The organism is Sinomonas susongensis, from assembly GCF_005877005.1.
Lineage (GTDB): Bacteria > Actinomycetota > Actinomycetes > Actinomycetales > Micrococcaceae > Sinomonas > Sinomonas susongensis.
This window is the reverse complement of sequence record NZ_SSNH01000001.1, coordinates 396,984-454,096: the sequence shown is the minus strand read 5'-3', so window position 1 is coordinate 454,096 and position 57,113 is coordinate 396,984. Positions and strand designations below refer to the sequence as shown.

The following is a 57,113-nucleotide window of genomic DNA, read 5'->3' as shown; positions in this document are numbered from 1 at the left end:
TCGGCGAGAACTGGTAGTACGGCCTGTACTGTTCGAGCTGCTGGAAGGTCGACGAGACGAGCGTCGGATCCAGGAGCCGGATGTTCTGGGTCGTCTGGGCATCGGGCTGAAGAGCCCCCGGCGCCGCGTTCGTCGTGGCGTTGTACGGCGTGACCTGAACGTTGTCGAGACCGTAGGCCTCCCGGGTGAGCGAGATGTTCCGCTCGATGTATGGGCCCTCGAGTGTCTTCTCCGACGGCGTGACCTGGAACTGCTGGATGACCCAGGGATAGATTCCGCCCGCGAAGATCCCGGTGATGACGAGCATGGCCGTCCCGATGAGCGGGAGCCTCCAACGGCCGATCGCCGCGGCGATGAAGAACAGGATCGCGACGATTCCGGCCGCAATCGCGAGGATGGCCTGGGTCGGAATGACCGCATTGACATCCGTGTACATAGCCCCGGCCCACTTGGTGCCCGAGTTCTGCAGCGTGCCGTAACGGTCGATCCAGAAGTTGACCGCGATGAGGAGCAGCAGGAGGCCGCCGGTGATCGCAAGGTGCAGCTGAGCTGCCCGCGAAGTGTAGAGACCGCGGTCGCTGATGCGGATCGAGCCATAGAGGTAGTGCGTGAGGAGCCCGGCGATGCCGGCGATGATGACGATGCTCAGGAGGTAGCCGACGAGCGTTCCCAGGAACGGGAGCGTGAACAGGTAGAAGCCCATGTCGAGCCCGAACTGCGGGTCCTTCTGGCCGAACGGCACCTGGTTGAAGAACAGCACGACTTTCTGCCATTGGCTTCCCGCGGCCGCGCCTGCGAAGAGGGCGAAGACGATCGGGACACCGGCCATGATGACCCGCCGTACGGGCTCGAGCTGGGCCTGGTAGCGGCTCATGGTGTCCTGCTGGCTGCCGTCGGGCGCGTAGACGGGACGCGCCCGGTAGGCGAGCCGGATCGCGGCGTAGACGCCGAAGCCCATGCCGAAGGCGCCGACGAGGAAGACGAGCGTCTTGGAGACGTTCTCGGTGAGGAACACCCCGACGTACCCGAGCTGTTGGAACCACAGGACGTCGGTCCAGACCTGAGTGAAGAGCACGAAGCCGACCACGAGCACGACCGCGATGATGATCGTCGGGATGAGAGGTCCGCGTCTCTTCCTGAGGGGGCGCGGGGCGGTGCCTTCTGGACGGGCTGTCACGTTTACCTCTTCATCAAGTGCTCGGTGTCATCGCGGCGCATTGTCGCGGTGCGTAAAGCGTCCGGGCGCAGCGCACCCTCGCCTAGTCAAGCACGCGCCGCTCGAGTACGGAGTTCCCGGCTGCTCAGTAGTGGTCGGTAACGATTCGGCGACGGACTCTGGGGCCGTCGGCTCACACGTCATTTCGTCGGCCACGGATCCATTCGTGCACGCGGAGCTCATTTCGTGCATTGCGGCAGCGTTGCAGGATCCGTTCCCTGGGCGTAGGCCTCGACTGCGTGCCGCGCGCCGTCCAGCGTGTCGACCTTTACCACGGAGAGGCCGCTGGGAACGTGGCCCACCACTTCGCCGCAGTTGCCGGCGGGCGCCAGGAAGAGGGTCGCCCCCTGGGAGCGCGCCCCCTCCATCTTCTGGACGATTCCACCGATCTCTCCCACAGTTCCGTCCGGGCTTATCGTCCCCGTGCCGGCGATCTGCTTGCCATTCGTGAGATTTCCCGGGGTGAGCTTGTCGACGATCCCGAGGGCGAACATCATCCCCGCACTCGGGCCGCCGACCCGGTCGAGCGCGAAGTCGACGGTGAAGGGGAACGCGAAGGAGTACGCGACGGTGAAGCCGAGCAGGTAGTGGCCGTTCCCCGAGTCACGCGGCGTGATGGAGACCGTGTGCTGCGCGCCGTTCCGGACGAAGACGACGTCGAGCGGCTTGCCTTTCGAGGACGCCACGAGCGCTTGGATCGCGGTGAGCGAATCGACCTTCTGCCCACCCACGCTCACGATCGTGTCCTGCGGCTGCAGCTTCCCGGCGGAGGCCGAGTTGTCGACGAGCGAGGCGATCCTGACCTGCTGCTGAAACGGGATCGAGAGCGTCTTGAGGGCGGCCGCGACGGCGTTGTCCTGCGAGCTCTGCATCTCCTGTGCGTTCTCCTGCGACACGGTCTGCGTCGTGACGCCCTTGGGGTAGACAGCATCAACGGGCAGGATCGACTGTGACGGATCCAGGGCCGACCGGATGAGCCCGAGGAGGCTCACGTTCGAATTCGGGCCACCCTCGACATACACAGTCGTGAGATCGAGCGCGCCCTGCGCCGGGTACGTCTGGCGGCCCTTGATGGCGATGATGTCCTTGCCGTTGTCCGTCCCGAGAGTGTTGTAGACGGGGCCCGGCAGCTCCACCACGTAGGGCACTGGAGCGGCCCACACGATCCCGCCCAGAACGAGGGTCGCGACCGCGGCCACGGCGCCGACGAGCCCCCGGCCCGTGCGGGGCTTGGACCATGCACGGACGGGGCCTTCCCCCGCGGAACCGGGGTGCTCTCCCGGCGAGCCGTCCTCAGGTGGCCGCACACCGCCGTCGTCCGCCGGGATGCCTGCGGTCGGGGGGACGCTGCTGCTCACGCGGCGCCTTTCCGCGGCGGATTGCCGCTTCTGCTCAGGGATTCGCTCAGTCCAGCGTAGTGTGCGTCCGTGTGGCACGCTCCCCGGCACGCCACGCTGTGCCTAGAGCGAAAGGGCTGCCTGCGCGAAGACACGTGTGTTCCGCACGCGGTACCGTGAGGATGACTGTTCCCTCCCAGTGATCGGCGGCATCATGACCACTCCGGACAAGCCACAGGGCAACGGCGAGGAACCGCAGGATCCTCTGGCCGAACTCTTCGCCAAGCTCATGGGCGGGGAAGGCCTCGAGGGGGTCGACCCTGCCGAGATCGCGAAGGCTGCGGGCCTCCCGAGCGACCCCGCTGTCCTCCAGCAGATGTTCCAGCAGGTCCAGTCCATGATGACGTCCTCGGCCGGGGACGGGCCCGTGAACTGGCAGCTGGCCCACGAGCACGCGCGGCGCACCGCGGCCACGACGTCGGACCCCTCGGTCTCGGCACTGCAGAACCGCGACGTCGACGAAGCGCTGCGCCTCGCCGAGCTCTGGCTCGACAACGTGACGGACTTCCCCCCCACCGGCCTGATCGGCCGCGGCTGGTCCCGGGCGGAGTGGATCGAGGCGACCATGGCCACGTGGCGCCGGCTCACCGAGCCGGTAGCGAACAGCGTGGCCACGGCACTCTCGACTGCCATCAGCGAGCAGCTCCCCGAAGAGATGAAGGGCATGCTCGGCGGCGCCACATCAATGCTCCAGAACATGGGCGGTGCAATCTTCGGCATGCAGCTCGGCGCGGCAATCGGCGCGCTGTCCGGCGAGGTTGTGAGCGCGTCCGACATCGGAGTCCCGCTCGTAGACCTCGAAATGGCGCTCCTGCCCGCGAACGTCGCGAAGTTCGGCGAGGGCCTCGGGCTCCCCGAGGGCGACGTCCGGCTCTACCTCGCGGTCCGCGAGGCCGCGCACGCCCGCCTCTTCATGCACGTGCCTTGGCTGCGAGCGCACCTCCTCGGTGCCGTCGAGGACTACGCCCGGGGCATCCACATCGACATCTCCCGCATCGAAGAGGTTGCGCGCGAGGTCGACCCGCGGAATCCGGAATCCCTCCAGGAGGCGCTCCAGGGCGGAGTGTTCACGCCCGAGCGCACCCCGCGCCAGGAAGCCGCCCTCGCGAAGCTCGAAACGGCGCTTGCCCTCGTCGAGGGCTGGGTCGACGAGCTCACCGCGGCAGCGACCGAGAATGTGCTGCCTTCCGCTCCGGCCCTCCGCGAGGCAGTCCGCCGTCGCCGCGCCACTGGGGGGCCCGCCGAGCACGCCTTCGCGTCGCTTGTCGGCCTCGAGCTGCGCCCGCGGCGACTGCGCGATGCCGCCCAGCTCTGGGCCTCGCTCAAGCAGGAGCGCGGCGTCGCAGGGCGGGACGCCATCTGGAGGCACCCGGACCTGCTCCCGACCGGCGAGGACCTCGACGATCCGAGCGGGTTCAGCGCACGGCGGTCGGCAGCCGAGGCCCAGGAGACCGAGGTCGACGCGGCGCTCGAGAAGCTGCTCGCGGGAGGATTCGATCATCCCTCGGACGCAGAGGAGCAGAAGGACGCGAAGCCCGAGGAGGGCACTTCCGAGGGTGGGCCCCACCACTCCGGAACGGACGACGACGGCGAGCCACAGCCCGGCACGTGACATCGTGGGGCGGCTGCTGGGGCTGCGCTGCTCTGGTCTACTGGGGGTTAACGGGTTCGCCGGTGCTCTTCGACGGACCCGTCGACCCCTAGGGAAAGCCCAGCTCCTAGTCGATGTCCTCGACGATCGTCCCGAACGGAATCCGGTCGTCCACGAGCGCCTGAAGGGCATGGGGCTCGTTCGCCACAACCCTCACGCCGTACAGTCCGTCCGCTGCGGACTGGAGCAGGACTGGCCGAACGGTTTCGACGAAGTCGTCACTGCGGCCCTCGAGATACTTCATGTACCCGGCTGGAAGCTGGCTCATGGCCCAGATTCTAGGCGGGGGGACCCTCGGGCGTAAGGCCCCGCGAGGCCGCGAACGCGACTCCGGCGAGGAAGGCCTTCGCCTCCGCCGTCCGCGGATAGCCCTCGACGAGGGCCCAGAACTTCGGGGTATGGCCCGCAACGAGAAGATGCGCGAGCTCGTGGACGAGAACGTAGTCCACGACCCACTGGGGCATTCCCTGGAGCTGGTGCGAGAGGCGGATGCTCCGCTCCCCCGGCGTGCACGATCCCCACCGGGTCGACTGGTTGGTGACCCACCGCACGGTCTCCGGCCGGGCCTGGCCATCGAGGAAGAGCTCCGAGAGCTCGGCGGCGCGCGTCATGAGTGCCTCGTCGCTGCGAGGGCCTCCTCGGCGGGACCGGTCCCGCTCAAGCCGCTCCACCATCCGTTCGACCCACACCTTCTCCTCGGCCTTCGTGAACCGCGCCGGGATGGCGACGACTGCGGTTCCGCCTTCCCAGAAGGCGCTGACGGTCTTGCGGCGACGGGCAGAGCGGCGGACCTCGACGGGCGGTGGAGAGCCGCTCGGACGGGGGCTGCCCGGGCGAGGGGCCTCAGGCGCCACGGAGCAGCTCCAAGACCGCGTCGCCGTACCGTTCGAGCTTCGCCTTGCCCACGCCCGCGACCTTCGCGAGGTCCTCCAGGCTCCCCGGCTTCGCCTCGGCAATCGCAGTGAGCGTCGCATCGGTGAACACGACGAACGCCGGCACATCCGCTTCCCGAGCCTGCTCGAGGCGCCACGCACGCAGCGACTCGAAAGTCGCCTCGTCATACGACGGCGGGCAGTCGGCACAGCGTCCGACCTTGCGTTCCGCCCCCGATTCGAGCACCGCCCCGCACACTCGGCACAGGACCGGGCCTCGGAACTCGCGCCGACGGCGGGCCGAAGCATCACGGGGCGCGGCCGCCGTCGTCCGCATGCTCCCCGGCCGGAGCCCGTCGAGGAATCGCGACGGGCGCCGATGTGCCCGGCCGCCCGGGGTCCGCGAGAGCGACCACGAGAGGTGGAGGAACTGGCGCGCCCTCGTGATCCCCACGTAGAGCAGTCGGCGCTCCTCGTCCACCGTGACCGCTGTGTCGGCGAACGAGATGGGGACAAGCCCCTCGCTCAGGCCCACGAGGAAGACGGCATCCCACTCCAGGCCCTTGGCGGCGTGAAGCGACGCGAGCGTCACGCCCTGCACGGCGGGCGCGTGCTGGGCGGCGGACCTTTCATGCAGCTCGATCACGAACTCGGGCAGGCCGAAGGATTCTCCGCGGCTCGCCGCGAGCTCGTCTGCGAGGGAGACAAGCGCCGAGAGCGACTCCCAGCGTTCTCGCGTTGCCCCGCTGCCCGACGGGGCCGCGTCCGCGTAGCCGAGCGACGAGAGCACGTCCCGGACGGCCTGGCCGAGGGGGACGCCCGTCGGCTGGGTCCTCGCTGCCCCGCGGAGCTGGAGGAGCGCGTCGCGGACCTCTCGACGGTTGAAGAACCGCTCGCCCCCGCGGAGCTGGTAGCCGATCCCCGCAGCCGTGAGCGCCTGCTCGAACGCCTCCGACTGCCCGTTCGTGCGGAACAGCACCGCTATGTCCTTCGGCTCAGTGCCTGCCGCGACGAGCTGCCCGATGCGCTCGGCCACAGCGGCCGCCTCAGCCTCGTCGTCAGGGCACTCGGCGAACTCGGGCTGCGGTCCCGGGACCCGCTGGGCCACGAGCTGGAGGGGCTCGGCCCAGAGCCGGTCGGCAGCCGGTCCGCCGCTGCGGCGCGCGCCAAGGAGACGATTGGCCAGGTCCACGACCTGCGGGGTGGAGCGGTAGTCGCGCACGAGCTTCACGACGGTTGCCCCGGGGAACCGCTGGCCGAATTCGAGGAGATGGGCAGAAGTCGCGCCCGTGAAGGAATAGATAGTCTGGCTCGCGTCGCCGACCACGCAGAGCTCCTCGCGGCCCCCGAGCCACAGCTCGAGAAGCCGCTCCTGCAGGGGGGACACGTCCTGGTACTCGTCGACCACGAAATGCCGGTACTGCTCGCGGACCTCGGCCGCGACCTTCGGATCCTCCTGCAGGATCCCGACCGTGATGAGGAGGACATCCTCGAAATCGATCAGGTTCCTGTCGATCTTGACGTCCTCGTACGCCTGGAACAGCCGGGCCACCGTCGTCAGCGGCAGGCCCCCAGGCTCCCCCCGGGAGCTCGCCCCCTGCAGATACGTGGACGGGGTGAGCATCGAGACCTTCGCCCATTCGAGCTCCGAGGCGAGGTCGCGGATGGCGGCACGGTCAACCGTGAGCCGCAGCCGACGCGCTGCCTCGGCGATGGCCTGAGCCTTGTGCTCGAGCAGGCCGGGCAGCTGGCCGCCCACGGCCTGCGGCCAGAAGTACTGAAGCTGCCGGAGCGCGGCCGCGTGGAACGTGCGCGCCTGCACTCCGCCGACACCGAGATCACGCAGACGGCCGCGCATCTCCGCGGCGGCCCTCGACGTGAACGTCACCGCGAGGAGGCGCTGCGGCTGGTAGACGCCTGCGTGGACGCCGTAGGCGATCCTGTGCGTGATGGCACGCGTCTTGCCCGTGCCCGCCCCCGCGAGGACGCACAGTGGGCCCTGGAGCGTCGTGGCGACGGTGCGCTGCTCATCGTCGAGGCCGCCCAGAAGCCGATCCTCGAGGGACTGTGCCTCCGCCGTCATGCCCTTGCCTGCTCGGGGGAACGATCCTCGATCGGCCCCCCGTACCAGTGCTCGATCAGCGCCCGGGAGATCGACGCCCGCGTGGGGAGGGTGACCTCGCCGGCCGCGACGGCGGCCTGGAGGTCCTCGCGCTCGAACCAGCGCGCCTTGACCACTTCCTCGCCATCCGGCCTCGCCACGGTGTCCTCCGTCCGCGCGGTGAAGCCGAGCATGAGGGACGCCGGGAAGGGCCACGGCTGCGAGCCGAGATACTGGCAGGCAGAGACGCGGACCCCGACCTCTTCAGCAATCTCACGCGCCACCGCCTGCTCGAGGGACTCCCCCGGCTCGACGAAGCCGGCCAGCGTCGAGAACATCGTGGAACGCATGCGCGCGCCGCGGCCGAGCAGAATCCGGCCGTCGGGTCCCACGACGCTCACGATGATCGCTGGGTCGGTCCGCGGGAAATGCTCGGAACCGTCTTCCGTGCAGACACGCACCCAGCCACTCGTGACCACGTCCGTCGGAGCGCCGCACCGCGGACAGCGCGGGTGGGTCTCATGCCAGTTCGATATCGCGGTCGCTTCGAGGAGGAGGCCCGCCTCGACGGGATGCATGGCTGCGCCGATCTCCCGGAAGCCCGACCACTGGGTGCCCTGCGGAAGCATCCCAGCCCCAGCCGTCGCCGGCTCGGACATCACTCCGGCGATCGGCTCGACGGGCTCGGGAAGGACGACGAGGACGACGTCGGCGCCGCCCTGGAGCGCGGTTCCCCCGTCCTCGCCGAGCCGGGCGTCGTCGGGCACCCGCCCCAGATAGACCACGAGCCCCTCGAGCCATTCCGGAGGAATCTCGGCCGCCCGGAGGAAGACCAGGCTCTCGCCCACCACGGCGGCACGGTGCTGCGCGAGGAGCAGCGCGACGGTCCCCTGCTCCCGCACGATCGAGGCGAGGAAGGCAGGATCGGCACGATCCTCGCTCCGGCGGTCGAGTGCTGCGGGCAGGACGGGCAGCAGCATGGGCGAGAGCGCGCCGGCGACCGGGCCTTCACCGTTCACCCCGCCCCTGCCGTACGGACGGGACGTCGCACCGGCCGAAACGGGAAGGCCTGGGGTGGAGTTCGTGCTCGAATGGGAGGAGGCAGAGCCTGAGGTCATAGTCCTACGGTACTGAGCCTCGGCGACAGTCGCATGCCGGCGACCGCCGCCTGTGGACGAAACGCGCGCGGGACACGCCGCTCAGGGCCGTGATCCGCCAGCCTGCGCGGGCTACCGTAAACAGGGTGAGACGTACCCCCATGGAGCTGGCTGCCCTCGCGACCGCTGCTGTGCCAGGCCTCGAGCCCGTGGCGGTCGGCCCGTCGCCCGATGACGCGACGGACTTCGATTCCGCCCTCGTCGAAGGCGAGGACCGCCGCCGCTGGCGCGTACGTTCGCCCCGTGGCAGCGAAGCAAGCGCGCGCCTCGAGACCGAGATGCTCGTCCTGCGGGCGTTCGGACCGGCCGTCCGCGCCGAATTGCCTTTCCAGATGCCGGCTGTAGCAGGAACGGTCCGCATGGGCGACCTCACGACTTGCGTGTACACACATCTCGCGGGAACCGTCCGAGAACTCGGCGCGCTGGCCGCGGGCGGCCCGCGCCTCGTCAAGGACATCGGAACCGCACTCGCCGCAATCCACGCGCTCCCCACCGATCTCGTCGACCGCGCCGACCTCCCTGCGTACACGGCCAACGAGTTCCGCCAGCGCAGGCTCAACGAGCTCGACCAAGCCGCCACGACGGGCAAGATCCCGCCCGTGCTCCTGCGGCGTTGGGAAAACGCTCTCGAAGACGTGAGCATGTGGCGGTTCAACCCGACGGTCGTCCACGGAGACCTGCACGAGGACAACCTGCTGATCGACGACGGGCGCCTGACGGCCGTGACCGGCTGGACCGATCTGCGGGTCGGCGACCCTGCCGACGACCTTGCCTGGCTCGTTGCCTCCAACGAACCGGACTTCGTCGACGCCGTCGTCGCCGCCTACCACGAGGCGCGCAAGGAGCCCGTCGACCCGCATCTTCTGCGCCGGGCCGCGCTCGCCGCCGAGTTCGCCCTTGCCCAGTACCTTGTGAAGGCCCTGACACTGCGTGACGCCGAAGCCGCGGCCGACGGCGAGGACATGCTCCGTCAGCTCGCCGCCGACATCGAGGAGCAGGAAGCCGAGGATCGGGGCTCCGCGGAGGCCGCAGCCGAGGCCTCGGCTTCTGGGGCTGCGTCCCGTGAGGCTCCGGCATCAGAACCCGAAGCCGTCACCTCCGCCGTCCCGGTCATCGCGCCCCCTTCGGTGGCGCCCTCGGTCGCGCCTCCAAGCGACCCCAAGGCCGACGCCGAGCCGCCCACGGACGCGATCCCCATCGTGGACGCCGAGACCACCGAGACCGCCAAAACCGCCAAGAACGGCGAACGCGAGGTCAGGTCAGAACCGACGCGATGAGGCGCTCGAGCTCCTTCTCGCCCGCGAGCTTCTCAGGCCGGACCACCCGGCCGTCGGCGAGATAGAAGAACGCCGCCTTCACCTGGCCGAGGGGAACGCCCTTGAGGCGGGACCACGCGAGACGGTAGACAGCGAGCTGCACCGCCCGGGCCTCGGCTCCCCGAGGCCCGGGGGCGCGCCCGGTCTTCCAGTCCACGAGGTCCCACGTGCCGTCTGCATCACGGAAGACAGCGTCCACTCGGCCGCGGACGACGACGGGCCCCACCCGCGTCTCGAGGGGAACCTCGACGAAGGCAGGGCTCCGATGAGCCCATTCCGAGGCTCGGAATACGTCCACGAACGACTGCAGGTCGTAGGCCTCGTCGACGAACTCGTCTGCGTGGTCCAGCCCATCGAGATCGAGCATGGAGCTCTGGGCGAAGTACTCCTCGACCCATGCGTGGAAGGCCGTGCCGCGACGCGCGGCCATCCCCGGGCGACGCGGCACGGGGCGCCGAAGCTGGCGGACGACGGCGTCGGGGTCTTCGCCCAGCGCCACGAGGGACGACGCCGAGAGGTGCTCGGGAAGCCGGACGCCGTCGTCGTCAGCGTGGCGTTCCCGCTGGGCGAGGAGCAGCTCCGCCTCGCGCAGCCATCGGCCCGCACGGGGCGTGAGCCCGCGGGCAATGCCCGCAGCCCGGGCAGACGGCTCATCACCGGGAGCCGCCAAGGCCGCAAGCACCGCCCGGGCAGCCTGCTCGAGGGCGCCCCGCCGCCCGGGCGCGAGGCTTCGGCGCGACCCGGTTGCGGCGTCGATCGGTCCTTCGAGGGGGTCGTACGGCCACAGGGCGGCCTCTGGCTCGGCGTGGAGCGGGTTTTCGTCCGGGAGATCTCCGTCTTCTGCCCAGGCCACGACCTCGAATCCGAAGTCCTCGGCCGCCTCACGCAGTTCCACGAGGAACACGGACGGCTCCGAGGGCTTCGCCCGGCTGGCCGACCACGCCGACCCGGTGACCACGAGAAGCTCCTTGGCCCGTGTGAAGGCGACGTACGCGAGCCTCCGTTCCTCGCGCTCGGCGTGCTCGCTCGCGTCCTCCGCGAAGGCCTTCTCCGCGTCGAGGCAGCCCTTCAGGTCCGGGTGGTCCGCGTCCCATTGGGGAAGCTCGTGCCGGTCCCCCCGCAGCGGCCACGGCAGGGCTTCGGCACCGCTCGTCCAGCGGTCGTTCCCACCGCTCGGGAACGCACCATGACTGAGGCCGGCCACGACGACCGCATCCCATTCGAGCCCCTTCGACGCGTGAACCGTCAGCAGCTGGATCGCGCCCGGCATGGGCTCGCTCGGGGCCATGTCCAGCCCAGACTCCTCCTCCGCAGCAGCTTCGAGCCACGCGAGGAACGCGAGCAGTTCGGAAGAGGTCGACTGTGCGAGGAACGAGGCCGCCGCTTCCTGCAACGCGTCGAGGTTGCGCCGCGCCTGGTGCAGGGAGACCCCCGGGCGCGCGGCAAGCTCGATGTCGAGGAGGAGCGACCGTTCGACCTGGGCGATGAGCGTCCCAAGATCGTCCGAAGCCAGCGTCCGGAGGGTTCGCAGCTCGTCGCGCAGCAGTGAGAGCCGGCTGAGTGCCTCCTCGGTGAGTGATCGTCCCGCCCCGGAAACCCAGTCCCCCCGCGGCAGGCGGTCGATGGCCTCGATGAGGCTCGCCGCTTCCGCGAGGTCGCCCTCGACCAGGGCTTCCTCGACCGTGCCCGGCGCATCGAGCTCTTGGTCGGCTGGCCGCGCGGCGCGTGCGCGCCTCGCGGCAAGGTGACGGGACCAGTCGGCGAGGGCCATGAGGTCCGCCGGACCGATCCGCCAGCGCGCGCCGGCGAGGAGCCGCATGAGGGCGTCCGAACGGCCGGGGTCGGCGATGACGCGCAGGGTGCTGACCACGTCGATGACCTCGGGGGTGTCGAGCAGGCCTCCAAGGCCGACGACCTCGTAAGGCATCCCACGGCGCTCGAACTCACGCTGGATAGGGGCGAACTGGGCGCGCTTCCGGCAGAGGACCGCCATCGTCGGCAGAGCCTCGGCCCCACCGGCCCGGCGTGCCCCGGCCCACGATGCCGCAAATGCTGCCAGCTGATCGGCAACGGAGGCGGCTTCCTCGATTTCGTCCCGGAACCGTGCCACGACCACCCGACCCGGTGCGGCAACAGGGCTCGGGTCGAGGCTCCGCACTTCGGCCCGAGCGGCCTTGGGCGCGTACGGGGCGGCGCCGCGAAGCGGCTCCGCGGCGATATTGGCGGTAGCGAGCACCGAGACGCTGTTGCGCCACGCCGTCGTCAGGTGGCTGACTGCGGCACGACGCCGCAGCCCGTCAGGCAGGACTTCCGGGAACGTCTCGGGAAAGGCAGAGAGCTGGCCCGCGGAGGCACCCCGGAACCCGTAGATCGACTGGTTCGGGTCCCCCACGGCCATGACCGCATGGCCGTTCCCGAAGAGCTGGGAGAAGAGCGTCGTCTGCGCGTGGGAGGTGTCCTGGAACTCGTCGAGGAGCACCGTCCGATACCGTTCCCTCAGGACAGCGCCCGCCTCCGGGACGTCGCGCGCGATGCGTGCCGCGAGCGCCACGAGGTCGCCGTAGTCGAGGGCCCCCCGGCGCCGCTTTGCCTCGGCGAAGCGCACGACGAGGTCAGCGACGACGGCTCGTGCTCGCAGGGTCGAGACGAGCTTGGCTGCTGCCGCAGCCGGCCCGCGACTGCTCCCCGAGGCGAGCGGCAGGCTCTCAAGCCTCGAAGCCTCCGCTGCGAGCCACCCCGCGACGTCATCGGGCTCCTGCAGGTGCTCGGCGCACTCGGAGGCGAGCTTCATGACGGCCCCCACCAGGGTGCTCTTGGCGGGGAAGCCGTCCCAGATCTCGCCGTCGTGCCCTTCGACGACGGACGCCGCGAGCTGCCAGGACTGCGCCGTTCCCAGCAGCACGGCGTCCCGTTCGATGCCGATCCGCAGGCCATGGTCCTGGACCACAGTGTTGGCGAACGAGTGGTAGGTCGACACGGTCGGGTCCATCGCCTCGGAATCGAGGGCGTCGGGGGCGAGGTCGATCCCCTCGCGCCGGGCCGCACGGGCGAGCGTGGCGAGGTGGGCGCGGATCCGGGCCGAGAGCTCACCCGCGGCCTTCCGCGTGAACGTCACACCGAGGATCTCATCGGGCCGGACAAGCCCGTTGGCGACAAGCCACACGACCCGATCCGCCATGGTCGCGGTCTTGCCGGATCCGGCTCCGGCCACGACGAGGCGAGGCGTCAACGGCGACGAGATGATCTGCGCCTGCTGCTCGGTAGGCCGATGCTGGCCGAGAAGGTCCGCCAGCTCCTCCGGAGAGAAGCGGGGGCCGGCACTGTTCGGCTGCGGATCCGGCTCCGTGCCGTCTCGAAGGGCGTTGTCAAGGTCGATCGTCACTCTGTCACTTGCCTTCCCCGCGAACACAGCGGACAGATCTCCGGGAGCCTGCATCCGTGGCCCCGGCCAGCTCCGGGCTCGTGTCGCGCCTCGAACGTCGCTCCGGACATCGACTCCGCGGCCGCTTCTACGAGCTCGACCGCCCACCCCGGATCCTCGAGGGGAGGCTGCTGCTGGATGGAGACTGCCTTGGCGGCGTCTCCGAGCTGCACGAGCTCTGCTCCGCCCGTCTCGCCCTCGGTTCCCTGTCCGAAGGCCCCGGCCGCAACCGCGACCTGGTAGGCGGCGAGCTGCGCGTGCCGGGGAACGTCGGTCGTGCGGGGCTTGCTTCGTCCGGTCTTGAGGTCGACGACGACGAGCCGGCCTTCCTCGTCCCGCTCGAGCCGATCGACTTGCCCCCGAATTACGGTCCGAGCAGCCAGAGGCGAGTCGCTGAGGTGCGCGAGCGGAGCCTCGAAGTCGACCTCGACCCCGACGAGGGCGCGTCCTGTGGACCTCACATACTGTGCGAGCTTGGCCAGCATCGCCGTTGCCCGCGCGTGCTCTCGGCGTCCCTCCCACGTGTCGGGCTGCCCGAGGGTGGGCCAGAGACGCTCGAGGTCGGCGACGTAGTCCTCGCGGGTGCCGTTCGGCCTCTCCTGGGCAATCGAGTGCACGAGGGTGCCGAGGCTGCGGGCGAAGTCGGTGGCGGCTTCTCCGCCTGCGGCCGAGACGAACCAGTCGAGCGGGTTCTTCGTCGCGGTCTCGACCTTGGACGGCGAGACGTGGATCGGCTGGCCCTCGGGGACAACTGGCTCGCTGCTCGTGAGCGGCGCCAGGCCATACCAGTCACCGGGATGCGCCCCAGCGGCGCCTGCCGTCGCCAGCCTTGCGAGGAGTCCGGCGGCCTGCCCGGCGTCCCGGCCGCCCGCTTCGGCTGCCTGCCTCAGCTCGCCCACGAGCGGCCGCAAGCCGAGGGTGCGGGGGACCTCCGTGTACGGCCGCAGCGCGACCCCCGCGGGGAGGGGATCGATGAGGTCGAGGAACGGGGAAGGGACCTCGTCCTCGGACCTCACGGCCGTGCAGACGAGCCGCTCCGAGGACCTGGAGACCGCGGCAGAGAACATGCGCAGTTCGTCGTAGCGGATATCGCGGAGCCGGGTTCGCGGCGTCACGAGCATCGCGTCGAACGGTCCCAGCTCGAGGCAGTCCGTGAACGTGGCACTCCCGAGGAGCTCCCCCCTCAGGCGGTTGTTCGGCCACACGCCGTCCTGAAGGCCCGCGACCATCACGAAGCGCCACTCGCGGCCGGCAGCGCTGGCCGGGGTGAGGAGCTCGACGGCGTCGTCCGCCTGAGCTCTCGGAGCGAGCGTGTCCATGGGGATTTCCTGCTCGACGAGGTAGTCGAGGAACTGGGCCGGAGAAGCGCCCGGAAGGCGGTCGACATATCGCTCTGCGGTGTGGAAGAGCGCCATGAGCGCGTCCAGGTCGCGATCGGCGCGAAGGCCGACGGTTCCGCCAGCCAGCGCAAGGGTGTACCAGCGCTGGGAGAGCCCAGTGGCGTCCCAGAGTGCCCACAGGACCGTCTCCGCAGTCGCGCCCGGCTCGGCGGCTGCCGCGCGTCCCCGTTCGAGCATGCGCGCGATCCGTCGGGCCGCCTGCCCCTCGACCCCGAGTTCGGCAAGGGCGCCCGGAGACTCGAGCGCTTCTACGAGGAGCGCATCGCTCCCCCGGCCGCCGCCGGCCGAGAGCTCGAGCTGCCGCAGCGATTGGCGCAGACGGCGCAGCTCAAGGGCGGACGCGCCCCCGATGCGCGAACCGAGGAGCTCGACGGCGGTCTCGGCAGTGAGCTCGTTCGGGTCCAGGACCACGCGGTAGGCGGTCAGGAGCGGCCGGACCGCCGCTTCGTCCCGCACGGCCGTTTCGGCGACCGGGACCTTGACGGGAATGCCCTGCGTGGCGAGGAACCGCTGGACTTGCGCGAGCTTTGCCCCGGACCGCACCATCACCGCCATCTCCCCGTAGCCGACACCGCCCAGCAGCCACGCATCCTGGATCCTGTGGGCGACGTAGCGGAGCTCATGGAGCGGGGACGGCACGATGTGGGCCTCGACGGCGCTGCCCGGTTCGAGGAGCGATTCGTGGTCAAGACGCCGCGCTGCCTGCCCGCCGGGAACGGACGAGATCCGGGCGGCGGCCCTCTGCCAGGCTTCCGCGACGGCGGGCGTGAGGCGGTGGGACGTGCTGAGAGCGACCTCGGTGACACCGCCCAGGAGGTCCCGCAGCTTCGGCACGAGATCCGGCCGTGCTCCCCGGAAGCCCTGGACGACGACGTCGGGCGCCGCGCCGGCGATGACGTCCCGTCGGGCCCCGAGCACCGCAAGGAGCTCGAGCACCGCGGGATTCGACTCCTGCACGTCGTCGACGACGAGGAGCGCGAGCCGCTTGCGTTCGGCGTCGAGCAGGTCCGGATCGTCCAGCAGGATCTGTCGAGCGGAGGTGATGATGCCAGCGGGATCGAAGGCCTCCGGCATGCGAAGCTCGAGCACGTCACGGTACTCGCGGTAGAGCTCCGCCGCAGCCTCCCACTCGGGACGCTTGAGGCGCCGCCCAAGGTCGGCGAGTTCGTGTGCCGTCGTGCCGTACTCGGTGACCCTGTCGAACAGCTCGCGCACCTCCTGCCTGAAGCCCCTGGTCGCGAGCGCACCCTGCACGGATCTGGGCCAGCGGGGCCCGCCTCCCATGGCGCGGTGCCCTTCGAGCAGCTCCTTCACGATGAGATCCTGCTCCGCGCCGGAGAGCAGGCGCGGGCTTCGCGGCAGCCACTCGAGGCGGCCTTCGGCCCGTGCGCGTCGAATGAGGTCGAAGGCGTAGGACTGCCAGGTGCGCGCCGGGGCCGCGCTCAGGCTCCGGTCCAGGCGAGCAGTGAACCCGTCGCGCAGACGCGCTGAGGCGGCACGTGAGGGCGCGAGGATGAGGACCTGTGCCGGATCGACCCCGTCCCTTTCGACGCGGACAGCGGCGGCCTCGACGAGGATTCGGCTCTTTCCGGTGCCTGGAGCGCCCCATACGAGCAACGGTCCGGATCCCTGCCTGAAGTCCAGTACGGCCCGCTGGTCCGGGGAGGGCGACCATCCGTGGGTCCCGGTGGGGCCCAGAGGCGGAAGAAGGCGCAGCGTCATGGGACGAGTCCATCATCGGGGTCCGACATTCTGGTGTCCCGACCGTGCAGGCGCTGCCACAGGGCTTCGGCGACCGCATCCACTGCGTCCAACCCGCCGTCGTCCGGCGCCCATCGCGCGCGCTGCATGTCGACCCGCCAGCTTCCATGCCCCGGCGTCCCGCGGAGCGGGGTTGATTCCTCCACATAGTGGCCGAGCGCTTCTGCCTCGTGCCCCTCGGGCGGCCCGCCGCTCGCCTTGATGACGCGCCACCACGGCACTTGGCCGCCGAAATGGGACATGACGCTGCCCACCTGGCGTGGGCCGCCCGCACCCAGGAGCTCGGCGACGTCGCCGTACGAGAGGACGGAACCGGCCGGAACGAGTTCGACGACGGCAAGCACCGCCTCCACGAACTCGTCCCGCATGCTCCCCAGCCTAGGTGCTCGGCGTGCCTGATCCGGGAATGTCGCACCCTCCCGTTAGCGTGTGGGGCATGACGTGGAAGAGCAGATCGCGGGCCGCCTTCGACCTCGAGACCACGGGGCGCAACGCCCGCGCGGCGCGTATCGTCACCGCGAGCATTGTCGTGCTTAGTGCCGAGGGCATGGTCGAATCGGCGCACGAGTGGCTCGCGGACCCGGGGGTCGAGATCCCCGCGGAGGCTGCCGAGGTCCATGGAGTGACGACGGAGCTGGCGAGGGCAGAAGGCCGTCCGGCCAGGGAGGTCGTGGCGGAGATCTCCGCAGTCCTCCAGAACCTGTTCGACGACGAGGTGCCCGTCGTCGCGTTCAACGCCGCCTACGACTTCACGGTCATGGCGGCCGAGTGCGCGCGCCACGGACTGCCGCAGCTGACCCGGTTCCCGGTCCTCGATCCGTACGTCATCAACAAGCAGGTCGAGCGCTTCCGCAAGGGAAAGAGGACGCTCGGGGCGCTCTGCGAGCAGTACGGTGTGGTGCTCGATGAGGCCCACACGTCGGCCGCGGACGCGCTCGCCGCGGTCCAGCTGCTTGATGCGATGGCCCTCAGGTTCCCGGAACTCGACAAGCCCGCGGCCGCCCTGCACCGGAGCCAAGTGGACTGGTCCCTCGCTCAGGCAGCGGATTTCCAGACGTACCTTCGGCGCACGAAGCCGGCCGCCGTCGTCGAGGGCGACTGGCCTGTCCTCGTGCCCGTCGATGCAACGCGGGGAGGCTTCTGAGGGGCGGTCCCCGCCCCCGGAGCATGCAGACCGACGGCCCTTTGTCCGGCCTCTGAGATGTTTCTCACATGCCTGTTTCGCCCCAGGGTGCGGCAATCCAGCATGCATCGATTCTGTGGGCAGGGCCACACTCCCTACGTCCAGATGCCAAGGCCCCCATTCCTCGAACATCCTTCGGGAAAACGTGCAATGTTGCGGAATAAGTTCCAAAAAAGAATGTTTCACAGCCCCCGCACATAATGGTATGCAGCCTCGACGCGACCGTGACCGTGCTATCGCACAGCGTTTCCGCGCGTCCTGCGTTCCCCCGAAACGAAAGCGAAGGCCCATGAAGTTCAAGGCCCCCAAGTGGCTCGCGGCCGCCCCCGTGGCGGCAGTCCTTGCCATCACCCTCTCCGCCTGCGGCGGCGGCACGAGCGCCTCCAGCTCGCCTACGGACGCCCTCAAGGGAGCGGACCAGCAGTCCACGGACAAGTACACGACTGCCTCCGTGACGCCGCTCGACAAGATCGACACGTCGAAGCTCGGCCTCATCACCCCCGGCGTCATCAAGGTCGGCACGCTCTCGGATGCCCCGCCGAACATCTACATCGACAACAAGGGCAACTTCACGGGCTACGACAACGAGCTGCTCAGGGCCATGGCGGCCAAGCTCGGCCTCAAGGTGGAGTTCGCCTCGACGAAGTTCCAGAGCCTGCTCGCCCAGGTCGCGAACAAGCAGTTCGACATGGGCTCCTCCTCGATCTCGACCACGGATGCCCGCCGCCAGACGGTCGGCTTCACCAACGGCTATGACTTCGGATACATGGCGATCGTCACGAAGCAGGGCGCCACGGTCAAGTCGTTCGACGACCTCAAGCAGGGCGTCCGCATCGGCGTCGTCCAGGGCACGGTCCAAGATGACTTCGTAACCAACACGCTCAAGCTCGACCCCGTCCGCTTCCCGGACTACAACACGGTCTACGCGAACGTGAAGAGCGGCCAGATCGACGCCTGGGTGGCCCCCTCCCAGCAGGCCGAGGGTGCGGTCAAGCCTGGGGACGGCACGACCATCGCGCAGAAGAAGGTCAACACCCAGAACTTCACTGCCTACGCGGTCGCGAAGGGCAACCAGCCGCTCATCGACGCGCTCAACTCGGCGCTCGACGCGGTGATCGCCGACGGCACGTGGTCCAAGCTCACGGCCCAGTGGTACCCGGACCGCCCCACCCTGAAGGAGCAGACTCCTGACGGCTGGAAGCCGGGCAGCAAGGCCGTCCAGGTCCCAGCAGCCAAGTAGAGGACGGGCGCCACATGGATCTGTCAAAGCTCGGCGAGACCTTCTTCGACTGGAAGGTCATCGGCGACGTACTGCCCACGATGTTCGCGGTCGGCCTGCTGAACACGCTCGTGCTCGCGGTCGTGTCCGCGATCATCGGCTGCTTCATCGGCATGGTGCTCGCGCTCATGGGCATCTCGCGCAATCCTGTGGCGCGGTGGGCCGCCCGGGTGTACACGGACGTGTTCCGTGGACTCCCGGCGGTCCTCACCATCCTCGCGATCGGCCTGGGCTTCGGCCCCATCTTCCGCCAGCTCACAGGGATCACCAGCCCGTACCCCATGGGCATCGCAGCGTTGTCCCTCATGTCCTCGGCGTACATCGGCGAGATCTTCCGCTCCGGAATCCAGAGTGTCGACAAGGGCCAGCTAGAGGCTTCCCGGGCGCTGGGCTTCGGCTACGGCCCGTCCATGCGGATGATCGTCGTGCCGCAGGGCATCCGCCGGGTGCTCCCGGCCCTCGTGAACCAGCTCATAGCCCTCATCAAGGACTCGTCGCTCGTCTTCACCCTCGGTCTGACGTCGAGCGAACGCGAGCTCTTCCAGATCGGTCAGGACACCGCGGCCAACACCGGCAACCTGTCGCCGTACGTGGCTGCCGCGCTCTTCTACCTCGCGATGACCATCCCGTTGACGCACTTCGTGAACTGGCTCGATCACCGCCTCCGGACTGGGAAGGCGCAGAAGGCCGAACCCGACGAACTCGCGGCGCCGATCGGCAAGGGGGCAGCACATGTCTGAGACACAATTCGCCTCCGGCTCGCTCGAGGCCAAGGGCGTCCACCTCTCGTTCGGGTCGAACCACGTCCTGCGTGGAATCGACCTTCGAGTCGAGAAGGGTCGCACCGTCTCGGTCATCGGGCCCTCGGGATCCGGGAAGTCGACCCTCCTCCGTGTCATGAACCGGCTCATCGAGCCGGACGAGGGCGACATCCTCCTCGACGGCAGGTCCGTCCTCAAGGACAACCCGGACGAGCTTCGCCGCCGCATCGGGATGGTCTTCCAGCAGTTCAACCTGTTCCCCCACAAGACGGTGGTGGAGAACGTCGCCTTCGCGCTCCGGAAGCTGCGCAAGCTCCCCAAGGAGCAGGCGAGGACGGAGGCCCTCGACCAGCTCGACCTCGTGGGCCTCCGGCACAAGGCCGACTCGCGCCCCGGCAATCTCTCCGGGGGCCAGCAGCAGCGCGTGGCGATCGCCCGCGCGCTCGCCATGAAACCGGAGGTCATGTTCTTCGACGAAGCGACCTCGGCGCTCGATCCCGAGCTGGTCAAGGGCGTCCTGGCGCTCATGACGGATCTCGCGAAGGGCGGCATGACGATGGTTGTCGTCACGCACGAGATGGGCTTCTCGCGCAACGTCTCGGACACGGTGACGTTCATGGACCGCGGTGTCGTGGTCGAGACGGGGGCGCCCGAGCAGGTCTTCGACTCGCCTCGCACCGAGCGCCTCCAGCGCTTCCTCAGCGACGTTCTCTGACGCGCCCCACCACAGGCTGAGCCGGACGACGGCGGCACTCACCCGAGTGCCGCCGTCGTCCGTTTCACGCCGGGCCCGGCCCCGGGCTACAGCGGAAGGCCGCCCGTGCCCTTGAGGTCCCGCATGACGATCGTCGAGGTGAGCTTTGCAAGCCCGGGGAGCGCCGCGAGCCGCTCGTCGTAGAGCCTCTGGTAGCCCGGCAGGTCCTCGGCGACGCACCTGAGGAGGTAGTCGGGGTCGCCGAAGAGCCGATAGGCCTCGACGACCTGCGGCTCGGCGACGACAGCCTCCTCGAAGGCGCGGATGGCGTCGCGCGACGTCTCACGCAGGGTCGCGAACACCATGGTGCCGAAGCCTAGGCCCACCTTCGCGGGGTCGACCTCGGCGTGGTACCCCCGGATGACGCCGCTCGACTCGAGGTCCTTGAGCCGCCGATGGCATGGGGCGAGCGTCAGGCCCACTTCGGAGGCAAGCGCCGTCGCGGTCATTCGTCCATCACCCTGGAGCACCCGCAAGATATTGCGGTCAATCTTGTCAATCACGGGAAGAATCTACCCCGGGACCGCCGATTCGAGCGAGAAGATGTGAGCACCTCTCAACGCAGAATCCCTACTCTTGCCGTATGGATCCTGCCGCGCTCCTCGGTTTCGCCGCCGTCTCCCTCACGCTCGCCCTCACTCCCGGCGCCGACTGGGCGTACACGATCGCGGCCGGCATTCGCGGAGGGTCACCGGCGCCCTCCGTCGCGGGACTCTGCTCGGGCTACGTCGGACTCACGGCGATAGTCGCGACGGGACTCGGGGTGCTTCTCGCGGGACGGCCGTCGCTGGTCGCATGGCTCTCGGTCGCGGGCGCGCTGTACCTCCTGTGGCTCGGGATGACGACGGCGCGCGGCTGGCGCTCCGCGGGCTACCACGCCGACACGGCGGCATTGGCGGGGAGAAGCGGAGCGCTCGGCGACTTCCTCCGAGGGGCCGGGACCAGCGGGATCAACCCCAAGGCCCTCCTGCTCTACCTGGCCGTCATGCCCCAGTTCGTGCGGACCGCTTCCCCTGTCCCGGTGCCGCTCCAGACCGTCGTGCTCGGCCTCACGCACGTCGTGATCACCGTCGTCGTGTACGCGCTGGTGGCGGTTGCCGCGCGGCGCCTCCTGCGCTCCGCTCCGCGCCGGGCCCGCGTCGTGACGCTCGCGAGCGGCGTCGTCATGCTTGGCATCGGCGCCGCGCTGCTCGCCGAGCAGCTGCCCGTGCTTGCGCGGTCCGCGTGAAGCGCCTCAGTTCGCGGTGAGCGAGGGGTCGGTCTGGGCAGGCGACCCGCCTCGGACGGTTGCTTCCGACGCCACGTCTGCGGGCTTCGCAGCGGCCGCGGCCCTCGCAGCTACGGGCAGGGCGTCACAGATGCGCTGCATGGCCGCGTCATCATGGGCGGCTGAGAGGAACCACGCCTCGAAGACGCTCGGCGGCAGGTACACGCCCGACTCGAGCATCGAGTGGAAGAACGGGCCGTAGCGGTACGCCTCCTGGGCCTGGGCGTCGGCATAGTTGTGCACGCCGCGCTCCGACGTCCCGAAGGCGACGGAGAACAGGTTCCCCGCGCGCTGGATCGAGTGGTCCACGCCCTCAGCGGACAGCGCCTCGGAGAGCGCCGCGGAGAGCTCGGCCGAGCGGGCGTCAACGTGTGCGTACACGTCGCCCGTCGCGAGCTTGAGCGTCGCAACGCCCGCGGCCATCGCCACAGGGTTCCCGGAGAGCGTGCCTGCCTGGTACACGGGACCGAGCGGCGCGAGGAAGTCCATGACTTCCTTGCGGCCGCCGAGGGCTGCGACGGGCATGCCGCCGCCGATGACCTTGCCGAACGTGAACAGGTCGGGGGCCCAGCCCTCGGCCTGGCCCGTGAGGCCCCAGTAGCCGGCCGGTCCGACCCGGAAGCCCGTGAGCACCTCGTCGACAATGAAGAGCGCTCCGTGCGCCTCCGTGATCCGGCGGAGGCCAGCGTTGAAGCCCTCCTCGGGTGTCACGACGCCCATGTTCGCGGGTGCGGACTCCGTGATCACGGCGGCGATGCGAGGACCGTGCTCTGCGAAGGCGGCCTCCACCGCGGCCAGATCGTTGTAGGGCAGAACGAGTGTCTCGGCCGCCGTCGCTGCCGTGACCCCGGCCGAGCCGGGAAGCGCGAGAGTGGCAACCCCTGAGCCGGCCGAGGCGAGGAGCCCGTCGACGTGCCCGTGGTAGCAGCCCGCGAATTTCACGACGAGGTCGCGGCCGGTGAAGCCGCGTGCGAGCCGGATCGCCGTCATGGTCGCCTCGGTGCCCGTCGAGACCATGCGGAGCCGTTCGACTGCGGGCACGCGCCCGATGACGAGCTCCGCGAGCGCGGCCTCGTCAGGCGTGGAGGCGCCGAACGAGAGGCCGCGGTCGACGGCGGCGTGGACCGCTGCGAGGACCTCGGGGACTGAGTGGCCCAACAGGGCCGGTCCCCACGAGCACACCAGGTCCGCGTACTCGCGCCCGTCGGCGTCCGTCACGTACGGGCCCTTCGCGGACACGATGAAGCGCGGCGTCCCGCCGACGGAACCGAAGGCGCGGACGGGAGAGTTCACCCCTCCCGGCATGAGCGAGCGGGCGCGGCTGTAGAGGTCCTCGGAGCTGGTCATGGGCTCCATTCTTCCCTATGCCCGAGGTACGCCCCCGCGCGCCCGTTCCGTCCAGCCCGATTGATGTTTCCCCATCAGACTGTTCGGCGGCGTGGCGTGAGCAGCGCGCTGCAGCCACGGCGAGAAACGGGCGGGAGGCGCGAGGCCTACGCAAGCATGTCGGCGACGAGGGGCGCGACCTTGGTCCCGAGGAGCTCGATGCTCTTCATCATCGCGCTGTGGGGCAAGGTCCCGTTCGAGTACTTGAGGTCGAAACGCTCGGTCCCGAGGACCCGGTGGGTCTCGGCGATCTTGCGGGCGACGGTCTCAGGCGAGCCCACGTACAGCGCACCGGCGCGAGAGGCCTGCGCGTTGAACTCCGTGCGGCTGCCCGGCCCCCAGCCCCGTTCCACGCCGAGCCGGTTCCGCATCGCGAGCCAGTGCGGGAACAGTTCCTCCCGGGCCTGCTCGTCGGTGTCCGCGACGTGCCCCGGCGAATGCGTGGCGAGCTGCGTATAGGGCTTCCCGAACTTCTCGAGCGAGCGTTTGTAGAGATCGATGAACGGAGCGAACCGTGCCGGCTCTCCGCCGATGATGGCGAAGCTCACGGGGTAGCCGTAGTGCGCGGCGCGGACGACGGACTGTGGCGTCCCGCCGACTCCGATCCACGTGTCGAGCAGCCCGTCCTCGAGATGGGGGTACGCCGTGAGCCCATGGATGGGCCCGCGCGTGCGGCCTTCCCAGTGGACGGGCTTCTGCGAGCTCACGCGGTCGAAGAGCTCGAGCTTCTCCTCGAAGAGCACCTCGTAGTCCTCGAGGTCGAAGCCGAAGAGCGGGAACGACTCGATGAACGAGCCGCGACCGAGGATGACCTCCGCTCGGCCGTGCGAGATGGCGTCGAGCGTCGAGAAGCGCTGGAACACTCGGACGGGATCGTCCGAGGAGAGCACCGTCACGGCCGAGGCCAGACGGATGCTGCTGGTTTCGGCCGCGACTGCCGCGAGGAGCACCTCGGGCGCCGAGACGGCGAAATCCTTGCGGTGGTGCTCGCCGACGCCGAAGGCGTGCAGCCCGACCTGGTCGGCGAGCTTCCCCTCCTCGACGACCTCGCGGATCACCTGGGCGTGGGGCTTCGGCTCCCCGTCAGGTCCGATTCCGACGTCGCCGAACGTGTTGAGGCCCAGGAGGACCGGGGGCGCTTCTCCGTCAATTCCATGCATATGCATTCAAACCCCCTGTCCGGCAGGATCATTCCCGCGCAGCCGAACGCCTACCGCTCGCCCAGCCACCGCGCGATCTCGGGCGCCCAGTAGGTCAGGACCATATCGGCACCCGCGCGGCGGATCCCGAGCACGGATTCGAGGATCGCAGCCTTGCGGTCGATCCACCCGTTCGCGGCGGCCGCCTCGATCATCGCGTACTCCCCCGAGATCTGGTAGGCCGCGACCGGAACCGGGCTCATCGCGGCGACGTCGGCAAGGATGTCGAGATAGCTCATCGCAGGCTTGACCATCACCATGTCGGCCCCCTCCTCGAGATCGAGCTCGACCTCCAGCAGGGCCTCACGGCGGTTGGCCGCGTCCATCTGGTACGTGCGGCGATCGCCCTTGAGCTGCGAGTCCACCGCCTCGCGGAACGGGCCGTAGAACGCCGACGCGTACTTCGCTGCGTACGCGACGATCGAGACGTCCTGGTAGCCGGCGACGTCGAGTGCCTGGCGGATGACGGCGACCTGGCCGTCCATCATGCCGCTCGGGCCGAGGACGTGGGCGCCGGCCTCCGCCTGCGCGACCGCCATCTGGCCGTAGATCTCGAGCGTCGCGTCGTTGTCGACACGGCCCTGGTCGTCGAGGACTCCGCAGTGCCCATGGTCGGTGAATTCGTCGAGGCACACGTCGCTCATGACGACGAGTTCGTCGCCCACCTCTGCGCGGACGCTTCGGATGGCGGCGTTGAGCACTCCCTCGGGATCGAGCGAGGCCGAGCCGGTCGCGTCACGCTGCTCGGGCACGCCGAAGAGCATGATGCCGCCCAGACCGAGCTCCGCCGCCTCGACGGCCGTCCGCTTGAGCGTGTCGGCCGTGTGCTGCACGACCCCCGGCATGGACTGCAGCGGCACGGCCTCTCCGATGCCTTCGCGGATGAACGCCGGCAGGATCAGCTCGGCCGGGTGCAGCCGGGTCTCGGCGACGAGCCGACGCAGCGCAGGGGTCTGGCGCAGGCGGCGTGGGCGGCGATGGGGGAAGCTCATGGATTTTCCTTCCGGTGCTGCTGGGACAGTGCGTGGATGACGGCGTCGACGATCCCCTCGGGTGTAGGTCTCGCCGCCGTGGCGCCGACAGGCAGCCCGAGGGAGCGCAGCTCCTCCGCGGTCGGCTGCCCGATGGCGATCAGACTCGTGCCTTCGAGGGGGCGCAGGGTCTCGTGGATGCGCCGCGCGGCGCTCGGTGATGCCGCTACTACGGCGTCGAGCCTGCCGGCGGCGAGCTGGGCCCGGGCCTCGTCCGGGGCGAGGACCACGGCACCGGCTGGCTCGGCACCGAGGGCGAGGCCTGCTGTGAGGCGACGCTGCGGGTCGGCCGGGTAGTCGACGGTCCGGTAGGCCGTCACAGCGTCGACGTCCCATCCGAGGGCGTCGAGGCCCTCGGCGAGCGTAGGCGCCGCGAGGTCGCTCTGGGGCAGCAGCACGCGGGTCGCACCGGCTCCATCGGAACCGGCGGCCCCGCCGTCGTCCGAGGGCGCCCACGCCTCGAGAAGGCCCTCCGCCGACTGACTGCCGTCCGGGGCAAGGTCCACGCGCAGGCCCTCGGCCTCGACGGCGCGACGCGACGAGGGGCCGATCGTGGCGATCTTGACCCCCTCCGGCACGAGATCGACGAGCCGAAGTCCCTGTCCGGCCGAGTAGTCCTTGAGGGCCCGTACCGTCGTGATGCTGCTGACGACGAGCCACGCGTACTCGCCTCCGCGAAGGCGGGTCAACGCGGCGGCAAGCCCCTCGGCGTCGGGGGTGCGCTCGAAATCGATGAGCGGCAGGAGGAGCGGTTCGGCGCCAGCACCGGCAAGCGCGGCGGCCATCGCCCCGGCCCGGTCCGGGCTGCGGGTCAGGAGCACGCGGCGGCCTGTCAGACCGCCAGCGGGCACCGAACCGTCCTCTGCCATGCTCAGGCGCCCAACTCCGCGAAGCCGGCGACGCCGTGAGCCAGGAGGTCCTCCGCGAGCTCTATGCCGAGCAGGTGGGCGCCGACGTCCGTCAGGCCGTCGGTCGCCTTGTTGAGCCGGACGCTCTGCCTGCCGTCGGGCGAGCACACCACGGCTTCGAGGTACAGGAGGCTGCCCTTGCGGCGGGCCAGCGCTCCCACGGGCGCGGCGCACCCCGCCTCGAGCCGCGCGAGGAGCGCTCGCTCCGCGCTCACTGCCAGGCGCGTGTCGGCGTCGTCGATCGCGGCGAGGGCTTGCGCGAGCACTCCCTGCACGGCGTCCGGCACGAGGACGCCGTTCTCCCGCGCGGGGGCATCGTCGAGGCGGCATTCGACCGCGAGCGCCCCCTGGCCGGGGGCCGGGAGCATGACGTCGGGCTCGAAGTACTCGCTCACGACGTCGGTACGCCCCAGGCGCGCGAGGCCTGCGGCCGCGAGGACGACGGCGTCGAGGTCGCCGCCGGCGGTACCGGATGCGCTGCCGCCGAGGCCGGGCACGCGGCCGAGCCGTGTGTCGACGTTGCCGCGGATGTCGTGGACCTCGAGATCAGGCCTTGCGGCCCGGAGCTGAGCTGCGCGGCGGGGCGAACCCGTGCCGACCTTCGCTCCCGCGGGGAGTTGGGCCAGCGTGAGCCCGTCGCGGGCGCACAGGACGTCGCGGACGTCGGCCCGAGCGGGGATCGCGCCCAGGGCGAGGCCCGGGGTGCCACCGGTCGGGAGGTCTTTGAGCGAGTGGATCGCGACATCGCACCGGTCGGCAAGGAGCGCCTCGCGGAGGGCGGCTACGAACACGCCCGTCCCGCCGAGCTGCGCGAGGGAACCGGTGCGGACGTCACCCTCGGTTTTGATCCGGACGAGCTCGGTCTCGAATCCGCCGACGGCGGCGAGGAGGTCGGCCGTCTGCTGGGTCTGCGTGAGGGCGAGGGCGCTTCCCCGCGTCCCGATGCGCACCGACATGGTCAGTTCCCAGCAGGGAGTTCGACGCCGGCTTCGGCTATGACCGGCTTCGCCCCCCTAAAGTTCTCGCAGCACCCCGGCCGGCAGACGTCGTACCACGGTCCGAGATCGGTGACGTGGGGGCGATCCGCGATGGTGTCCTCGGCCGTCCGCTCGCGGATGAGGTCCACGAGGCCCGCGACGAACCTGCCGTGCACGCCCGGGGTTGGAACGCGTACAGCCTGGATGCCCAGCTTCTCGGACGTCTCGAGGGCCTCGGTGTCGAGGTCCCACGCCACCTCCATGTGGTCGCTCACAAAGCCGAGCGGCACGATGACGACACCCTTCACGGCGGGACCGCCGTCTCCCGCGGCTATCGCCTCGAGATGGTCGTTGACGTCTGGCTCGAGCCACGGGATGTGGGGCGCACCGGAGCGCGACTGGTACACGAGGTCCCACTTGACGTCCCGCGAACCGCCGGCATCGACAGCGGCCATGATCGCCCGCGCGTTCGCGAGGTGCTGCGCGACGTACGCCGATCCGCCTTCGAACTCGCGCGGCTCGCTGCCGGAACGTCCCGCGGCCTCGGCATCGCGGGTGGGGATGGAATGGGTCGCGAAGAGCACCCTGATCTCGCCATCGCGCGAGCCGTCGGCGGCGCCGAGGGCCTCTCGGACCTGGGCGAGGCCCGCCGCCGTGCCCTCGACGAAAGGTTCGACGAACCCCGGATGGTCGAAGTACTGACGGACCTTGTCGACCTCGAGCCGCCCGGCGAGTCCCGTCTCGGTGAGCGCGACACCGATGTCCTCCCGGTACTGGCGGCAGCTCGAGTAGGACGAGTAGGCGCTTGTCGTGACCATGAGGACGCGGCGGTGGCCGTCGTCGTACATCCGCTGGAGCGTCTCCGGGATGTAGGGGTCCCAGTTGCGGTTGCCCCAGTAGACCGGCAGCTCGATGCCGCGTGCGTCGAGCTCGGCCTCGAGCGCCGCCTTGAGCTCGCGATTCTGGCCGTTGATGGGGCTCACGCCCCCGAAGGCGCGGTAGTGGTGGCTGACCTCTTCGAGGCGCTCGTCCGGGATCCCGCGGCCGCGGGTCACGTTGCGCAGGAAGGGGATGACGTCGTCCTGCCCCTCAGGGCCGCCGAAGGACGCGAGGAGGATGGCGTCGTAGGACTTGGGCTCCATCCGCCCGGGTTCCGTGGCCGGGTTGATCGCGGTGCTGACTGACAGGGCCCCCGGGGCACCCGTGGCGGGGGCGATCATGCGAGGACCTCGGCGACCTCGGCCGCGGAGATGCGCCGGCCGGTGTGGAAGGGGATCTCCTCGCGCACGTGGTTGCGGGCGTCGGTGTAGCGCAGGTGGCGCATCATGTCGACGAGGTCGACCAGTTCGGGAGCCTCGAGCGCGAGGATCCACTCCCAGTCCCCGAGGGCGAACGCGGAGACGGTGTTGGAGATGACCTGCGGGAAGTCGCGGCCGAGCATGCCGTGGTCGCGGAGCATCCGTGAGCGCTCGTCGGCGGGGAGGAGGTACCACTCGTAGGAGCGCACGAAGGGGTAGACCGTGAGCCACGTGCTCGGCTCGACCCCGCGGGAGAAGGCGGGGGTGTGGCTCTTCGCGAACTCCGCTTCCCTGTGAACGCCCATGGCGTTCCACGTCTGCTCTGCGCCGGCGAAGAGCTCGCTGCGCCGAATGTCCCGCACGGCCTGCTGGAGGTCCTCGGGCTTCGCGCCGTGGACCCACACCATGACGTCCGCGCCAGCGCGGAGTCCGGAGACGTCGTAGAGGCCGCGGACCGTCACGCCCTTCTCGCCGAGGCGAGCCACAAGGGCCTCGAAGTCGGAGACGGCGCTAGCGGCGGGAGCAGCGCTGCCGGAGACCCGGCCGAAGACGGCCCACAGGGTGAAGAACAGCTGCTCGGGAGCCTCGGCGCTGGGGCCACCCTCCGGCAGAGTTTTGGTGACAGAATCGTCAAAAGTGTGGCTCATGGGTCCAGTGTGCTCCTTCGTCGGCGGCAAATCGAATCAGATACTTCTACAAGACGTAGAAGTGATGAAGCTCACACGAGCCTGTCCGCAAGCTCCCCCGCCTGCCTGCGGGCATCGGGCACGACCGAGGCCAGCCCGTTCCCCGCGGCCCAGCCGCCGACGACGGCGAGGCCGGGCTGGGCGGCGACGAGCCGGCGGATCTCTGCGACACGCTCGCGATGCCCCACCGTCGCGAAAGGCAGGACGTCCTCCCACCGCACCACGTCCCAGCCGAGCACGTCCTCCGGTGCAAGGGGAACCGTCAGGAGGAGGGAGGCGTCGGCGAGCGCAGCCCGGAACAGCTCGCCGTCGGTCTCGGGTTCCTGGTCCGCCGGCGTCGCGCCCGGGTCCTCGGCGCGGCCGTAGGAGAGCCGGACGACATGCGTGCCGGGGCCGGCCTCGTCCGCGAGCCAGGACCACTTCGCCGTCGCGTGCGTCAGGGCCTTGGCATGGATGCCCGGCGACTGTGGTGCGACGAGGACGCCCGTACCCCGCGGACGCGTGCCCAGTTCGGGCTTGTCGAGCACGAGCGTGACGAGCTTGACCTCGGGGCCGGGAACCGGCTCATGGCCTGCGAGCTCCGGGACGGCGTCCGAGAGCAGTTCGACCGCCGCGGGCCCCCCGAGCGCGACGACCACGCAATCGGCGTCGTAGGCATTGACGGTGCCGTCGCTCCGCACAGTCCCCACGCGCCACCCGCTGCCCGAGCGGTCCAGGCGCTCGGCGCGCTCCCCGCTCACGAGGGTGGCGCCGTCGTCCGCGAGCCGGGACACGAGCGCGGTGACGAGACGGTTCATTCCTCCCCTCACGCCCGCCACGGCAGAGCCCGCCTTCGCCCCGGCGCGCGCCGCGCCGCGCTCGCGCTGTGCCGCGACGGCCCCCGCGAGGGAGCCCCGCTCAACCATGAGCGTGCGCAGTCCCGGCGCGACCATGTCGATGTCCAGGAGCTCGGGATCCGCCGAATGCACGCCCCCGACCACGGGCGCGACGAGGCGCTCGAGGACGCGCCTGCCCATCCGCGCGCGGACGACGGCGGCCACACTCTCCTGCTCGCGCGGCGGCCGGGCGGGGAGGTAGCGGTCGAGCGACGCCCGGAACGACCCCCACCAGCCGAGGGCCGAGCGCACCTCGCGGTCCCACGGATTGGACGGGATGCCGAGGACGCCCGCCTTCGGCAGCTCTTCTGCTCCGCTGGGAAGCTGGACCCACGCGCCGGAGGGGTGAGGGGTCACCACCTCCCCCGCGAGGCCGAGCTCGTCGAGCAGGCTCTTCACACCGTCGGTGCGGGTCGCGAACGACTCAGCGCCGCTGTCGAGGGTGAGCCCCGCGACCTCGTGGACCCCGACGCACCCGCCCCATCGGTCTGCCGCCTCGAGGACGGTGACGTCGACGCCGCGGCCGCGGAGCTCGAGCGCGGCGGAGAGGCCGGCCACTCCCCCGCCGACGACGACGGCGCGAGCGGCGGGCACCCGGCGCCCCTCGCTCCCGCCGACGACGACGGCGCGAGCGGCGGGCACCCGGCGCCCCTCGCTCTGCTCTGCTTCCATTGCGCGCCTAGATCGAGTGGATGAGCTCGACGAGGCGCGTCAGGACGCCCGGGTCGGTCTCCGGCGGTACCCCATGGCCGAGGTTCAGGACATGGCCGGGAGCGGAAGCACCGTGCCGCACGATCTCCCGCACGTGCGCCTCGAGGACGTTCCACGGTGCTGCGAGCAGGGCGGGGTCGATGTTCCCCTGGAGGACGACGCGGCCTCCCAGCCGCCGGTTGGCCTCCTGGATGGGCAGGCGGTAGTCCACGCCGACGGCGTCGACCCCCACCTCGTACATGGCGCCCAGGAGCTCCGAGGTGCCGGTTCCGAAGTGGACGAGCGGGGCACCGAGATCCCGGACGTGGTCGAGAGCGCGCGAGGAGTACGGCGCGGCACTGCGCCGATAGTCCTCGAGGCCGAGCGAGCCCGCCCACGAATCGAAGAGCTGGCCGGCCGAGGCGCCGGCCTCGATCTGGGCCCTCAGGAATCGGCCCGACGCATCGGCCGTCCATTCCATGAGCGCCTGCCAGGTTGACGGGTCCCCGTGCATCATGGTGCGGGGCCCCAGGTGATCGCGGGACGGCCGCCCCTCGATCATGTAGGCCGCAACGGTGAACGGTGCGCCCGCGAATCCGATGAGCGGGGTCGTTCCCAGCTCCTCGACCGCAAGCCGGACGGCGTCCCGGATGGGCGCGAAGATCGAGTCCTCGAGGCGCGGGAGCGCGGCGACGTCGTCCGGCGTGCGGATCGGCCGCTCGAGCACAGGCCCGACGCCCGGGGCGATGTCGACCCCGATCCCGGCCAGCTTCAGGGGAATGACGATGTCGGAGAAGAAGATCCCGGCGTCCACGCCGTGACGGCGCACAGGCTGGATCGTGATCTCGGCCGCCAGTTCCGGCTTGAGGCAGGCCTCGAGCATCCCGACGCCTTCCCGCGCGGCTCGGTATTCGGGCAGGGAGCGGCCGGCCTGCCGCATGAACCACACGGGGCGACTGCTCGGACGTGCTCCCCGGTACGCGGTGATGAGGGAAGACTGCGCGGTCCGGCCGTCCTTGAGGGGGTGGTCAGGGCTGAGGGTCATAGGCCGATTCTCTCAGAGGGGGCAAGGCCTCATGCTGACGATGTGTCACACGGGGGTTACGCAGATCACGGTCGAAATGGCGTGTTCTACACCGGATCGAAAAGCTATGATGGTCGGGCTGTGGTTGTTTTCTCGATGGTGGCGACTCACGCCGATCTGAATCTCGAAACCGTTGCCCTCTTGAGCAACGGTGCTGCCACCGTGGCCTCATCGGCCTCGAAGTCCCCCGCTGTCGCCGGCGCGGTGGTCCTCTCGACCTGCAACCGCTTCGAGATCTATGCGGAGGCGCCCGCCCCTGAAGACCTCGAGGCGGCACGCTCGGCCTTCGTCGCCGAGATCAGCCAGCGGAGCGGCGTGCCGGGCTCCACCGTCTCGGACATCTTCCGGACGAAGGACGGGGCCGACGTCGCGCGCCATCTCTTCGCCGTGAGCTCGGGCCTGGACTCCGCGGTCGTCGGCGAACGCGAGATCGCGGGCCAGGTGCGCCGCGCGCTCATCTCCGCCCAGGAGGAGGGCACGGCAAGCCCCACCCTCGTCCGCCTTTTCCAGGCCGCGTCCCGCACCGCGAAGGACGTCGGCACGCAGACCGCGCTCGGGAGCCGTGGCCTCTCGATCGTGTCGGTCGCGCTCGACCTCGCGGCCGATCTCGCCGACGAGCCCGACTGGACGGCCAAGCGCGCGGTCCTCTTCGGGACAGGCGCCTACGCGGGCGCCACGATGGCGCTGCTCCGCGAGCGCGGATGCACGCACGTCGAGGTGTATTCCTCGTCGGGCCGAGCCGAGGAGTTCGCCGCGGCCCGCGGGGGCCTCGCGGTGACTCCCGAACAGCTCCCGGAGGCGATTGCGCAGGCCGACGTGCTCATCGGCTGCAGCGGCTCGACCACGCCCATGGAGGCCGTCGAGCTCGCAGCCATCCGCTCGGAATCCCCGCAGCAGCTCATCGTGATCGACCTCGCGCTCACCCATGACTTCGACCCCGCCGTCGGCTCTCTCGAGAACGTCGAGCTCGTGACGCTCGAGTCGGTGCGCCTCGCGGCGCCCCAGGAGCAGGCCGAGGCCCTCACCGAGGCGAGCCGCATCGTCGACGCCGCCGCGCAGGATTTCGAGTCCCAGCGTCAGGCGCGTCAGGCCGACGCCGCCATCGTGGCGCTGCGCCGCCACACGATGGCGGTCCTCGACGCCGAGATCGACAAGGTCCGCGCCCGGCACGGCTGCACCGCCGCCGCCGAGGAGGTCGAGTTCGCCATGCGCCGCATGGTCAAGCAGCTGCTCCACACCCCGACCGTGCGGGCCCGCGAGCTTGCGGCCCAGGGCCGTGAGGCCGAGTACCTGGCTGCGCTCGACACCCTCTATGGGATCAGCGTCGAGCTGCCGTCCGTCGTCGCCGAGTCGCTCGGCGAGGACCACGACGCCCAGAAGGCCGCCGAGTCGGCAGAGGACTGCCCGGTCGACCACACGCAGGCCGGCTGAGGCCTCGGCCGGAGGCGGACAGCCCGCGCGGCCGCTGCGCGAGGGCTCGGGCCTGATCTTCCCCGGTCCTGAGGTCGTCAGGCCCGACGGGAACATCAGTACGTCGGCTTGTCCGGTTCCACGTCCCGCACCCAAGCGAGGACCCCACCCTCGAGATGCCTCGCGGTGCTGAAACCCGCCGTCTGGGCGGCTGCGAGGACGTTGGCCGAGCGGACCCCGGACTTGCAGTGAAAAACGACGTCCTTGTCCTTCGGGACCTCCCCCCAGGCCTCCCCCGAGAGCAGCCGACCCTGCGGGATGAGCCGTGCGCCGGGAATGCTCACCATCGCGTACTCCCCCGGCTCCCTGACGTCGATCAGCTCGAAGTCGGCCAGGCCAGCCTCGCGCGCCTCGAGCATGTCCGCCAGCTCGCGCGCCGTGACAGTCTGCCCCGACGGGGCAGGGGCGGCAGGGGCCACGCCGCAGAAGGCCTCGTAGTCCACGAGCTGGGTGATGGGCTGCGCCTCCGGGTCCTTCGAGACGCGCAGCTCGCGCCAGCTCGCGTGCAGGGCGTCGTAGAGCTGGACCCGGCCGAGCAGGGTGCGGCCGACGCCGGTGATGAGCTTGACGGCCTCGGTCACCATGGACGCGCCGATCGTCGCACAGAGCATGCCGTAGACACCGCCCTCGCCGCACGACGGTACCGACCCCGCTGGCGGTGCTTCTGGGTAGAGATCCCGGTACGTCGGCCCGTACTTCTCCCAGAAGACGCTCACCTGCCCGTCGAAGCGGAAGATCGAGCCCCACACGTAGGGTTTGCCGAGGATCGCCGCGGCGTCGTTGACCAGGTACCGCGTAGCGAAGTTGTCGGTCCCATCCAGGATGAGGTCGTAGCCCGCGAAGATCTCGAGGGCGTTCGAGGCGTCGAGGTACACCTCGTGGAGGCGGACGTCGACGAGCGGGTTGAGCTCGCGGACCGCGTCGCGGGCTGACTGCGCCTTGGGGCGGCCGACGTCCGAGACTCCGTGGATGACCTGCCGCTGCAGGTTGCTGAGCTCCACCGCGTCGTCGTCGACGATCCCGAGGGTCCCGACACCCGCTGCGGCGAGGTACAGGAGCGCGGGCGAGCCCAGGCCGCCGGCACCGATCACGAGGACCTTGGCGTTCTTGAGCCGCCGCTGCCCGGTGTCGCCGATCTCGGGGATGATGACGTGCCGCGAGTACCGCTGCACCTCTTCGGGTGTCAGCGGCGGCGCTGGCTCCACAAGCGGCGGAAGTGTGGTCTGGTCGGAGGTCGCGGACATGCTTCCAGCCTATGCCCGAGAGCGTGGCGCATGCGCCGGTGAGGCAACCCGCGGGTAGAGTGAATGCATAGTTTGTGCGTGAGACAGCGCGAGAGGAAGGTGGGGCTGTGAGCACCGAGCCTCGCCCGGCATCGATGCGGTCCCCGCGCCTCCCCCGGGACGAGCGGAGGGCGCAGCTCCTCAGCGCGGCCCTCGAGGTCTTCGCGGCGAATGGGTACCACGGCGCCGCCATGGACGATATCGCAGAGACCGCCCAGGTCTCCAAGCCCGTGCTGTACCAGCATTTCCCGTCCAAGCGCGACCTGTACCTCGCCCTGCTCGACAGCCACCTTGCCGCACTGACCGAGCTAACGCGGTCCGCGCTCGACTCGACCACCGACAACCGTGAGCGCGTGCGCGCCGTCATGCGCACGTACTACGAGTTCATCGCAAAGGACGACAAGGCGCATCGCCTCGTCTTCGAATCCGACCTCGTGAACGACCCCGAGGTCGCCTCCCGGCTGGAGACGTTCAATCGCGGGTTCGCCGAGGCCATCGCGCGGGTCATCGCGGCCGACACGAGGCTGCCGATGGTCGAGGCCCAGCTCCTGGGCCGAGGGCTCGCCGGCATGGCCCAGGTGAGCGCCCGGTACTGGCTCGAGGCATCGCACGACTTGGACCTCGACGTCGCGAGCGATCTCGTCTCGCGTTTGGCCTGGCGCGGAATCTCTCGATTCCCCAAAGAGGCCTAAGGTACTTATAGAGGACCGGCGGGCTCGCGCCCACCGGCCCATCCATGTTCTGACTGAGCAATAGGGAGACCACGTGGAAATCAAGATCGGCATCCAGAACGTCGGCCGTGAGATCGTGCTCGAGTCCACCCAGGACGCCGACGCCGTTGCGAAGCTCGTCGCGGAGGCCATCTCCGGGGAGACCGAGCTCCGCCTCCAGGACGAGAAGGGACGCCAGGTCATCATCCCGGCCAAGGTCATCGGCTACGTCGAGCTCGGGGCTCAGGAGGCCCGCCGAGTGGGCTTCGCCGCCCTCTGACGCCAGTGGAGACTGTCTGGTCCCTCGTCATCGACGTCATCGTGACGGGCGGCGTCGGCTTCGCGCTGTGGGCGGCGGACCGGCGGCACGGGAAGTATGGGATCATGCTCCCCGTGGCGCTCGGCGTCGTCGTCGCATGCCTCGCCTGGATTGTCGTGGTCGCAGCCGGGACGGGCTACCTGACCGGCCTCCTGTGGATGCCGTGGGTCGTCCCCATGGCGCTCGGCCTCGTGGTCTCGGTCGCGGTGACGAAGCTCATCGAGCGTCGCCGCGAGAAGCGGGACCTCGCCGATCTCACCCGCGTGCTCAGGGGCTGAGCGCCCGGCCCCACCGAGCGCCCAAGTCACCGAGCGCCCAACCTCACAGGACGCGCTGCCTCACAGGACGCCCAGCCTCACAGGAACTGGGCCCGCCCCTCCATCGGGCTCGACGCGAGCGCGTGCTCACGCCGCGGGATCCGCCCCGCCTGGGCTGCGAGACGACCGGCCGTCACGGCGTGACGGAACGCGGTCGCCATGCGCACCGGGTCCTGGGCACGGGTCACGGCGGAGGCGAGGAGGACTGCGTCGCAGCCCAGCTCCATCGCAAGCGCCGCGTCCGACGCCGTCCCGATCCCGGCGTCGAGCACGACCGGAACCCCGGCGCGCGCCACGATGAGCTCGATGTTGTGCGGGTTGAGGATGCCGAGGCCCGTCCCGATCGGCGCGCCAAGGGGCATGACGGCAACCGCACCCAGCTGCTCGAGGCGGCGCGCCAGTGCCGGGTCGTCGTTCGTGTAGGCGAACACCTTGAATCCCCGCCCCACGAGCTGCTCCGTCGCGTCGGCGAGCTCTATGGGGTCAGGGAGGAGTGTCGTCTCGTCCGCGATGACTTCGAGCTTGACCCAATCGGTCTCGAGCGCCTCGCGCGCCAGCTCGGCGGTGAGGACGGCGTCGCGCGCGGTGAAGCAGCCGGCCGTGTTCGGCAGGACGCGGATCCCCTTCTCGACCAGGAGCTGGAAGAGCGAGCCCTGCTCGTCGGGCGAGAAGCGGCGCATGGCCACGGTCGTGAGTTCGGTTCCCGAGGCCTCGAGGGCCTCCCCGAGACCGTCGAGGCTCGGCGCACCGCCCGTGCCCATGATGAGCCTCGAACCGAGGGCCACTCCGTCCACCACGAACGGATCGTCGGCGAGGAGCGGTTCGTAGGCGCCCTCGGCGGTGTTGACGGATGTTCCCATGTCAGCCTCCCTGCATGGCTGTGACGAGCTCGACGGCGTCTCCCGCCGTGAGCGGTGTGGCGGCCCAGCGGGCGCGGGGCACGACCTGCGAGTTGAGGGCGACGGCGAGGCCAAGCCTTCCGCCGTCTGTGGGACGGCCGTCCGAGCCGAGAGAGCGGCCCGTCGTGACGGCGACGAGGTCGAGGACGCTCGCGCCCTCGCTCATGTCCCGGCGCTCTCCGTTGACGGTGAGCGCAAGCGTGGATGAAGCGTTCATGCGGTCCTTCCTGAAGCCTGGTTTCGCTCGTGAACGGTGGAAGCCCGCCGCGGGTCGTCCATGAAGCGGTCGGGGCGGAACGCAGCCCAGCGTTCCTCGGTGCCGCCGTCGAGGATTTCACGGCAGATGGCCGCCGCTGCTGCTGTGAGCAGGACGCCATGACGGAAGAAGCCCGTGGCGACGATGAGGCCCGGGACGTCACCGCCGTCGCCCGCGGCCCCGCCCTCCGCATGCCGCGCTGCGACCCGCCCCAGAAGCGGCGCGTTGTCCGGGGTCCCGGGCCTCGCCCGGGCCGTGGTCTCGTACAGCTCGAGCTCGGCGACCGCCGGAACGAGCGCCTGCGCGTCCCGGAGCAGTTCGTACACGCCTCCCGCGGAGACGGCGTCGGACCCGTCCTCGCGCTGGGTTGCGCCGATCACGACCGTCCCGTCCGAGCGCGGGACGAGGTAGACAGGTCTGCCCCGCACGAGCCCGCGGACCGTCGCTGTCACGAGCGGCCGGAGGCTGGGGGGCACACGCAGGCGCAGGATGTCGCCGTAGACCGGCCGGAGCGGGAGCGAGACCGGCAGGTCTTCAAGCGTCCTGGCCCCCAGGCCGTTGGCCACGATCGTCTCGGCGGCACGCACTTCGCTCCCATCGGCAAGCCGCACGCCGACGACCCGACCGCTGTCCCAGAGGAGTCCCTGCGCGCGCTCACGGACGAGCCGCTCCGGGCCGAGCCGAGACAGGAGCGCAGACACGAGCCGGCGCGGATCGACCTGGTGGTCGGCAGCGATTTCGAAGGCACCCGAGATTCCCGGTGCCAGGAGCGGTTCGAGCCTTCGTGCCTCCCGCACCGTGAGGGAGCGTACTTCGAGTCCGTGCTCCTCCTGCACGGCGCGGAGGTCGGCAAGCGCCTGGCGGTCCGCCGCATCCACCCCGACGCACAGCGTCGGCGTCCGGAGGTAGCCGGCCTCGGCGGCGAGCGGGCTGGCAAAGCCGGGCCAGCGCCGGGCGGACATGAGCATGAGGCCGAGGAGGTCCTCCTCCTGGTAGTGGTACTCGCTCACCGCGGCCAGCATGCCCGCGGCCGCAAAGCTCGCCCCTGAGCCAGGAGCCGGGTCGACGACGACGACGTGGCGGCCCGAGCGCGCGGCCTCCCACGCGATGCCCAGGCCCACGACCCCGCCTCCGATCACGGCGACGTCAGCCGACGGGGCCCCGCCCCGGTACTGCTCCACGAAATCCTCGTCCTTCCCTACGCCGGTACAGGCCGGATCAGGTTCTTACGGTCGGCTCAAGCCCTCTCAGCCCGGCGGCGCCGCCCACCCTTGGGGCGGATCGTCATACGCGGGCTCCCGCAGTCGTGAGGTCTAGTCTAGTTCCATGCCTCTGACCGACGCCCAGCTTTACGTGTGCACTGACGCCCGGCGGGACCGCGGCGACTTCGCGTCCTTCGTCGACGCTGCGTTCTCGGGGGGCGTCGACATCATCCAGCTGCGCGACAAGCAGATCGAGGCGGCCGAGGAACTCGAACTCCTCGAGACCCTCAGGGCGGCCGCCGAGCGCCACGGCAAGCTGTGGGCCGTCAACGACCGGGCCGACATCGCGTTGCTCTCCGGCGCGCCGGTGTTCCACGTGGGGCAGCGCGACCTCCCGCTCGAGGCCGTGCGGCGCGTCGTGGGCGATGCAGTCGCGGTGGGCCTCTCGACCCACGCGCCGTCGCAGGTCGACGCCGCCCTCGGAGCCAGCTCAGGCGAGGGCAGCACCGGCGACGACGCCGCTCCCCTCGGCTACTTCTGCACGGGACCCGTATGGGCAACCCCCACCAAGCCCGGCCGGACACCAGTGGGGCTGGAACTCGTCGAGTACGCCGCGCAGCGGTCCGCCGAGGCCAGGGACGCGGGACGGACGCCGATCCCCTGGTTCGCAATCGGCGGGATCGACCACAGCAGCATCGCCCGCGTCGTCGACGCCGGGGCCAGCCGCGTCGTCGTCGTCCGAGCGGTCACCGAGGCGGATGATCCTGCGGACGCCGCCGCCCGCCTCCGGGCGCAGCTGCCGGCGATCGAGACCAGCGCGGCCACGGCATGACCGTCGTCGCCTATCAGGGGGAGCCGGGCGCCAACTCGCACATGGCCGCGCTCGAGGCCTTCCCGGACGCGGACGCGCTCGCCTGTGCGACGTTCGAGGACGCGTTCGCAGCGGTCGACGGCGGCGAGGCGCAGTTCGCGATGATCCCCATCGACAACACGGTGGCCGGGCGCGTGGCGGACATCCACCTGCTGCTTCCCACGACGGCGCTGCAGATCGTCGGCGAGCATTTCCTCCGCATTCGCTTCAGCCTCATGGGCATCCCTGGGTCGACGATCGAGGGGGCCCGCGAAGTCCACAGCCACGTGCACGCCCTGGCGCAGTGCCGCGGCTTCATCCGGTCGCACGGCCTCACTCCCGTCGTGGCCGGCGACACCGCGGGCTCGGCTCGTGAGGTAGCCGAGTGGGGCGACCCGGCGAAGCTCTCGATCGCGCCTCCCCTCGCGGCCCAGCGCTACGGCCTCGACGTCCTCGCCTCCGACATCGAAGACCACAAGCACAACACGACGCGGTTCGTGATCCTCGCTCCCCCGCGCGAGTTCCCGCCGGTAGGAGAGGGACCGTTCGTCACCAGCTTCGTATTCCGCGTGAAGAACATCCCGGCCGCGCTCTACAAGGCCCTCGGCGGCTTCGCGACGAACGGCGTCAACATGACCCGCCTCGAGAGCTACATGGTGAACGGGAAGTTCGCGGCCACGATGTTCATGGTCGACGTCGAGGGGCATCCGGACGAGCCGCCGCTCGCCCGCGCCCTCGAGGAACTCACGTTCTTCTCGTCCGAGCTCCGGATCCTCGGCGTGTTCCCGGCCCATCCCCGCCGGTTCGGCCAGACCGCCTGACCAGAACCTCCTGTCCGCCTGCGACGGGGAGGTCTAGGCTGACGCTCGTGGGCTACCAGCACATCACGGCGAAGGCGGGGGCCGCGACAGCGCCCGCCACCCGCCCGGGGATCGTCGCGCTGGAGTCTGCCTTTGCCGCGCTCCGCGAGGAGTTCCAGCTCGCGTCCCACTATCCCCCTGCCGCGCTGGCCGAGGCGGAGGCTGCGATTGCCTCGCTCGAGCTCCCGACGCCCGACCACACGGACGTCGAGTTCGTCACGATCGATCCGCCGGGTTCCACCGATCTGGACCAGGCCCTCCACATCGAACGGGACGGCACGGGCTACCGGGTGCGGTACGCGATCGCCGACGTGCCGGCTTTCGTCCGTCCCGACGGAGAGCTCGACGCCGAGACACGGCGCCGCGGCCAGACCATCTACGCCCCGGACGAGAAGGTTCCCCTCCACCCGGACGACATCACCGACAACGTGGGGAGCCTCCTGGCCGACTCGGTTCGCGGAGCCTTCGTGTGGGACTTCCGGCTCGATGCGAACGGCGAGGTGACCGACGTCGGCCTCCAGCGTGCGCGGGTGCGGAGCCGCGCACGGCTCGCGTACGCCGAGGTCCAGGAGCAGATCGACGCCGGCAGCGCGACTGATTCCCTCATGCTCCTCAGGGAGGTGGGCCTCAAGAGGGTCGAGCTCGAGCGCCGGCGCGGCGGGGCGAGCCTGAACCTGCCCGAGCAGGAGATTGTGCCGACCGACGACGGCGGGTACCGGATCAAGGCTTCCTCCGCGCACCCGGTTGAGGACTGGAACGCGCAGATCTCGCTCATGGCGGGCATGGCCGCGGCGAGGCTCATGATGGACGGCCGCGTCGGCATCCTCAGGACCATGCCGCCGCCGGACGACAAGTCGCTGCGCCACTTCCTCCGGCAGACCCAAGCCCTCGGGCGCGAATGGGACACGAGCGTTCCGTACGGCGAGTACCTGAGGACCCTCGATGCCTCGGACCCGCGCCAGCTTGCGATCCTCCACGCCGCCGCGGCCCTGTTCCGTGGGGCTGCCTACACCCCTTTCGACGGGAGAGTGCCCGAGCGTCACGTCCAGGCCGCCATCGCTGCGCCGTATGCCCACACCACCGCCCCGCTGCGCCGTCTCGTCGACCGCTTCGTTCTCGTGCTCTGCGAGGCTCTCGCGAACGCGCGCGAGGTCCCCCACTGGGTTCGCGACGCGCTCCCAGCGCTGCCCGGGCTCATGGCCGCATCGGACCTCCGGGCGGCGCAGGTCGAACGCGCGTCGCTCGACCTTGTCGAGGCCGCGCTGCTCGTGCACCGGGTCGGCCAGGAGTTCGACGCCGTCGTCGTTTCGGGCTCGAAGCCCTCGCCTGCGAACGGAGCGCCGGCCGCCAATGGGGAACGCCGTCCCGCCCAGCCGCTCGACCGCATCGCGAGCTCGCAGAACGGGACGCGTCCCTCGGCCTCGGCCAAGCCCTTCGGCACGGTCCAGCTCGCGGATCCCCCGGTGACCGCGCGCTGCGAGGGCGACATGGAGTCCGGGACCACGATCCGTGTCCGGCTCGTCACCGCCGACATCCAGAAACGGTTGGTCCTGTTCGAGCGGGTGTGACCCGGATCGGGAGCCCAGGCCGCGTGTCGTAGGCCACGATTCCCGGAATTGCAAGCCTGCACGGTATCCTTGAAATGTTATTGGATGCCCGGTCGTACATTTGCGATCTGCTTTTCAACTTGCCGGCCACTGACGCCGGCGCCCTGATAGCCCGCGATCGGCTTCCACTGGATGGCTGCTGCACGACTGCTCCGAACGCCTCCGGCCGAGGCGAGGCTCACTGCCCCTCGTCCCCTGTCGTCCGTCGAGCGGCTCGACCTAGCCCAGATGGAGAGGGACACCACCCCTTGAACGAAGTCCACACCCACGAAGTCCTCTTGGACGACACCGGCGCCGAGGTGCTCGAGACCGAGGAGACGATCACCAACGACGCGCCCGTCCGCCAGGAGGCACAGAAGACCTTCAGCGACTACGGCGTCATTCCCGAGATCGCCCAGTCGCTCGCCGATGCCGGCATCCTGCACCCGTTCCCGATCCAGTCGATGACCCTCGGCGTCGCCCTCGGAGGACACGACATCATCGGCCAGGCGAAGACCGGAACGGGCAAGACACTCGGGTTCGGCATCCCCGCCCTCCAGCGGACCATTCCCGTGGACGACCCCAACTATGGGAAGCTCCCGGCTCCGGGTGCACCGCAGGCGCTCATCGTCGTCCCGACCCGCGAACTTGCCGTCCAGGTGTCGCAGGATCTGAGGACCGCCGCGAAGCGCACCAACCTCCGGATCGAGGTCATCTACGGCGGGCGTGCCTACGAGCCGCAGATCGAGTCGCTCCAGCGCGGCGTCGACGTCGTCGTGGGCACGCCGGGCCGCCTCATCGACCTGCACCGTCAGCGGCACCTCAACCTCAATAACGTCCGGGTGGTCGTGCTCGACGAGGCCGACGAGATGCTCGACCTCGGCTTCCTGCCCGACGTCGAGACGCTGCTCGGCGCAGTCCCCGCGATCCGCCAGACGCTCCTCTTCTCGGCAACCATGCCGGGCCCCGTCGTCGCCATGGCCCGTCGCTACATGAGCCGGCCCACGCACATCCGGGCGTCCGACCCGGACGACGACTCGATCACGAAGAAGGACATCCGGCAGGTCATCTACCGCGCCCACCAGCTCGACAAGGACGAGGTGGTGGCCCGCATCCTCCAGGCCGAGGGACGCGGTCGGACGATCATCTTCACGAAGACCAAGCGCACCGCCGCGAAGCTCGCGGAGGAGCTCGTCGACCGTGGTTTCGCCGCGGCCGCCCTTCACGGCGACCTCGGGCAGGGCGCACGCGAGCAGGCCCTGCGGGCGTTCCGGAACAACAAGGTCGATGTGCTCGTCGCGACGGACGTTGCCGCGCGCGGCATCGACGTCGAGGACGTCACCCACGTCATCAACTTCCAGTGCCCCGAGGACGAGAAGACCTACCTGCACCGCGTGGGGCGCACCGGCCGTGCCGGGCACAAGGGCACCGCGGTGACGTTCGTCGACTGGGAGGACGTCCCCCGCTGGTCGCTCATCAACAAGGCTCTGGGTCTCGACGTCCCCGAGCCCGTCGAAACCTATTCGTCCTCTGCGCACCTCTTCACGGACCTCGACATCCCTGAGGGCACGAAGGGGCGCCTGCCCCGGCACAAGCGCGTCCTCGAGGGAGTCGAGGCCGAGGAGCTCGAAGACCTCGGCGGGCCTGGGCAGAAGTCGCGCCCGCGCGGCGTGAAGGGCCGGGAGCGCGGCCACAGCGAGAAGCGCGAAAGGCGCGCGCCCGCGGCGTCGGTTTCAGCGGAGGGCGAGGCGAAGGCCGAACGCGGCGATGGCGAGGGGAAGCACGGTCACGGCCGTGGCCGCTCCGACCGTCAATCCCGCGGTGAAGGCCGTCCCCGCCGCCGGCGCACGGCGAACAGCGAGGAGACGGCGTCGGCTGAGGGCGCCACCGCTGCCAAAGCCAAGGGCCGCGGCACGAAGGCCAGCGAAGCCAAGCAGGGTCCGGCGGCAGCAGCCGCCTCCGTCTTCCTGCAGGGAGACGCCGAGGAAGGCGTCGATCGCGGCGTGCTGGCCGCGCGGCGTCGTCGTTCGCGGACCCGCCGCGTCGAGGGCGAGGTCGTCAGCCGCTCCCAGGCCGAGTAGGGCCAGGGACCCGGTGTCGGAGTGCGGCTTCGGTCCGGGCGCCGGCTGGCGCCCGGACGGCCCCGACCTCGTCGTCTGCGCAGACAATGCGGAGTACCTCCCTCTCCTGCCCGACGGCGCGTTCACGATGGTCTACATCGACCCTCCGTTCAACACGGGCCGGGCGCAGCGCCGCCAGTCCCTCACGATGGTCCGGAGCTCTGACGGGGATCGTGTCGGCTTCGGCGGGCAGCGCTACGAGACGATCAAGGGCGCACTCCATCGGTACGACGACGCGTTCGGCGACTACTGGACGTTCCTCGAACCGCGGCTTCTCGAGGCCTGGCGCCTCCTCTCGCCCGAAGGCACGCTCTACCTGCACCTCGACTACCGCGAGGTGCACTATGCGAAGGTCATGCTCGACGCCGTCTTCGGGCGCGAGTGCTTTCTCAACGAGATCGTGTGGGCGTACGACTTCGGAGCGCGCGCCCGGCGCCGGTGGCCCACCAAGCACGACACGATCCTCGTGTACGTCAAGGACCCCGCGAGATACCACTTCGACAGCGCCGAAGTGGACCGCGAGCCCTACATGGCACCCGGACTCGTGACGCCCGAGAAGCGGGAGCTCGGCAAGCTCCCGACTGACGTGTGGTGGCACACGATCGTCTCCCCGACGGGCCGGGAGAAGACGGGCTATCCGACGCAGAAGCCACTGGGCCTCGTGCGACGCATGGTCGCCGCCAGTTCGCGCCCGGGCGACTGGGTCCTCGACTTCTTCGCCGGCTCGGGCACCCTCGGCGCGGCCGCGCGTGAGCTCGGCCGGCGTTTCGTGTGCGTGGACTCGAATCCGCAGGCCGTGGACATCATGGCCGCGAGGCTCTCCTCGGCTGAGATTGTCCGGGCGGACGCGCGTCCCGCCTGAGGCTGCCCGCTCGGCGCGCGCTCAGCCCCGTACGACGACGGCGCCCCGCGCCTGGCGCTCGATCTCCCCGAGCACCTCGGGCGACGTCGTGTTCTCGCCGAGCCGGTTGACCTTCCCCAGCCCGTGATAGTCAGAAGACCCCGTCACGAACAGCCCGTTCTGTTCGGCGAGCTCGAGCAGGAACGGACGCCGGTCCTCGGGATTGTCCCGGTGGTAGACCTCCAGTCCCGCAAGACCCGCATCGATCATGTCGTGGTACGTCCCCTCGCCGACGGTGCGTCCGCGTGCCTCCGCGACTGGGTGCGCGAACACGGGGACGCCGCCTGCGGCGCGGACGAGTTCGACGGCGAGCGCAGGCTCGGGCGCGTAGTGCTGGAGGAAGTACCGGGACCGCGACGAGAGGATGGTCGCGAACGCCTCCGTGCGGTCTTCCACGATCCCCGCTGCGACGAGCGCGTCCGCGATATGCGGACGTCCGACCGTGGCCCCGGGCGCTACGTGATGCGTGACGTCGTCCCAAGAGAGCGGATAGTCCTCGGCGAGCAGGGAGACCATGTGCTCCGCGCGGCTGAGCCGGGCGTCCTTGGCCTTCGTGATCTCCTCGAGCAGTCCCTCGTGCTGCGGATCGTGCAGGTAGCTGAGGACGTGGACGCTGATCCCCTCAGGGGTCCGGCAGGAGACCTCCATTCCGGGCACGAGCGTGACCCCGAGGGACCGCGCGGCCTCGGCGGCCTCCGTCCAGCCACTCGTCGAATCATGGTCCGTGATCGCGACGGCATCCAGTCCGGCCTCGCGGGCGGCCGCTACGAGTTCGGCGGGGGTGTCCGTCCCGTCGGAGACGCTCGAATGAGCGTGGAGATCAATCCTCACGCGACCACGATAGCCTTCCCGACGCGCAGCGCCGGGGTTTTCCGGAAGGGTGGACTTCGTGGGGGCCGGTGGAAGAATGGGCTCGTGAATGCTTCAGAAACCGCGGCCGGCCATGGCTACAGCCCCGAACCCGGCGCCCAGTCAGGGCAGCAGTCCGTCCAATCCCTCGAGGACCGCGTGAACAACCGATCGCAGCGGCCTTCCTCGGACGCCTTCAAGAGCTTCATGGCCTCCCAGTGGGCCCCTGCCGACCAGGAACTCCCGCAGCTCGCAGACGTCGCAGCGTTCGCTGCCCGCCGTCGTCGCGCGATCTCCGAGCAGTTCCCCGGCGAGCGCCTCGTGATCCCGGCGGGGCCGCCCAAGGTGCGCTCGAACGACACGGACTACAGGTTCCGCCCGCACTCGGCATTCGCCCATCTCACGGGCCTCGGAACGGATCACGAGCCCGACGCCGTGCTCGTCCTCGAACCCGTCGAGGAGGGGACCGGCGACGACGGCGGCCACCACACGGCGACCCTCTACTTCCGCCCGCTCGCGGGCCGGGACACTGAGCAGTTCTACGCCAACGCACACACGGGCGAGTTCTGGGTGGGCCCCCGGCCCACCCTCGCAGAGCTCAAGGCGCTCCTCGGCCTCGCGACCGCACACCTCGACGAGCTTGAAGTCGCGCTCACGAAGGGCGTGGGAGCCCCGGAGATCGGCGGCCTCTCGGTCCGCCTCGTGCGCAAGGTCGACGAGAACCTCGACGCGCTCGTCGACACGGTGCGCTACAACACCGCCCAGGACCCGGATGCCCTCGACCTGAGCGAGTTCGACGCCCTCGACGATCAGCTGAAGGAGGCGCTCTCAGAGCTGCGCCTCGTCAAGGACGAGTGGGAGGTCGAGCAGCTCGAGGAAGCGGTGGCTGCAACGGCGGCCGGGTTCGAGGAGATCGTGCGCGCCCTTCCGCGAGCTGTCGCGCACCGACGCGGCGAGCGCGTCATCGAGACGACCTTCTTCGCGAAGGCCCGTGAAGAGGGCAACGACCTCGGCTACGACACGATTGCCGCCGCCGGGAACCACGCGACGGTCCTCCACTGGATCACCAACAACGGCCCGGTACGTGAGGGCGACCTGCTGCTCGTGGACGCGGGGGTCGAGGCCGAGTCGCTCTACACGGCCGACGTCACACGCACGGTCCCAGTCAGCGGCAAGTTCAGCGACGTCCAGCGGCGCGTGTACCAGGCCGTGCTGGATGCCGCCGACGCCGCGTTCGCGGCCGCCCGCCCCGGCGTGCGCTTCCGCGACGTCCACTCGGCGGCGATGGAAGTCCTCGCGGCGCGCCTCGAGGAGTGGGGGGTCCTGCCGGTGAGCGCGGCGGAAGCCCTCTCGCCGGAGGGCCAGCAGCACCGGCGCTGGATGCCCCACGGCACGAGCCACCACCTCGGCCTCGACGTCCACGACTGCGCGCAGGCCAGGGCCGAGCTCTACCTCGACGGCGAGCTGAGACCGGGCATGGTGTTCACCATCGAACCGGGGCTGTACTTCAAGGAAGAAGACCTCGCGGTGCCCGAGGAGTACCGCGGGATCGGGGTGCGGATCGAGGACGACATCCTCATGACGGCGGACGGACCCGTGAGCCTCTCCTCGGCGCTCCCCCGCGAGCCCGGCGAGGTCGAGTCCTGGATGGCGGGCCTCCTCTGAGGTGCGGGCCTGTCCGGCCCGCCCGTCTGAACTCTTGCGCAGCCATGTATTCTGCTCCTCGTGGCAATCCAGCGCCGGACCCCGGGCTCACAGACTTCACTTCGTGAAGCCAACCGGGCGCGAATCATCGACGTCATCAAGAAGTACGGGGGCCTGACCCAAGTCGAATTGGCCGGTGCCACGGGGCTCTCCCCGGCGACTGTCTCCAACATCGTCAAGGAGCTCTCCACTTCCGGTGTGCTCCACACGACGCAGAGCATCCGCAGCGGGCGGCGGGCCCAGAGGGTCACGCTCGCGCACACGCTCGGCCTCGTCGTGGGAGTGCACTTTTCGGCTCGGCACATGCGGATCGCCCTCGCCGACGTCGCGCACACCGTGGTGACCGAGAACCACATGCCCCTGGCCAAGGACTACCGTGCCGACAACGAGCTCGACCGGGTATCCCTGCTCCTCAGCGACATGCTCGAGTCGGTCGAGGCCTCCCGGGACGAAGTCCTCGCCGTCGGCCTCGCGATACCCGCGCCCTATGACCGCGGGAGCGGCACGATCGCCCGGAGCGGAATCATGCGGGGGTGGGACGGCGTGGAGATCGCCGACTCGCTGGGGCGGCGTCTGGGGCGGCCCGTCTACGTCGACAACGCGGCGAACCTGGCTGCCCTTGCGGAGGCCCGTCTGGGTGCCGCGAGGGGGAAGCGCAACGTCATCACGCTCGACGTCGGCGACGGGATCGGGGCGGGGCTGCTCCTGAACGGACAGGTCTTCCGCGGGAATCATGGCATCGCGGGAGAGTTCGGCCACTTCACGGTGCGCGAGAACGGCGTCCTCTGCCGCTGCGGAAACCGGGGATGCCTCGAAACGGTCGCGGGGGGCCCTGCCATCATCGACGGTCTCAGGGACCATCTGGGCAGCCTGAACCTCGGAGACGTGGTGGTGCAGGCGATGTCGGGCGACGCGCGCTGCATCCGTGCGATCGCGGAGGCCGGCAAGCACATCGGGCTCGCCACCGCGAACCTCTGCAACCTCCTCGACCCGGAGCGGATCGTCGTGGGCGGCGAACTCTCGCGTGGGGGCGAGCTCCTCCTGGGGCCGATGCGCCACGCCGTCGAGCGCTCGATCATCGTCGGCGAGGAGCTCATGCCCGACATCGTGCAGGCCCAGCTCGGCCTGCGCGCGGCAACGCTCGGAGCCGTCGCGTACGCGATCGACTGCGTCGCCATCGACGCCGACCCCGTCGCGGTCTGAAGGGGCCCTCCTACATGCCCTGAAAACCGGGGCGCGACTCGTACTCGCGTCATTGAGTTCAAGTCTTGACGCCAAAGGGGGCACCTGACAAACTCAACGGAGCCGCCAAGGAAGGCGGCTGCGAATGGGAGGTTTTTTCAATGAAGATCGCCACCATGCGAGCGGTCGTCGCTTCGGCCGCGGTCCTGCTCACGGCCGTTTCCATGGCTGGATGTTCGAACGGAGCCAGCACCGGCTCGTCGAGCGCCGCGGACGCCAGCACCGCGAAGATCGGTCTGCTCCTGCCGGATTCGGTGACAGCCCGATACGAGGCGGCTGACAAGCCGTTCTTCGAGTCCCAGATCAAGTCCCTGTGCTCGGGCTGCCAGGTCCTCTACGCGAATGCGAACGGCAGCGCGAGCACCCAGCAGCAGCAGGCCGAGTCGCTCCTGACCCAGGGCGCCAAGGTGCTCGTCCTCGATCCATTCGACGGCCAGGCTGCGGCCTCGATCGTCAATGAGGCGAAGGCCAAGAACGTGCCCGTGGTCTCCTACGACCGCCTGACGAACAGCCCCGACGTGAACTACTACGTCTCGTTCGACAACGAGAAGGTCGGCCAACTCCAGGGCCAGGCGCTGGTGGACAAGCTCAAGCAGGACAACGTCCCGGCCGGCAGCGGAATCCTCATGGTCAACGGCTCGCCGACCGATCCGAACGCAGCGATGTTCAAGAAGGGCGCGCACTCGGCCATCGACTCGAGCGGCTACAAGGTCCTCGCCGAGTACGACACGCCCGGCTGGGACCCGGCACAGGCCCAGAACTGGGTCGCAGGCCAGATCACCCAGTTCGGCGGCAAGGTCAAGGGCGTCTACGCGGCGAACGACGGCACCGGCGGCGGTGCAGTGGCAGCCCTCAAGGCCGCCAACGTGACGCCGATCCCGCCTGTGACGGGCCAGGACGCTGAGCTCGCGGGTATCCAGCGCATCCTCTCGGGAGACCAGTACATGACGGTCTACAAGGCGATCAAGCCTGAAGCCGAGCGCGCTGCCCAGCTCGCCATCGACCTCGTCAACGGCAAGAAGCCGAACGGCGACACGACGGTCAACACGACGGGCGGCAGCGCCATCCAGTCGTTCCTGCTCACCCCCGTCGCGGTGACCGCCACGAACATCGAGTCCACGGTTGTCAAGGACAACTTCTATGGATCCAATTCGGCAGCGCAGATCTGCACGAGCACGTACGCAGCTGCGTGCGCGAAGTACGGCATCAAGTAGCAGTTAGCCGACGCCGGACGGAGGGACCGACCTCGGGCCCTCCGTCCGCTGCCGTGCACTCGTACCCTTTCAGATAGCAGCACTTCTAGAACCACCAGCTCAAAGGAGAACGCCGTGACGATGGACCCCGCCATCGCCGAGCCCGAACCGGCGACGCGCCAACCCGTCCTGTCTCTCCGAGGCATCTCCAAGGGATTCGGCGCTGTCCAGGCCCTCACCGAAATCGATCTCGACGTCCACGCCGGTGAAGTGGTCGCCATTGTCGGCGACAACGGCGCCGGCAAGTCGACCCTCGTCAAGATCCTCGCCGGCGTCTATTCGCACGACGCGGGAAGCATCGCCTTCGATGGCCAGCCGGTCAGCATCGGCAGCCCAGCCGCGTCCCGCGAGCTGGGCATTGCCACTGTCTTCCAGGACCTTGCCCTCTGCGACAACCTGGACGTCGTCTCGAACCTCTTCCTCGGCCGCGAGATCACCAAGGGCACGCTCGACGAGGAAGAGATGGAGAAGCGCTCGTGGAGCCTGCTCCGTCAGCTCTCGGCCCGCATTCCCTCCGTGCGGATCGCGGTGGCCTCCCTGTCCGGCGGCCAGCGCCAGACTGTGGCCATCGCACGCTCCCTCATCGGGGAGCCCCGCATCGTGATCCTCGACGAGCCGACCGCGGCGCTCGGCGTCGCGCAGACCGCTGAGGTCCTGAATCTGATCGAGCGCCTCCGCGAACGGGGCCTCGGCGTCATCCTGATCAGCCACAATATGGCCGACGTGCAGGCCGTGGCCGACCGCGTGGCGGTCCTCCGCCTCGGCCGCAACAACGGCAACTTCCGGGTTCCGGACGTCAGCTACGAAGAGATCATCTCCGCGATCACCGGCGCGACCGACAACGTCGTCACCCGCCGAGCAGAAGCCCGCAACACCGAGAGGAACGCATCATGAGCAACACCGCCACGGCAGGCAGCCAGGCGGAACGCGCGGCCGACCTGCAGGACGAACGGCTCTTCCACGGGGAGGGCCTCACAGGGGCCGTCGAGGGCTTCATCCGCCGAGTGCGGAGCGGAGACTTGGGCTCGCTCCCCGTCGTCATCGGGCTGATCGTGATCTGGGCTGTCTTCCAGATCCTGAACCCCGCGTTCCTCTCGGCCGACAACCTGGTGAACCTCAGCCTCCAGTGCGCCGCGATCGGAACGATCTCGATCGGCATCGTCCTCGTCCTGCTGCTCGGCGAGATCGACCTGTCAGTCGGTTCCGTCAGCGGCCTCTCGGCGGCCGTCCTCGGCGTGACGCTCACCCAGCTGCACTGGAACTCCGTGCTCACGGTGATCGCCTCCGTCCTCGCCGGAACGGTGGCGGGCCTCATCTACGGTCTGCTCTTCACCCGCTTCGGCGTCCCGAGCTTCGTCATCACCCTTGCCGGCCTGCTCGGCTTCCTCGGTCTGCAGCTCTGGGTTCTGGGCCCGAACAGTTCGATCAACATCCCGTTCAGCACGTGGCTCGTGACCTTCGCACAGCAGATGTTCCTGCCTCCGTGGGCGGCCTACGCGCTCGCCGCGGTCGCAGCACTCGGCCTGTTCTGGAGCGACTGGCGCCGGTCGCGGCGTCGGCGGGCCGCAGGCCTCTCGTCCGGATCGATGAGCGTCATGCTGGTCAAGGCGGGCCTTCTCCTCGTCGCACTCGGAGTGAGCGTCTGGTACCTCGCCACCGACCGCGGCGTCGGGGCCATGTTCGTCTTCTTCGTGCTGCTCGTGGTCCTGATGAACTTCCTGCTCACCCGCACCCGTTGGGGTCGTGCAGTCTTCGCCGTCGGCGGCTCGGTCGAAGCGGCACGCCGTGCCGGCATCAAGGTCAACCGCATCTACATCAGCGTCTTCGTGCTGTGCTCGACGTTCGCCGCGCTCGGTGGCCTCCTCGCCGCAGCCCGCCTCGCGTCGGTGGGTGCCTCGAGCGGCGGCACCGACACCAACCTCAACGCGATCGCCGCTGCCGTCATCGGCGGCACCAGCCTCTTCGGCGGACGAGGAAGCGCTTGGTCTGCGCTCCTCGGCATCCTCGTCATCCAGTCGATCTCGAGCGGCCTGACCCTGCTGAACCTCGACGCCTCGATCCGCTTCATGATCACCGGCGCCGTCCTGCTGCTCGCGGTCATCATCGATTCCCTCTCCCGCCGGTCGCGGGCTTCGCACGGCCAGGCGTAGCCAGGCGGCGCCCCGCGAAGGACGACGGGGCTCCGAACGGCACCACCGGACTAGAACGACCTAGCCGCAAAGAAGGGCGGTCGGCCAGCTGGCCGACCGCCCTTCTTGTTCGGGAGGCTCAACTTTGTTCGGGAGACTCAGCGCTTTGTTCGGGAGACTCAGCGCTTTGTTCGGGAGGCTCAGCGCTCCGGGGCGCCGTCGTCCTTGTTCTCCGCGCCCGCATTCTCTGCACCGGCGGCGTTCTCCGCACTGGCGGCGTTCTCCGCGCCCGCGGCGGGGCCATCCGGTTGCCCTTCCCGCCCCGGCTCGGGGCCTTGGGGATGGCCCGGGTCGATACGGACGCCGTACTGGGGGCGGCCGTCCGGCAGGTCGTGATAGCCGGACCCCGTCCGGGGCGGCTGCACGGGTTCCTGCTGCTCGACGGGGTGCTCTTGGCCGGGCTGCCGCGAGTTCACGCCGTAGGGATCGGTCCAGCCCGTGGGCCGCTGCGGACCCTGCTGGCTCGGGCCCTGCTGGGGGCCGTGCTGGGGGCCGTGCTGGTTCGGGTCCTGCCACGGGCCCGGCTGCTGCCCCGGGTCCTGGTGCTGCCCCGGCTGACCTTGCTGCCACGGCTGCTGGCCACCCCAGCCCTGCTGGCTCTGCCCCATCGGGAGCTGGTGGAGGAGGCGGCGCGCCTCGGCCGCGGCCTCGAACGCCACGACGACGTCGTAGCTCGTCGGCACGACCTGGCTCGTGGACGTGAAGTCCCGCTTGCCGCGCTGCATCGCGTACGTGACGATGCCGAAGAGCATGAAGAACGCGGCGCCCATGAGTACCGAGGTGATGATCGAGAAGTAGCCCGCGCCCGACGAGAAGAACGAGAGCAGCACCCCGACGAAGAGCCCGAACCACATGCCGCTCAGGGCGCTGTTGAGCGCGACCCGCGGATAGCTCAGGCGGCCCGTGACGCGTTCCACGAGCTTGAGGTCGTTGCCCACGATCGCGACGACCTCAACGGGGAACTGCTGGTCCGCGAGGTAGTCGACCGCCTTCTGGGCATCGAGATAGGAGGTGTACGATCCGATCACGTCGCCCTGCGGGAGGGACCGCGTCTGATCGATCTGGCCGGATGACCCGAAGATGTTCGACATGCCTTTATTCTTACCCGAGAAGCCGCCTCTGGCCTGTGTTTCCGCTCAGAGTGAGCAGCGACTTGCCGCTGGAGTAGCCTAGGGACGTGAGTCCCATTCCCACCCGCGTATTCGTCGCGCGCCTCCTCGGCCTCGACGTGTTCGACCCTCTCGGCGACCGGGTGGGTCGCCTGCGGGACGTCGTCGTCATCCCCCGCGGTCAGCGCGCGCCGCAGGCCGTCGGCGTGGTCGTCGAGGTCCCGGGCAAGCGCCGTGTGTTCGTGCCGATGACGCGCGTGACGTCGATGGACCAGTTCCAGGTCATCACGACCGGCTTGGTGAACCTCCGCCGCTTCGAGCAGCGCGGCGCCGAGATGCTCGTACTCGGCGACCTCTTCGACCATCGGGTCACACTCGTGGACGACGGTGCTCACGCCACTGTCGAGGATGTGGCCATGGACCAGCAGCGCAACGGCGATTGGCTCGTGAGCAAGCTGTTCGTCCGGCGGGAGGCGCCGGGCCGCGGACTGCGCAGCCTGCGCCGCGGCGAAACCGTCCTGGTGGACTGGGAGGACGCGCGGCTCGACACGCGCGGAGCGACCCGCGCCGCGACCCACTTCCTCGCAAGCCATGAGGACCTCCGCCCCGCCGACTTCGCCGACGCGATCCAGGAGATGAGCGATCAGCGGCGGTTCGAGGTCGTCTCGGAGCTGCAGGACGAGCGCCTCGCGGACGTCCTCCAGGAGCTCCCGGAGGACGACCAGGTGGAGATCCTCTCCTCGCTCGACAACGAGCGCGCCGCCGACGTCCTCGAGGAGATGGACCCGGACGATGCCGCCGATCTCCTTGCCGACCTCCCGGCGGAGAAGGCCGAGGAGCTCCTCCAGCTCATGGAGCCCGAGGAAGCCGACGACGTCCGCCGCCTGCTCCAGTACGACGAGGGCACGGCGGGTTCGATCATGACTCCCGTGCCGGTCGTCCTCCCTCCCGAGGCCACCGTGGCCGATGCTCTCGCCCACGTGCGGCGCGAGGAGCTCAGCCCCGCTCTCGCCTCTGCAGTCTTCATCTGCCGCCCGCCGCTCGAGACCCCGACCGGCCGCTACCTCGGCACGGTCCACATCCAGCAGCTGCTGAGGAGCGCACCGCCCGAGCAGCTCGGCTCGATCGTGGACAAGGGGCTCGAGCCTGTCTCGGACCTCGCGGCGGTCAACGAGGTGGCCCATGCGATGGCGCAGTACAACCTCAACTCGCTCGCTGTCGTCAACGAGGGAGGCCGCCTCGTTGGCGCCGTCACCGTGGACGACCTGCTCGACCACCTCCTGCCCGACGACTGGCGCACCCACGACGACGACGACGCGCCGCCGCTGAAGAAGTTCGGAGGCCGCTTTGGCTGATCCCCGCAAACTGCTGCCAGGTCTGGACACTCCGCTCGAGAACCGTGCGCGGCTCCTGCCCGCGTTCAATCCCAATACGGACGCCTTCGGGCAGTTCGCCGAACGATTCGCCCGCTACATGGGCACGCCCCAGTTCCTCGTCTACATGTCGCTCTTCTGCGTCCTGTGGCTCTGCTGGAACACGCTCGCCCCCGCGGAGTGGCAGTTCGACCCGAAGTCGCTCAACTTCACGCTGCTCACGCTCATCCTGTCGCTGCAGGCCTCGTACGCCGCGCCGCTCATCCTGCTTGCGCAGAACCGGCAGGACGACCGCGACCGCGTCCAGATCGAGCAGGACCGGTCCCGCAACGAACGCAACCTCGCGGACACCGAGTACCTGACGCGGGAGCTCGCGTCGCTGCGGCTCTCGATGCGGGAGGTGGCAACGCGCGACTTCGTCCGTGCCGAGCTGCGAGCGGAACTGCGCTCGATCCTCGAAGAGCTCGCGGACCGGGACGCGGCCGTCGCAGCGTCCGCGCGCAAGCAGCGCAAGGAGAAGAAGGAACGCCCGAGCCTCAACAACGTGGAGGCGCCGGAAGGCGTTGCGCCCGAAAGGACTGGCCACCAGTGACCCCACCCGACGAGGCGGCCGTCCGCGCCGCACTCTCGACCGTCGTCGACCCTGAGCTGCGACGCCCCATCGTCGAGCTCGGCATGCTCGCGGGGGTCGCGGTCGACGGCGGCCGTGTCGCCGTGCGCGTTCTGCTGACCATCTCCGGGTGCCCCCTGCGGAGCACGATCGAGGGCGATGTCCGCGCCGCTCTCCGGGACGTTCCAGGCGTGGCGGAGGTCGACGTCGAGCTCGACGTCATGACGCCCGAGCAGCGGCAGGCGCTCAAGGAGCACCTGCGGCCCGGGCGCGGCATCCCTTTCAGCCGCCCCGAATCGCTCACCAAGGTCTTTGCGGTTGCGAGCGGCAAGGGCGGGGTGGGAAAGTCCTCGGTGACCGTGAACCTCGCGTGCGAGCTTGCCGCTCGCGGGCTGCGGGTCGGGATCGTGGACGCGGACGTCCATGGCTTCTCGGTGCCCGCGCTCCTCGGGATCAGCCAGGGCCCGACCCAGGTGGACGACATGATCCTCCCGCCGGTCGCGCACGACGTGAAGGCCATTTCCATCGGCATGTTCGTGACGGGCAACCAGCCCGTCGTATGGCGCGGACCGATGCTGCACCGCGCGATCGAACAGTTCCTCACGGACGTCTACTTCGGCGACCTGGACGTCCTCTTCCTCGATCTCCCGCCGGGCACGGGCGACGTCGCCATTTCAGTCTCCCAGCTCCTGCCCAGCGCGAATCTCCTGGTCGTCACGACGCCCCAGGCCGCGGCAGCCGACGTCGCCGAGCGCGCCGGATCCGTGTCGACCCAAACCGGCCAGCGCGTCGCGGGCGTCATTGAGAACATGTCGGGGATGACCCTTCCCGACGGCACGGTCCTGGAGGTCTTCGGGAGCGGGGGCGGCGAGCGGGTCGCGGGACGGCTCTCCGAGACGCTCGACACTCCGGTGCCGCTCCTCGGCCAGGTGCCGCTCGACGTCGCCCTGCGCGAGGGCGGGGACGCAGGCGAGCCCATTGTCCTGAGCGCCCCCGACTCTCCCGCGGCCGTGGCACTCAAGCGCATCGCCGACCAGCTGTCCGCCGCACCACGGGGGCTCGTGGGCCGCAGCCTCGGCATGACCCCCCGCTAGGCGAGAGCGAGGGCCTCAGGTCGCGCGAGGCACCTAGGCCACCGCGCTGGCCTCAGGTCGCGTCGCTGTCGAAAGGCGCCGGCTGACCGGGGGCCAGACGCTCGGCAACACGCAGTGGAGCACCGGATCCGGGCTCGGCTGAGGGGGACGCCGACGCGGCCTCCGCGGCAGCGGGGGCAGGGGCCGGCGAAGGGGTGGAAGAGGAATCGTCCTCGAGCAGGGCGTCGCGGATGATCTTGCGGGGATCGTACTGACGCGGGTCGTACTTTCGCCAGTCGACCTCGTCGAGGTCGACGCCCGTCTCCTCCTTGAGCTGCTCCCTCGCTCCCGACGCCATCCGACGGACCTCCCGGACGATGTTCGTCAGCTTCTGCGTGTATTCGGGCAGACGCTTGGGGCCGATCACCAGAACTGCGATGACCAGCAGGATGAAGAGCTCATTCATTCCGGGCACGATCGAAGATTACCTTCTGCGCCTCGGCGCGGACGATTCTGCCCTGCACTCGGCCCGCGCAAGCAGCGTTCCGAGTCGTTCGAAGACATCGTGCCCCATTCAGGGCCGTCCTGCTGCGCTCAGGACAAGGTGCAGGCCGCGCGCGAGACGGTCCGTGGGGCTCTCGGCAGGCGGCTGAGTGCGCAGGGGGGAAACCATCTCGCGGACCAGGCTCGCGGTCTCCGTCGACGGGAAGTCGGAGGCGAGGACAGTCGTCTGCGGGGCACCCGTACTGTCCTTGGCCCCGTGCTGCTCCATGAGCGAGATCGCATGGGCGCCGTCGCCCATCCGCACTACAAGGGTCGGCACACCGTTGAGGATGAAGCCCTTGGCGGACTCGACGTGCAGTCCGTTCTGTTCGAGCTCGGGGCAGTTCCAGCCGTCTGCCGAGAGCGCGCGGAGGTCCGAGGACGTGAGGACCCGGCCGCCGTCGTCCATCCCGACAACCGCCGGCCAGCTCGCCGTCGGCGACGCCGCCGTAGGGTCGCCGGCCACGGCGTAGGCCGTGACGGCGAGCGCGGCCAATGCAGCGGCGGCAACGGTCAGGACCACGGCGGCAGCACGCAGCACGCGGCCCTTCGACGACGCCACGTGCTCGGCAAGTTCCGCCTCGAGGGCGAGCTCGCGGGTCTGCTCGAGCAGCCGCTGCGTGAGGGCTGAGCTGGCCATGGGCACAGGCGCGTCACGGAGCGCGGCGAGATAGCGCCGTTCGCTCTCGAGCGCGCCCCGGCATTCGGCACACGACTGCACGTGC

Annotated in this window: 50 protein-coding genes, 1 pseudogene and 1 riboswitch (2 of these 52 cut by a window edge); of the genes and pseudogenes, 24 read left to right on the top strand and 27 right to left on the bottom strand. The window is 69.9% G+C overall.

Annotation, left to right across the window (positions count from 1 at the left end; genetic code table 11):
- Both E6A21_RS02140 and E6A21_RS02135 read right to left on the bottom strand, forming a co-directional pair.
- Positions 1-1,177 carry the 5' portion of a UPF0182 family membrane protein gene (locus E6A21_RS02140; protein ID WP_138442463.1) on the bottom strand. 1,853 nt of this gene lie to the left of the window's left edge, so only the first 1,177 of its 3,030 coding nucleotides appear in the window; the start codon lies at positions 1,175-1,177; its stop codon lies off the left edge, out of view.
- A gap of 218 nt (positions 1,178-1,395) precedes the next feature.
- A complete protein-coding gene (locus E6A21_RS02135; protein ID WP_246036131.1) occupies positions 1,396-2,574 on the bottom strand; it encodes a YlbL family protein in 1,179 nt (392 codons plus the stop codon).
- Between the two features lie 193 nt (positions 2,575-2,767).
- Between E6A21_RS02135 and E6A21_RS02130 the strand changes: the two genes are divergently transcribed.
- Positions 2,768-4,225 (top strand): zinc-dependent metalloprotease, encoded by a 1,458-nt coding sequence (locus E6A21_RS02130; protein ID WP_171041223.1) that lies wholly within the window; start codon positions 2,768-2,770, stop codon positions 4,223-4,225.
- A gap of 106 nt (positions 4,226-4,331) precedes the next feature.
- On the opposite strand, the gene E6A21_RS02125 is transcribed toward E6A21_RS02130, so the two are convergent.
- From E6A21_RS02125 to nudC, 4 genes are read right to left on the bottom strand one after another with little or no spacing between them, the layout of a single operon-like run.
- Positions 4,332-4,532 carry a hypothetical protein gene (locus E6A21_RS02125; protein ID WP_138442462.1) on the bottom strand — a complete coding sequence of 67 codons (201 nt, stop codon included), beginning with the start codon at positions 4,530-4,532 and terminating at the stop codon, positions 4,332-4,334.
- A 10-nt stretch (positions 4,533-4,542) separates the two neighbouring features.
- Positions 4,543-5,118 (bottom strand): M48 metallopeptidase family protein, encoded by a 576-nt coding sequence (locus E6A21_RS02120; RefSeq protein ID WP_138442461.1) that lies wholly within the window; start codon positions 5,116-5,118, stop codon positions 4,543-4,545.
- A complete protein-coding gene (locus E6A21_RS02115) occupies positions 5,108-7,219 on the bottom strand; it encodes an ATP-dependent DNA helicase UvrD2 (protein WP_138442460.1) in 2,112 nt (703 codons plus the stop codon). The genes E6A21_RS02120 and E6A21_RS02115 overlap by 11 nt, the downstream gene beginning before the upstream one ends.
- Positions 7,216-8,355, bottom strand: coding sequence for an NAD(+) diphosphatase (gene nudC / locus E6A21_RS02110; protein WP_246036130.1), 1,140 nt, complete (start codon positions 8,353-8,355; stop codon positions 7,216-7,218). The genes E6A21_RS02115 and nudC overlap by 4 nt, the downstream gene beginning before the upstream one ends.
- A 140-nt stretch (positions 8,356-8,495) precedes the next feature.
- Here nudC and E6A21_RS02105 point away from each other — a divergent pair, with 140 nt between their 5' ends.
- Positions 8,496-9,671, top strand: a complete 1,176-nt coding sequence (locus tag E6A21_RS02105; protein WP_246036129.1) for a phosphotransferase — start codon at positions 8,496-8,498, stop codon at positions 9,669-9,671.
- Here the strand turns inward: E6A21_RS02105 and E6A21_RS02100 are convergent.
- The 3 genes from E6A21_RS02100 to E6A21_RS02090 are packed head-to-tail and all read right to left on the bottom strand — an operon-like array spanning position 9,649 to position 16,660.
- A complete protein-coding gene (locus E6A21_RS02100) occupies positions 9,649-13,092 on the bottom strand; it encodes an ATP-dependent helicase (RefSeq protein WP_246036128.1) in 3,444 nt (1,147 codons plus the stop codon). The genes E6A21_RS02105 and E6A21_RS02100 overlap by 23 nt on opposite strands.
- Positions 13,089-16,253 (bottom strand): ATP-dependent helicase, encoded by a 3,165-nt coding sequence (locus E6A21_RS02095; protein ID WP_138442457.1) that lies wholly within the window; start codon positions 16,251-16,253, stop codon positions 13,089-13,091. The genes E6A21_RS02100 and E6A21_RS02095 overlap by 4 nt, the downstream gene beginning before the upstream one ends.
- Positions 16,250-16,660: an MGMT family protein gene (locus E6A21_RS02090; RefSeq protein WP_138442456.1), complete on the bottom strand. Its 411-nt coding sequence runs from the start codon at positions 16,658-16,660 to the stop codon at positions 16,250-16,252. The genes E6A21_RS02095 and E6A21_RS02090 overlap by 4 nt, the downstream gene beginning before the upstream one ends.
- 68 nt (positions 16,661-16,728) lie before the next feature.
- Here E6A21_RS02090 and E6A21_RS02085 point away from each other — a divergent pair, with 68 nt between their 5' ends.
- The 4 genes from E6A21_RS02085 (at position 16,729) to E6A21_RS02070 (ending at position 20,230) form a co-directional block, all read left to right on the top strand.
- On the top strand, positions 16,729-17,436 hold the full coding sequence (locus E6A21_RS02085) for a 3'-5' exonuclease (protein WP_246036127.1): 708 nt from the start codon (positions 16,729-16,731) through the stop codon (positions 17,434-17,436).
- Between the two features lie 328 nt (positions 17,437-17,764).
- On the top strand, positions 17,765-18,715 hold the full coding sequence (locus E6A21_RS02080; protein WP_138442455.1) for an ABC transporter substrate-binding protein: 951 nt from the start codon (positions 17,765-17,767) through the stop codon (positions 18,713-18,715).
- A gap of 14 nt (positions 18,716-18,729) precedes the next feature.
- Complete coding sequence (locus E6A21_RS02075; RefSeq protein WP_138442454.1) at positions 18,730-19,494, top strand: amino acid ABC transporter permease; 765 nt, start codon at positions 18,730-18,732, stop codon at positions 19,492-19,494.
- Positions 19,487-20,230: an amino acid ABC transporter ATP-binding protein gene (locus tag E6A21_RS02070; RefSeq protein WP_138442453.1), complete on the top strand. Its 744-nt coding sequence runs from the start codon at positions 19,487-19,489 to the stop codon at positions 20,228-20,230. Before E6A21_RS02075 ends, E6A21_RS02070 begins: the two co-directional genes overlap by 8 nt.
- An 86-nt stretch (positions 20,231-20,316) precedes the next feature.
- On the opposite strand, the gene E6A21_RS02065 is transcribed toward E6A21_RS02070, so the two are convergent.
- The gene (locus tag E6A21_RS02065) at positions 20,317-20,772 is read right to left on the bottom strand and encodes an Lrp/AsnC family transcriptional regulator (protein WP_138442452.1); all 456 of its coding nucleotides are present in this window, start codon (positions 20,770-20,772) and stop codon (positions 20,317-20,319) included.
- Positions 20,773-20,852: 80 nt separating this feature from the next.
- Here E6A21_RS02065 and E6A21_RS02060 point away from each other — a divergent pair, with 80 nt between their 5' ends.
- The gene (locus E6A21_RS02060) at positions 20,853-21,497 is read left to right on the top strand and encodes a LysE family translocator (protein ID WP_138442451.1); all 645 of its coding nucleotides are present in this window, start codon (positions 20,853-20,855) and stop codon (positions 21,495-21,497) included.
- 84 nt (positions 21,498-21,581) lie between these two features.
- Here the strand turns inward: E6A21_RS02060 and hemL are convergent.
- The 9 genes and pseudogenes from hemL to hemE all read right to left on the bottom strand — a co-directional run.
- A pseudogene (gene hemL / locus E6A21_RS02055) lies at positions 21,582-22,883 on the bottom strand (glutamate-1-semialdehyde 2,1-aminomutase); the annotation flags it as partial.
- Positions 22,884-23,029: 146 nt separating this feature from the next.
- Positions 23,030-24,082, bottom strand: coding sequence for an LLM class flavin-dependent oxidoreductase (locus E6A21_RS02050; RefSeq protein WP_425471507.1), 1,053 nt, complete (start codon positions 24,080-24,082; stop codon positions 23,030-23,032).
- A gap of 50 nt (positions 24,083-24,132) precedes the next feature.
- Positions 24,133-25,113: a porphobilinogen synthase gene (gene hemB / locus E6A21_RS02045; protein ID WP_138442448.1), complete on the bottom strand. Its 981-nt coding sequence runs from the start codon at positions 25,111-25,113 to the stop codon at positions 24,133-24,135.
- Complete coding sequence (locus E6A21_RS02040) at positions 25,110-26,021, bottom strand: uroporphyrinogen-III synthase (protein WP_138442447.1); 912 nt, start codon at positions 26,019-26,021, stop codon at positions 25,110-25,112. The genes hemB and E6A21_RS02040 overlap by 4 nt, the downstream gene beginning before the upstream one ends.
- A 2-nt stretch (positions 26,022-26,023) precedes the next feature.
- Positions 26,024-27,016 (bottom strand): hydroxymethylbilane synthase, encoded by a 993-nt coding sequence (gene hemC / locus E6A21_RS02035; protein ID WP_138442446.1) that lies wholly within the window; start codon positions 27,014-27,016, stop codon positions 26,024-26,026.
- Positions 27,017-27,018: 2 nt separating this feature from the next.
- Positions 27,019-28,257: a ferrochelatase gene (locus E6A21_RS02030; RefSeq protein ID WP_171041222.1), complete on the bottom strand. Its 1,239-nt coding sequence runs from the start codon at positions 28,255-28,257 to the stop codon at positions 27,019-27,021.
- The gene (gene hemQ / locus E6A21_RS02025) at positions 28,254-28,982 is read right to left on the bottom strand and encodes a hydrogen peroxide-dependent heme synthase (protein WP_138442445.1); all 729 of its coding nucleotides are present in this window, start codon (positions 28,980-28,982) and stop codon (positions 28,254-28,256) included. Before hemQ ends, E6A21_RS02030 begins: the two co-directional genes overlap by 4 nt.
- Positions 28,983-29,053: 71 nt before the next feature.
- Positions 29,054-30,568 carry a protoporphyrinogen oxidase gene (gene hemG, locus E6A21_RS02020; RefSeq protein WP_138442444.1) on the bottom strand — a complete coding sequence of 505 codons (1,515 nt, stop codon included), beginning with the start codon at positions 30,566-30,568 and terminating at the stop codon, positions 29,054-29,056.
- 7 nt (positions 30,569-30,575) lie between these two features.
- The gene (hemE, locus tag E6A21_RS02015) at positions 30,576-31,631 is read right to left on the bottom strand and encodes a uroporphyrinogen decarboxylase (RefSeq protein WP_138442443.1); all 1,056 of its coding nucleotides are present in this window, start codon (positions 31,629-31,631) and stop codon (positions 30,576-30,578) included.
- 120 nt (positions 31,632-31,751) lie between these two features.
- Between hemE and E6A21_RS02010 the strand changes: the two genes are divergently transcribed.
- Positions 31,752-33,101 (top strand): glutamyl-tRNA reductase, encoded by a 1,350-nt coding sequence (locus tag E6A21_RS02010; RefSeq protein WP_138442442.1) that lies wholly within the window; start codon positions 31,752-31,754, stop codon positions 33,099-33,101.
- Between the two features lie 95 nt (positions 33,102-33,196).
- Here E6A21_RS02010 and moeB read toward each other — a convergent pair whose 3' ends face one another.
- Positions 33,197-34,384 carry a molybdopterin-synthase adenylyltransferase MoeB gene (moeB, locus tag E6A21_RS02005; RefSeq protein ID WP_138442441.1) on the bottom strand — a complete coding sequence of 396 codons (1,188 nt, stop codon included), beginning with the start codon at positions 34,382-34,384 and terminating at the stop codon, positions 33,197-33,199.
- Between the two features lie 134 nt (positions 34,385-34,518).
- Between moeB and E6A21_RS02000 the strand changes: the two genes are divergently transcribed.
- From E6A21_RS02000 to E6A21_RS01990, 3 genes are all read left to right on the top strand, one after another.
- Positions 34,519-35,115, top strand: coding sequence for a TetR/AcrR family transcriptional regulator (locus tag E6A21_RS02000; RefSeq protein ID WP_138442677.1), 597 nt, complete (start codon positions 34,519-34,521; stop codon positions 35,113-35,115).
- Between the two features lie 73 nt (positions 35,116-35,188).
- Entirely contained in the window at positions 35,189-35,413 is a 225-nt protein-coding gene (locus tag E6A21_RS01995; RefSeq protein WP_138442440.1) for a DUF3107 domain-containing protein, read from the top strand.
- A 5-nt stretch (positions 35,414-35,418) separates the two neighbouring features.
- Positions 35,419-35,730 (top strand): hypothetical protein, encoded by a 312-nt coding sequence (locus tag E6A21_RS01990; protein ID WP_138442439.1) that lies wholly within the window; start codon positions 35,419-35,421, stop codon positions 35,728-35,730.
- 77 nt (positions 35,731-35,807) lie between these two features.
- Here the strand turns inward: E6A21_RS01990 and E6A21_RS01985 are convergent, their stop codons facing one another.
- The 3 genes from E6A21_RS01985 to thiO all read right to left on the bottom strand — a co-directional run bounded on the left by E6A21_RS01985 (position 35,808) and on the right by thiO (position 38,105).
- Positions 35,808-36,629, bottom strand: coding sequence for a thiazole synthase (locus E6A21_RS01985; protein WP_138442438.1), 822 nt, complete (start codon positions 36,627-36,629; stop codon positions 35,808-35,810).
- A 1-nt stretch (position 36,630) separates the two neighbouring features.
- On the bottom strand, positions 36,631-36,885 hold the full coding sequence (thiS, locus tag E6A21_RS01980) for a sulfur carrier protein ThiS (protein ID WP_138442437.1): 255 nt from the start codon (positions 36,883-36,885) through the stop codon (positions 36,631-36,633).
- A complete protein-coding gene (gene thiO / locus E6A21_RS01975; protein ID WP_138442436.1) occupies positions 36,882-38,105 on the bottom strand; it encodes a glycine oxidase ThiO in 1,224 nt (407 codons plus the stop codon). The genes thiS and thiO overlap by 4 nt, the downstream gene beginning before the upstream one ends.
- Positions 38,102-38,236: riboswitch (TPP riboswitch) on the bottom strand. Its footprint overlaps the gene before it by 4 nt.
- A 14-nt stretch (positions 38,237-38,250) precedes the next feature.
- Here thiO and thiE point away from each other — a divergent pair.
- The 5 genes from thiE (at position 38,251) to E6A21_RS01950 (ending at position 44,404) form a co-directional block, all read left to right on the top strand.
- Positions 38,251-38,958 carry a thiamine phosphate synthase gene (gene thiE, locus E6A21_RS01970; protein ID WP_138442435.1) on the top strand — a complete coding sequence of 236 codons (708 nt, stop codon included), beginning with the start codon at positions 38,251-38,253 and terminating at the stop codon, positions 38,956-38,958.
- A complete protein-coding gene (locus E6A21_RS01965) occupies positions 38,955-39,797 on the top strand; it encodes a prephenate dehydratase (protein WP_138442434.1) in 843 nt (280 codons plus the stop codon). Before thiE ends, E6A21_RS01965 begins: the two co-directional genes overlap by 4 nt.
- A 47-nt stretch (positions 39,798-39,844) precedes the next feature.
- The gene (locus tag E6A21_RS01960) at positions 39,845-41,404 is read left to right on the top strand and encodes an RNB domain-containing ribonuclease (RefSeq protein ID WP_425471497.1); all 1,560 of its coding nucleotides are present in this window, start codon (positions 39,845-39,847) and stop codon (positions 41,402-41,404) included.
- Positions 41,405-41,691: 287 nt separating this feature from the next.
- A complete protein-coding gene (locus tag E6A21_RS01955) occupies positions 41,692-43,503 on the top strand; it encodes a DEAD/DEAH box helicase (RefSeq protein ID WP_138442433.1) in 1,812 nt (603 codons plus the stop codon).
- 13 nt (positions 43,504-43,516) lie between these two features.
- Positions 43,517-44,404 carry a DNA-methyltransferase gene (locus tag E6A21_RS01950; protein ID WP_138442432.1) on the top strand — a complete coding sequence of 296 codons (888 nt, stop codon included), beginning with the start codon at positions 43,517-43,519 and terminating at the stop codon, positions 44,402-44,404.
- A 21-nt stretch (positions 44,405-44,425) separates the two neighbouring features.
- Here the strand turns inward: E6A21_RS01950 and E6A21_RS01945 are convergent, their stop codons facing one another.
- Complete coding sequence (locus tag E6A21_RS01945) at positions 44,426-45,274, bottom strand: PHP domain-containing protein (protein ID WP_138442431.1); 849 nt, start codon at positions 45,272-45,274, stop codon at positions 44,426-44,428.
- Here E6A21_RS01945 and E6A21_RS01940 point away from each other — a divergent pair.
- The 5 genes from E6A21_RS01940 (at position 45,251) to E6A21_RS01920 (ending at position 51,641) form a co-directional block, all read left to right on the top strand.
- Entirely contained in the window at positions 45,251-46,957 is a 1,707-nt protein-coding gene (locus tag E6A21_RS01940; protein WP_138442430.1) for an aminopeptidase P family protein, read from the top strand. The genes E6A21_RS01945 and E6A21_RS01940 overlap by 24 nt on opposite strands.
- 60 nt (positions 46,958-47,017) lie before the next feature.
- Positions 47,018-48,199: an ROK family transcriptional regulator gene (locus E6A21_RS01935; RefSeq protein WP_138442429.1), complete on the top strand. Its 1,182-nt coding sequence runs from the start codon at positions 47,018-47,020 to the stop codon at positions 48,197-48,199.
- A 140-nt stretch (positions 48,200-48,339) separates the two neighbouring features.
- Entirely contained in the window at positions 48,340-49,452 is a 1,113-nt protein-coding gene (locus tag E6A21_RS01930) for an ABC transporter substrate-binding protein (RefSeq protein WP_138442428.1), read from the top strand.
- Positions 49,453-49,572: 120 nt separating this feature from the next.
- Positions 49,573-50,385 (top strand): ATP-binding cassette domain-containing protein, encoded by an 813-nt coding sequence (locus E6A21_RS01925; RefSeq protein ID WP_138442675.1) that lies wholly within the window; start codon positions 49,573-49,575, stop codon positions 50,383-50,385.
- Positions 50,382-51,641: a sugar ABC transporter permease gene (locus tag E6A21_RS01920; protein WP_138442427.1), complete on the top strand. Its 1,260-nt coding sequence runs from the start codon at positions 50,382-50,384 to the stop codon at positions 51,639-51,641. Before E6A21_RS01925 ends, E6A21_RS01920 begins: the two co-directional genes overlap by 4 nt.
- A gap of 179 nt (positions 51,642-51,820) precedes the next feature.
- Here the strand turns inward: E6A21_RS01920 and E6A21_RS01915 are convergent, their stop codons facing one another.
- Positions 51,821-52,771 (bottom strand): YflT domain-containing protein, encoded by a 951-nt coding sequence (locus tag E6A21_RS01915; RefSeq protein ID WP_246036126.1) that lies wholly within the window; start codon positions 52,769-52,771, stop codon positions 51,821-51,823.
- Positions 52,772-52,857: 86 nt separating this feature from the next.
- On the opposite strand from E6A21_RS01915, the gene E6A21_RS01910 reads away from it, so the two are divergent.
- From E6A21_RS01910 to E6A21_RS01900, 3 genes are read left to right on the top strand one after another with little or no spacing between them, the layout of a single operon-like run.
- Complete coding sequence (locus E6A21_RS01910; RefSeq protein ID WP_138442426.1) at positions 52,858-54,144, top strand: magnesium transporter MgtE N-terminal domain-containing protein; 1,287 nt, start codon at positions 52,858-52,860, stop codon at positions 54,142-54,144.
- Positions 54,137-54,754: a DUF1003 domain-containing protein gene (locus tag E6A21_RS01905; RefSeq protein ID WP_138442425.1), complete on the top strand. Its 618-nt coding sequence runs from the start codon at positions 54,137-54,139 to the stop codon at positions 54,752-54,754. The genes E6A21_RS01910 and E6A21_RS01905 overlap by 8 nt, the downstream gene beginning before the upstream one ends.
- Entirely contained in the window at positions 54,751-55,866 is a 1,116-nt protein-coding gene (locus E6A21_RS01900; RefSeq protein WP_138442424.1) for an Mrp/NBP35 family ATP-binding protein, read from the top strand. The genes E6A21_RS01905 and E6A21_RS01900 overlap by 4 nt, the downstream gene beginning before the upstream one ends.
- Before the next feature lie 52 nt (positions 55,867-55,918).
- Here E6A21_RS01900 and E6A21_RS01895 read toward each other — a convergent pair whose 3' ends face one another.
- Both E6A21_RS01895 and E6A21_RS01890 read right to left on the bottom strand, forming a co-directional pair.
- The gene (locus E6A21_RS01895) at positions 55,919-56,320 is read right to left on the bottom strand and encodes a twin-arginine translocase TatA/TatE family subunit (protein ID WP_138442423.1); all 402 of its coding nucleotides are present in this window, start codon (positions 56,318-56,320) and stop codon (positions 55,919-55,921) included.
- Between the two features lie 99 nt (positions 56,321-56,419).
- Positions 56,420-57,113, bottom strand: the 3' portion of a protein-coding gene (locus E6A21_RS01890) for a hypothetical protein (protein ID WP_138442422.1). It continues 62 nt past the right edge of the window; only the last 694 of its 756 coding nucleotides appear in the window; its start codon lies off the right edge, out of view; the stop codon is at positions 56,420-56,422.

Bases quoted from the DNA above. Each gene is read 5' to 3' on its own strand.
- E6A21_RS02130 (WP_171041223.1), top strand. From the start codon at position 2,768: ATGACCACTCCGGACAAGCCACAGGGCAACGGCGAGGAACCGCAGGAT.
- E6A21_RS02125 (WP_138442462.1), bottom strand. From the start codon at position 4,532: ATGAGCCAGCTTCCAGCCGGGTACATGAAGTATCTCGAGGGCCGCAGT.
- E6A21_RS02115 (WP_138442460.1), bottom strand. From the start codon at position 7,219: ATGACGGCGGAGGCACAGTCCCTCGAGGATCGGCTTCTGGGCGGCCTC.
- nudC (WP_246036130.1), bottom strand. From the start codon at position 8,355: ATGACCTCAGGCTCTGCCTCCTCCCATTCGAGCACGAACTCCACCCCA.
- E6A21_RS02105 (WP_246036129.1), top strand. From the start codon at position 8,496: ATGGAGCTGGCTGCCCTCGCGACCGCTGCTGTGCCAGGCCTCGAGCCC.
- E6A21_RS02095 (WP_138442457.1), bottom strand. From the start codon at position 16,253: ATGACGCTGCGCCTTCTTCCGCCTCTGGGCCCCACCGGGACCCACGGA.
- E6A21_RS02090 (WP_138442456.1), bottom strand. From the start codon at position 16,660: ATGCGGGACGAGTTCGTGGAGGCGGTGCTTGCCGTCGTCGAACTCGTT.
- E6A21_RS02085 (WP_246036127.1), top strand. From the start codon at position 16,729: ATGACGTGGAAGAGCAGATCGCGGGCCGCCTTCGACCTCGAGACCACG.
- E6A21_RS02080 (WP_138442455.1), top strand. From the start codon at position 17,765: ATGAAGTTCAAGGCCCCCAAGTGGCTCGCGGCCGCCCCCGTGGCGGCA.
- E6A21_RS02075 (WP_138442454.1), top strand. From the start codon at position 18,730: ATGGATCTGTCAAAGCTCGGCGAGACCTTCTTCGACTGGAAGGTCATC.
- E6A21_RS02070 (WP_138442453.1), top strand. From the start codon at position 19,487: ATGTCTGAGACACAATTCGCCTCCGGCTCGCTCGAGGCCAAGGGCGTC.
- E6A21_RS02060 (WP_138442451.1), top strand. From the start codon at position 20,853: ATGGATCCTGCCGCGCTCCTCGGTTTCGCCGCCGTCTCCCTCACGCTC.
- E6A21_RS02050 (WP_425471507.1), bottom strand. From the start codon at position 24,082: ATGCATGGAATTGACGGAGAAGCGCCCCCGGTCCTCCTGGGCCTCAAC.
- hemB (WP_138442448.1), bottom strand. From the start codon at position 25,113: ATGAGCTTCCCCCATCGCCGCCCACGCCGCCTGCGCCAGACCCCTGCG.
- E6A21_RS02040 (WP_138442447.1), bottom strand. From the start codon at position 26,021: ATGGCAGAGGACGGTTCGGTGCCCGCTGGCGGTCTGACAGGCCGCCGC.
- hemC (WP_138442446.1), bottom strand. From the start codon at position 27,016: ATGTCGGTGCGCATCGGGACGCGGGGAAGCGCCCTCGCCCTCACGCAG.
- E6A21_RS02030 (WP_171041222.1), bottom strand. From the start codon at position 28,257: ATGATCGCCCCCGCCACGGGTGCCCCGGGGGCCCTGTCAGTCAGCACC.
- hemQ (WP_138442445.1), bottom strand. From the start codon at position 28,982: ATGAGCCACACTTTTGACGATTCTGTCACCAAAACTCTGCCGGAGGGT.
- hemG (WP_138442444.1), bottom strand. From the start codon at position 30,568: ATGGAAGCAGAGCAGAGCGAGGGGCGCCGGGTGCCCGCCGCTCGCGCC.
- hemE (WP_138442443.1), bottom strand. From the start codon at position 31,631: ATGACCCTCAGCCCTGACCACCCCCTCAAGGACGGCCGGACCGCGCAG.
- moeB (WP_138442441.1), bottom strand. From the start codon at position 34,384: ATGTCCGCGACCTCCGACCAGACCACACTTCCGCCGCTTGTGGAGCCA.
- E6A21_RS02000 (WP_138442677.1), top strand. From the start codon at position 34,519: ATGCGGTCCCCGCGCCTCCCCCGGGACGAGCGGAGGGCGCAGCTCCTC.
- E6A21_RS01985 (WP_138442438.1), bottom strand. From the start codon at position 36,629: ATGGGAACATCCGTCAACACCGCCGAGGGCGCCTACGAACCGCTCCTC.
- thiS (WP_138442437.1), bottom strand. From the start codon at position 36,885: ATGAACGCTTCATCCACGCTTGCGCTCACCGTCAACGGAGAGCGCCGG.
- thiE (WP_138442435.1), top strand. From the start codon at position 38,251: ATGCCTCTGACCGACGCCCAGCTTTACGTGTGCACTGACGCCCGGCGG.
- E6A21_RS01965 (WP_138442434.1), top strand. From the start codon at position 38,955: ATGACCGTCGTCGCCTATCAGGGGGAGCCGGGCGCCAACTCGCACATG.
- E6A21_RS01940 (WP_138442430.1), top strand. From the start codon at position 45,251: ATGAGCGTGGAGATCAATCCTCACGCGACCACGATAGCCTTCCCGACG.
- E6A21_RS01930 (WP_138442428.1), top strand. From the start codon at position 48,340: ATGAAGATCGCCACCATGCGAGCGGTCGTCGCTTCGGCCGCGGTCCTG.
- E6A21_RS01925 (WP_138442675.1), top strand. From the start codon at position 49,573: ATGGACCCCGCCATCGCCGAGCCCGAACCGGCGACGCGCCAACCCGTC.
- E6A21_RS01920 (WP_138442427.1), top strand. From the start codon at position 50,382: ATGAGCAACACCGCCACGGCAGGCAGCCAGGCGGAACGCGCGGCCGAC.
- E6A21_RS01915 (WP_246036126.1), bottom strand. From the start codon at position 52,771: ATGTCGAACATCTTCGGGTCATCCGGCCAGATCGATCAGACGCGGTCC.